Annotated in this window: 50 protein-coding genes and 4 tRNA genes (1 of these 54 running past the window's edge); 34 read left to right on the top strand and 20 right to left on the bottom strand. The window is 54.4% G+C overall.

The genetic code is table 11. The annotated features are described in order from the left end of the window. Positions 1 to 129, top strand: the end of a protein-coding gene (locus M8006_RS10040) for a hypothetical protein (protein WP_250081769.1). Its footprint begins 291 nt before the window's first position; only the last 129 of its 420 coding nucleotides appear in the window; the start codon falls outside the window, past its left edge; its stop codon occupies positions 127 to 129. On the opposite strand, the gene nadB is transcribed toward M8006_RS10040, so the two are convergent. The 7 genes from nadB to uvrY form a co-directional block, all read right to left on the bottom strand. Further along, positions 103 to 1,689 carry an L-aspartate oxidase gene (nadB, locus tag M8006_RS10035; protein ID WP_250081767.1) on the bottom strand — a complete coding sequence of 529 codons (1,587 nt, stop codon included), beginning with the start codon at positions 1,687 to 1,689 and terminating at the stop codon, positions 103 to 105. The genes M8006_RS10040 and nadB overlap by 27 nt on opposite strands. 117 nt (positions 1,690 to 1,806) lie before the next feature. Next, positions 1,807 to 1,893: transfer RNA gene (locus tag M8006_RS10030), tRNA-Leu, on the bottom strand. Between the two features lie 30 nt (positions 1,894 to 1,923). Beyond that, positions 1,924 to 1,997: transfer RNA gene (locus tag M8006_RS10025), tRNA-Cys, on the bottom strand. 10 nt (positions 1,998 to 2,007) lie between these two features. Further along, positions 2,008 to 2,082: transfer RNA gene (locus tag M8006_RS10020), tRNA-Gly, on the bottom strand. 80 nt (positions 2,083 to 2,162) lie between these two features. Continuing rightward, positions 2,163 to 2,711: a CDP-diacylglycerol--glycerol-3-phosphate 3-phosphatidyltransferase gene (pgsA, locus tag M8006_RS10015; protein WP_250081765.1), complete on the bottom strand. Its 549-nt coding sequence runs from the start codon at positions 2,709 to 2,711 to the stop codon at positions 2,163 to 2,165. A 124-nt stretch (positions 2,712 to 2,835) separates the two neighbouring features. Next, positions 2,836 to 4,650, bottom strand: a complete 1,815-nt coding sequence (uvrC, locus tag M8006_RS10010) for an excinuclease ABC subunit UvrC (RefSeq protein ID WP_250081762.1) — start codon at positions 4,648 to 4,650, stop codon at positions 2,836 to 2,838. Between the two features lie 55 nt (positions 4,651 to 4,705). Further along, entirely contained in the window at positions 4,706 to 5,362 is a 657-nt protein-coding gene (gene uvrY, locus M8006_RS10005) for a UvrY/SirA/GacA family response regulator transcription factor (protein WP_250081760.1), read from the bottom strand. Between the two features lie 158 nt (positions 5,363 to 5,520). Between uvrY and M8006_RS10000 the strand changes: the two genes are divergently transcribed. Further along, a tRNA-Ala gene (locus M8006_RS10000) sits at positions 5,521 to 5,596 on the top strand. Positions 5,597 to 5,656: 60 nt separating this feature from the next. On the opposite strand, the gene argF is transcribed toward M8006_RS10000, so the two are convergent. Further along, positions 5,657 to 6,574 (bottom strand): ornithine carbamoyltransferase, encoded by a 918-nt coding sequence (argF, locus tag M8006_RS09995; protein WP_250081758.1) that lies wholly within the window; start codon positions 6,572 to 6,574, stop codon positions 5,657 to 5,659. Between the two features lie 172 nt (positions 6,575 to 6,746). Here argF and grxD point away from each other — a divergent pair, with 172 nt between their 5' ends. The 8 genes from grxD (at position 6,747) to M8006_RS09955 (ending at position 13,013) form a co-directional block, all read left to right on the top strand. Then, the gene (gene grxD / locus M8006_RS09990) at positions 6,747 to 7,097 is read left to right on the top strand and encodes a Grx4 family monothiol glutaredoxin (protein WP_250081756.1); all 351 of its coding nucleotides are present in this window, start codon (positions 6,747 to 6,749) and stop codon (positions 7,095 to 7,097) included. 113 nt (positions 7,098 to 7,210) lie between these two features. Next, complete coding sequence (gene dnaX / locus M8006_RS09985; protein ID WP_250081754.1) at positions 7,211 to 9,019, top strand: DNA polymerase III subunit gamma/tau; 1,809 nt, start codon at positions 7,211 to 7,213, stop codon at positions 9,017 to 9,019. Between the two features lie 75 nt (positions 9,020 to 9,094). Next, a complete protein-coding gene (locus M8006_RS09980; protein ID WP_250081753.1) occupies positions 9,095 to 9,421 on the top strand; it encodes a YbaB/EbfC family nucleoid-associated protein in 327 nt (108 codons plus the stop codon). 3 nt (positions 9,422 to 9,424) lie between these two features. Further along, a complete protein-coding gene (gene recR, locus M8006_RS09975; protein WP_250081752.1) occupies positions 9,425 to 10,030 on the top strand; it encodes a recombination mediator RecR in 606 nt (201 codons plus the stop codon). A 47-nt stretch (positions 10,031 to 10,077) separates the two neighbouring features. Beyond that, a complete protein-coding gene (gene rnd / locus M8006_RS09970; protein WP_250081817.1) occupies positions 10,078 to 11,238 on the top strand; it encodes a ribonuclease D in 1,161 nt (386 codons plus the stop codon). Then, on the top strand, positions 11,235 to 11,540 hold the full coding sequence (locus M8006_RS09965; protein ID WP_250081749.1) for a YcgL domain-containing protein: 306 nt from the start codon (positions 11,235 to 11,237) through the stop codon (positions 11,538 to 11,540). The genes rnd and M8006_RS09965 overlap by 4 nt, the downstream gene beginning before the upstream one ends. A gap of 111 nt (positions 11,541 to 11,651) precedes the next feature. Then, positions 11,652 to 12,095, top strand: coding sequence for a YcgN family cysteine cluster protein (locus M8006_RS09960; protein WP_250081746.1), 444 nt, complete (start codon positions 11,652 to 11,654; stop codon positions 12,093 to 12,095). Between the two features lie 195 nt (positions 12,096 to 12,290). Then, positions 12,291 to 13,013 (top strand): Crp/Fnr family transcriptional regulator, encoded by a 723-nt coding sequence (locus tag M8006_RS09955; protein WP_250081742.1) that lies wholly within the window; start codon positions 12,291 to 12,293, stop codon positions 13,011 to 13,013. 63 nt (positions 13,014 to 13,076) lie between these two features. On the opposite strand, the gene M8006_RS09950 is transcribed toward M8006_RS09955, so the two are convergent. From M8006_RS09950 to M8006_RS09940, 3 genes are all read right to left on the bottom strand, one after another. Then, entirely contained in the window at positions 13,077 to 14,777 is a 1,701-nt protein-coding gene (locus M8006_RS09950) for a methyl-accepting chemotaxis protein (protein ID WP_250081741.1), read from the bottom strand. Between the two features lie 140 nt (positions 14,778 to 14,917). Then, positions 14,918 to 17,323 carry a putative bifunctional diguanylate cyclase/phosphodiesterase gene (locus tag M8006_RS09945; protein ID WP_250081739.1) on the bottom strand — a complete coding sequence of 802 codons (2,406 nt, stop codon included), beginning with the start codon at positions 17,321 to 17,323 and terminating at the stop codon, positions 14,918 to 14,920. Positions 17,324 to 17,428: 105 nt separating this feature from the next. Continuing rightward, positions 17,429 to 19,564: a S9 family peptidase gene (locus M8006_RS09940; RefSeq protein ID WP_250081738.1), complete on the bottom strand. Its 2,136-nt coding sequence runs from the start codon at positions 19,562 to 19,564 to the stop codon at positions 17,429 to 17,431. A gap of 71 nt (positions 19,565 to 19,635) precedes the next feature. On the opposite strand from M8006_RS09940, the gene M8006_RS09935 reads away from it, so the two are divergent. From M8006_RS09935 to M8006_RS09900, 8 genes are all read left to right on the top strand, one after another. Beyond that, positions 19,636 to 20,058, top strand: a complete 423-nt coding sequence (locus tag M8006_RS09935) for a hypothetical protein (protein ID WP_250081736.1) — start codon at positions 19,636 to 19,638, stop codon at positions 20,056 to 20,058. A 20-nt stretch (positions 20,059 to 20,078) separates the two neighbouring features. Next, positions 20,079 to 20,861, top strand: coding sequence for a class II glutamine amidotransferase (locus M8006_RS09930; RefSeq protein ID WP_250081734.1), 783 nt, complete (start codon positions 20,079 to 20,081; stop codon positions 20,859 to 20,861). A 181-nt stretch (positions 20,862 to 21,042) separates the two neighbouring features. Then, positions 21,043 to 22,728, top strand: coding sequence for an AMP-binding protein (locus tag M8006_RS09925; protein WP_250081732.1), 1,686 nt, complete (start codon positions 21,043 to 21,045; stop codon positions 22,726 to 22,728). 148 nt (positions 22,729 to 22,876) lie between these two features. Continuing rightward, positions 22,877 to 26,812 carry an ATP-dependent RNA helicase HrpA gene (gene hrpA / locus M8006_RS09920; RefSeq protein WP_284047008.1) on the top strand — a complete coding sequence of 1,312 codons (3,936 nt, stop codon included), beginning with the start codon at positions 22,877 to 22,879 and terminating at the stop codon, positions 26,810 to 26,812. Between the two features lie 140 nt (positions 26,813 to 26,952). Next, positions 26,953 to 28,074 carry a beta-ketoacyl-ACP synthase III gene (locus M8006_RS09915; RefSeq protein WP_250081730.1) on the top strand — a complete coding sequence of 374 codons (1,122 nt, stop codon included), beginning with the start codon at positions 26,953 to 26,955 and terminating at the stop codon, positions 28,072 to 28,074. Positions 28,075 to 28,108: 34 nt separating this feature from the next. Further along, entirely contained in the window at positions 28,109 to 28,915 is an 807-nt protein-coding gene (locus M8006_RS09910) for an MlaA family lipoprotein (RefSeq protein ID WP_250081728.1), read from the top strand. 8 nt (positions 28,916 to 28,923) lie between these two features. Beyond that, complete coding sequence (locus M8006_RS09905) at positions 28,924 to 30,120, top strand: PP2C family protein-serine/threonine phosphatase (RefSeq protein WP_250081726.1); 1,197 nt, start codon at positions 28,924 to 28,926, stop codon at positions 30,118 to 30,120. Beyond that, the gene (locus M8006_RS09900; protein WP_250081725.1) at positions 30,110 to 30,628 is read left to right on the top strand and encodes an STAS domain-containing protein; all 519 of its coding nucleotides are present in this window, start codon (positions 30,110 to 30,112) and stop codon (positions 30,626 to 30,628) included. Before M8006_RS09905 ends, M8006_RS09900 begins: the two co-directional genes overlap by 11 nt. 59 nt (positions 30,629 to 30,687) lie before the next feature. On the opposite strand, the gene tal is transcribed toward M8006_RS09900, so the two are convergent. Then, the gene (gene tal, locus M8006_RS09895; RefSeq protein ID WP_250081723.1) at positions 30,688 to 31,629 is read right to left on the bottom strand and encodes a transaldolase; all 942 of its coding nucleotides are present in this window, start codon (positions 31,627 to 31,629) and stop codon (positions 30,688 to 30,690) included. A 140-nt stretch (positions 31,630 to 31,769) separates the two neighbouring features. Here tal and M8006_RS09890 point away from each other — a divergent pair, with 140 nt between their 5' ends. The 7 genes from M8006_RS09890 (at position 31,770) to arsJ (ending at position 39,960) form a co-directional block, all read left to right on the top strand. Beyond that, positions 31,770 to 32,945: a multidrug effflux MFS transporter gene (locus M8006_RS09890; RefSeq protein WP_250081721.1), complete on the top strand. Its 1,176-nt coding sequence runs from the start codon at positions 31,770 to 31,772 to the stop codon at positions 32,943 to 32,945. Between the two features lie 133 nt (positions 32,946 to 33,078). Next, positions 33,079 to 34,089: a substrate-binding domain-containing protein gene (locus M8006_RS09885; RefSeq protein WP_250081719.1), complete on the top strand. Its 1,011-nt coding sequence runs from the start codon at positions 33,079 to 33,081 to the stop codon at positions 34,087 to 34,089. 162 nt (positions 34,090 to 34,251) lie between these two features. Further along, entirely contained in the window at positions 34,252 to 35,508 is a 1,257-nt protein-coding gene (pstC, locus tag M8006_RS09880) for a phosphate ABC transporter permease subunit PstC (protein WP_250081716.1), read from the top strand. 15 nt (positions 35,509 to 35,523) lie between these two features. Next, positions 35,524 to 36,690 carry a phosphate ABC transporter permease PstA gene (pstA, locus tag M8006_RS09875; protein ID WP_250081714.1) on the top strand — a complete coding sequence of 389 codons (1,167 nt, stop codon included), beginning with the start codon at positions 35,524 to 35,526 and terminating at the stop codon, positions 36,688 to 36,690. 25 nt (positions 36,691 to 36,715) lie between these two features. Continuing rightward, positions 36,716 to 37,555: a phosphate ABC transporter ATP-binding protein PstB gene (gene pstB, locus M8006_RS09870; protein ID WP_250081713.1), complete on the top strand. Its 840-nt coding sequence runs from the start codon at positions 36,716 to 36,718 to the stop codon at positions 37,553 to 37,555. A gap of 121 nt (positions 37,556 to 37,676) precedes the next feature. After that, on the top strand, positions 37,677 to 38,723 hold the full coding sequence (locus M8006_RS09865; RefSeq protein ID WP_250081710.1) for an ArsJ-associated glyceraldehyde-3-phosphate dehydrogenase: 1,047 nt from the start codon (positions 37,677 to 37,679) through the stop codon (positions 38,721 to 38,723). A gap of 4 nt (positions 38,724 to 38,727) precedes the next feature. Next, entirely contained in the window at positions 38,728 to 39,960 is a 1,233-nt protein-coding gene (gene arsJ, locus M8006_RS09860; protein WP_284047007.1) for an organoarsenical effux MFS transporter ArsJ, read from the top strand. A 10-nt stretch (positions 39,961 to 39,970) separates the two neighbouring features. Here arsJ and M8006_RS09855 read toward each other — a convergent pair whose 3' ends face one another. The 5 genes from M8006_RS09855 to M8006_RS09835 all read right to left on the bottom strand — a co-directional run bounded on the left by M8006_RS09855 (position 39,971) and on the right by M8006_RS09835 (position 43,254). After that, positions 39,971 to 40,279, bottom strand: coding sequence for a CC/Se motif family (seleno)protein (locus tag M8006_RS09855; RefSeq protein ID WP_250081706.1), 309 nt, complete (start codon positions 40,277 to 40,279; stop codon positions 39,971 to 39,973). A 71-nt stretch (positions 40,280 to 40,350) separates the two neighbouring features. Beyond that, positions 40,351 to 40,587 carry a thioredoxin family protein gene (locus M8006_RS09850; protein ID WP_250081703.1) on the bottom strand — a complete coding sequence of 79 codons (237 nt, stop codon included), beginning with the start codon at positions 40,585 to 40,587 and terminating at the stop codon, positions 40,351 to 40,353. A gap of 49 nt (positions 40,588 to 40,636) precedes the next feature. Further along, positions 40,637 to 41,647, bottom strand: coding sequence for a permease (locus M8006_RS09845; protein ID WP_250081700.1), 1,011 nt, complete (start codon positions 41,645 to 41,647; stop codon positions 40,637 to 40,639). Positions 41,648 to 41,725: 78 nt separating this feature from the next. Next, positions 41,726 to 42,280, bottom strand: coding sequence for an RNA polymerase sigma factor (locus M8006_RS09840; protein ID WP_250081697.1), 555 nt, complete (start codon positions 42,278 to 42,280; stop codon positions 41,726 to 41,728). Between the two features lie 83 nt (positions 42,281 to 42,363). After that, positions 42,364 to 43,254 carry a bile acid:sodium symporter family protein gene (locus tag M8006_RS09835; RefSeq protein WP_250081695.1) on the bottom strand — a complete coding sequence of 297 codons (891 nt, stop codon included), beginning with the start codon at positions 43,252 to 43,254 and terminating at the stop codon, positions 42,364 to 42,366. 142 nt (positions 43,255 to 43,396) lie between these two features. On the opposite strand from M8006_RS09835, the gene menA reads away from it, so the two are divergent. From menA to M8006_RS09820, 3 genes are all read left to right on the top strand, one after another. Beyond that, positions 43,397 to 44,257 carry a 1,4-dihydroxy-2-naphthoate octaprenyltransferase gene (menA, locus tag M8006_RS09830; RefSeq protein WP_250081693.1) on the top strand — a complete coding sequence of 287 codons (861 nt, stop codon included), beginning with the start codon at positions 43,397 to 43,399 and terminating at the stop codon, positions 44,255 to 44,257. Positions 44,258 to 44,415: 158 nt separating this feature from the next. Further along, positions 44,416 to 46,035, top strand: a complete 1,620-nt coding sequence (locus M8006_RS09825) for a BCCT family transporter (protein WP_250081692.1) — start codon at positions 44,416 to 44,418, stop codon at positions 46,033 to 46,035. After that, on the top strand, positions 46,007 to 46,462 hold the full coding sequence (locus M8006_RS09820; protein WP_250081690.1) for a universal stress protein: 456 nt from the start codon (positions 46,007 to 46,009) through the stop codon (positions 46,460 to 46,462). The genes M8006_RS09825 and M8006_RS09820 overlap by 29 nt, the downstream gene beginning before the upstream one ends. Here the strand turns inward: M8006_RS09820 and M8006_RS09815 are convergent. Both M8006_RS09815 and arsB read right to left on the bottom strand, forming a co-directional pair. Further along, positions 46,459 to 47,118 (bottom strand): NADPH-dependent FMN reductase, encoded by a 660-nt coding sequence (locus M8006_RS09815; protein WP_250081687.1) that lies wholly within the window; start codon positions 47,116 to 47,118, stop codon positions 46,459 to 46,461. The two genes, M8006_RS09820 and M8006_RS09815, sit on opposite strands and share 4 nt — an antisense overlap. 32 nt (positions 47,119 to 47,150) lie before the next feature. Further along, positions 47,151 to 48,224, bottom strand: coding sequence for an ACR3 family arsenite efflux transporter (arsB, locus tag M8006_RS09810; RefSeq protein WP_250081686.1), 1,074 nt, complete (start codon positions 48,222 to 48,224; stop codon positions 47,151 to 47,153). A 139-nt stretch (positions 48,225 to 48,363) separates the two neighbouring features. Here arsB and M8006_RS09805 point away from each other — a divergent pair, with 139 nt between their 5' ends. Then, a complete protein-coding gene (locus tag M8006_RS09805; RefSeq protein WP_250081685.1) occupies positions 48,364 to 48,774 on the top strand; it encodes an arsenate reductase ArsC in 411 nt (136 codons plus the stop codon). 47 nt (positions 48,775 to 48,821) lie between these two features. Next, complete coding sequence (locus M8006_RS09800) at positions 48,822 to 50,549, top strand: methyl-accepting chemotaxis protein (RefSeq protein ID WP_250081682.1); 1,728 nt, start codon at positions 48,822 to 48,824, stop codon at positions 50,547 to 50,549. A 98-nt stretch (positions 50,550 to 50,647) separates the two neighbouring features. Here M8006_RS09800 and M8006_RS09795 read toward each other — a convergent pair whose 3' ends face one another. Then, entirely contained in the window at positions 50,648 to 51,832 is a 1,185-nt protein-coding gene (locus M8006_RS09795; RefSeq protein WP_250081680.1) for an acetyl-CoA C-acyltransferase, read from the bottom strand. Between the two features lie 122 nt (positions 51,833 to 51,954). On the opposite strand from M8006_RS09795, the gene M8006_RS09790 reads away from it, so the two are divergent. The 4 genes from M8006_RS09790 to M8006_RS09775 all read left to right on the top strand — a co-directional run bounded on the left by M8006_RS09790 (position 51,955) and on the right by M8006_RS09775 (position 57,226). Then, positions 51,955 to 52,524 (top strand): TetR/AcrR family transcriptional regulator, encoded by a 570-nt coding sequence (locus tag M8006_RS09790; RefSeq protein ID WP_250081678.1) that lies wholly within the window; start codon positions 51,955 to 51,957, stop codon positions 52,522 to 52,524. Positions 52,525 to 52,746: 222 nt separating this feature from the next. Continuing rightward, positions 52,747 to 54,411, top strand: a complete 1,665-nt coding sequence (locus M8006_RS09785) for an AMP-binding protein (protein ID WP_250081676.1) — start codon at positions 52,747 to 52,749, stop codon at positions 54,409 to 54,411. Between the two features lie 23 nt (positions 54,412 to 54,434). Further along, positions 54,435 to 55,202: an SDR family NAD(P)-dependent oxidoreductase gene (locus M8006_RS09780; RefSeq protein ID WP_250081674.1), complete on the top strand. Its 768-nt coding sequence runs from the start codon at positions 54,435 to 54,437 to the stop codon at positions 55,200 to 55,202. A gap of 218 nt (positions 55,203 to 55,420) precedes the next feature. Further along, on the top strand, positions 55,421 to 57,226 hold the full coding sequence (locus M8006_RS09775; RefSeq protein ID WP_250081672.1) for an acyl-CoA dehydrogenase C-terminal domain-containing protein: 1,806 nt from the start codon (positions 55,421 to 55,423) through the stop codon (positions 57,224 to 57,226). The last annotated feature ends 445 nt before the right edge of the window (positions 57,227 to 57,671 follow it).

Here is a 57,671-nt window from a genome sequence, read left to right as displayed (position 1 = left end):
GACTACCTAGGACCACGACTTTTGTGTCTCAACGTGGGGGGAGAGCGTTTGTGGCTATGGCCGGATAGCGCGCCTGGCGACGCTCAACGTCAGCTTCGGCGCCTATTGCTGTATATCCCTCAGCGTTAGACGAGAAGGTCGTGGCGTTTTAGCGTGATGAGACCAGTCAGGCGAGTAGTGCAACCCCCGCGATTCATGGCGCTGCTGGGCGGCTAAGACCGTCAGCCGTGCGAGCCTCAAGCTATGCCAGAAGCGGCGGCTTTCTGGATGTAGACTTTCAGGATCTAAGGCGAGTAATTGGGTTTCAAGTGTTGCTAGCTGATGCGACGCTACTTCCAACCCTTCAATACGTCGAACAATCGCGACATGCTGGCTCATGGTGGCGCGCATGGTAGCGCGCAGCTCGGCTAAAGCCACACGGTCGAAAGAGGCGTCAGCACGTAGCCGAGTGACGTTAGAGCTGGCTAATGCGTGCGTGGTGGCATTGGGAGGGGTCGCCAGTAAGGTCGCGGCGCAACTCCGCGCAAAAACCAAGCACTCTAACAAAGAGTTGCTGGCCATACGGTTGGCGCCATGAAGCCCTGTGCAAGCTACCTCGCCAATCGCATACAGGCCCGTCACGTTTGTTCTGCCACACAGGTCGGTTGCGACCCCACCGCAACTATAGTGTGCCGCCGGTACGACGGGAATGGGGTCGCGGGTAATATCCATCCCCCGAGACACGCAGTGAGCGAAGATCGTTGGGAAGTGGTGGTGAATAGCCTCGGCGCCCAAATGGCGTATATCCAACCAAACATGGCCGCGTGAGCTCTGCTGGATTTCGGCATCAATGGCGCGTGCGACAATGTCGCGGGGTGCAAGCTCGGCGCGAGCGTCCACGGCAGGCATAAAGCGCTCGCCGACCTCGTTCAATAGCTTTCCCCCTTCGCCTCTTACCGCTTCACTGATCAGAAACGCCGGGCCTTCGGGGTCATATAGACAGGTAGGGTGAAACTGTTGAAATTCAAGGTTCATCAGTGTCGCTCCCAACGAAGCCGCCATCATCATGCCTTCGCCGCTGTTGGGAGTCGGTGTGGTGGTATGTTGATAAAGCCCGCTGGCGCCGCCAGTTGCGAGTATTGTGTGGCTTGCCAGCAGGGTATGTGCATTGCCAATGGCATTAATAGCATGGGCGCCACAACAAGCACCGTTATCATCGCTTAACAGGTCAATGACTGAGACATCATCACGTTGAGTGATATGCGGATGCGCTGACGCTTGGCGATTCAGCGTTTCGACGACGGCCTTGCCGGTGGCGTCATCTGCGTGAATAATGCGCCGTGCGTTGTGCCCGCCTTCGCGGGTTAAGTGGTAGGCGTAGCGCGCATCGGGAGCCGTATCGGGGGTAAAGGGCACGCCGTTGTCGATCAACCAATGTATCGCGGCAGGGCCGTTCTCTACGGTGAAGCGCACGGCGCGTTCGTCGCACAAGCCATCGCCGGCAATAAGGGTATCTTGAACGTGAGCCTCAAGGTTATCGTCTGGCGAAAGCACGGCAGCGATTCCCCCTTGTGCCCAGCGGCTGGCGCCTTGGTCATCTTGGGCGGGGCGAACGAGCACGACGTGAAAGCGTTCTGCAAGGGTCAGTGCCAAGGTAAGGCCGGCGACACCGCCGCCGATAATTAAAACGTCGGATTGAGACGTGCTCATTTGTCCGCTCCTATTGCGCCCGATTGATGTTCATTCACACCATAGTGGCAATGTCAGCAAAGCGTAAGGTGAAAATGCAGCAATACAGGAGAACTTATTGAAGGAGGGTAGTATTCATGGTGCCCGGAGCCGGACTTGAACCGGCACGGGGTTTCCCCCGAGAGATTTTAAGTCTCTTGCGTCTACCAATTTCGCCATCCGGGCGGTGCATCGAGAGGGTCGTTGCACAAAAAATGGAGGCTGGAGTCGGAATCGAACCGGCGTACACGGAGTTGCAGTCCGCTGCATAACCACTCTGCCATCCAGCCTAAACGTCGTTGGAGCGGGAAAGGAGATTCGAACTCCCGACCCTCGCCTTGGCAAGGCGATGCTCTACCGCTGAGCTATTCCCGCTTGACGTGAAAGCGAATTATACGCGCTGCGCCTGTTTTGTCAATGACTTAATCGCGCTTATGGAGCTGCTTAGTATCGCCTCACATTGAGCGACTCAAATGCGGCCAAGCGGCCCTAAGGTATTGAATCATCGACCAGAGCGTAAGCGCAGCTGCAATAAAGAGCGTGGCGACGCCCAGCAAGGCAAGCGTATGCCCCGGCGGGAAGGCAATCAGGATCAAGATAGCCACCATTTGTAGGGTGGTTTTGAGTTTGCCGATCCAGGAGACCGCCACTGAGGCGCGTTTGCCCATTTCGGCCATCCATTCACGCAGCGCTGAAATCACAATTTCCCGGCCGATGATTACCAGCGCGGGTAGGGTAAGAAACCAAGTATCAAAACGCTCAATCAGCAAGGCCAGTGCGATAGCCACCATCAGCTTATCGGCAACCGGGTCGAGAAAAGCGCCAAACGGGGTCGACTGATTCCAGCGTCTAGCAAGGTAGCCATCTAGCCAATCGGTGATTGATGCTAGTGCAAAGAAAACGGCAGCAAGGGGCATACTCCAACTAAAAGGTAGATAAAACAGGACGACCAGAAGCGGAATAAAAGCGATTCTGATGAGTGTGAGGATGTTGGGTATATTCATCGCAGGCTGCGATCCTTGCCAAAGACAAAAAGAAGAGCGGTTGGGGGCTATTCTATCCCCCTTAAGCGACAGCATCCATGCTCAGTAGCACTTTAATCATGTGGTACGTTAATCATGTCGTACGTCAACCGTGCAGAGCCTGATAAATCGTGTCTGCCAAGGCTTCACTGATCCCAGGTACGCGGGAAAGCTCTGCGCGGCTAGCTTTTTGCACCCCTTGTAAGCCACCAAAAAAGCGTAATAACTCACGCCGCCGTTTTGGGCCGATACCTTCAATCTCTTGCAGTGTCGACGTGCGCCGCGCTTTGTCCCGCTGCGCGCGGTGACCGGCGATGGCAAAGCGGTGCGATTCATCACGAATATGCTGGATTAAGTGCAGGGCAGGCGAGGTTGAGTCGAGAGCTAACGGCTGTTCCGGTGTGGAGAGAAACAGCGTTTCTAGCCCTGCTTTACGTGTGCTGCCCTTGGCAACGCCAAGCAGCGTGATCGTGGGAAGTCCCAACCGCTCGAGCACGCCTCGCGCCATGTTCAGCTGCCCCTTGCCGCCGTCGACGATCAGAATATCAGGCGGGGTCGTTTCACCGCTTTTTACTCGCTTCAAGCGGCGCGTAAGCGCCTGCTCCATCGCCGCATAGTCATCTCCGGCGGCAACGCCTTCGATTTTAAAGTGACGGTAATCACTTTTGCGCGGGCCGTTGTGGTCAAACACTACGCAAGACGCCACCGTGGCTTCACCGTGGCTATGGCTAATATCAAAACACTCAAGACGCTCAGGCATCTGCGCTAACGCGAGCGCTTGTTGGAGCGCTTGGAAGCGCTCGCTCATTTGCTGGTGGCTAGCAAGCTTGGTCGCTAACTGTTGTTCGGCGTTGGTGATGGCCAGTTGCTGCCACTGAGCGCGATGACCGCGCACCTGGTGAGTGACGCGAACGCGCTTGCCTGCTTGCTGAGAAAGGGCATCGGCAAGCAGCTCGCTGTCATTCAGCGCCAAGCTCGTAATGACTTCGGCCGGCACTTCGTGAGGCTGACCTAAATAGTACTGGCTGACCACTTCGGTTAATAGCGTCGACGGGGCGAAATCCAAGTCGTTTTTGGGGGTGTGATGACGAGCGCCAAGCATGCGGCCGTCGCGCACGCTAAGAATGGAAACGGCTAGCCCGCCAGGGCGTTGGGCCAGGGCAAAAATATCGGCTTCGCCACGCTCGTTATCGACGAACTGGCGCTGCTGCAGTTGACGAAGGTGCTGAACCTGGTCGCGAAGGCGTGCGGCTTCCTCAAAATCCAACGCTTGGCTGGCGGTTTCCATCGCGTCATTGAGCGCTTGAGTCACGTGTTCGCTTTTGCCCTCTAAGCACATGATGGCGTGCTCGACGTCGCGGCGATATTCCTGCTCGGAGATATACCCCACGCAGGGCGCGCTGCAGCGCTCGATTTGGTACTGCAGGCAGGGCCGTGAGCGGTGAGCGAAGACGCTATCCTCACAGTTGCGGATGCGAAAAATTTTCTGCATCAGTGCTAGGCTTTCGCGCACGGCGCCGCTACTCGGGTAAGGCCCTAAATAGCGGCCATCGTTTCGTCGTTGGCGGACACGCTTGTACTCCAGCGCAGGAAACGGATGGCGATCGCTGACAAAAATGAACGGGTAGGACTTATCGTCGCGTAGCAGAATGTTGTAGGGAGGGCGTAGCTCTTTGATAAGCGTTTGTTCTAGCAGTAATGCTTCGGTTTCGCTGCGCGTGACGGTGAGCTGAATATCCGCAATACGGCTTACCATGGCCTGCGTTTTGGTGTTTAAGCTGCCACGAAAATAGCTTGAGAGGCGCGTGTTTAAGCGCTTCGCCTTGCCCACGTACAGGGTGTTGCCGCTCTCGTCGAGCATACGGTAAACACCGGGAGAGGCGCTTACCGTGGTTAAAAACTGTTTGGCATTGAAGCTCATGTATCGCCCGTTCCTACTGTTTAGGTTTGTCACCTTGGCAGCAGTCTAACAGGTTTTATGGTGCCGCTTCGGCGGTATCGAAGCCCTCGACCAGCCCGTGGCGCAGGGCAAGATGCGTCAATTCCACATCGGTGCCGACCCTGAGCTTGTCGAACAGGCGATAACGATAAGTATTGATCGTTTTGCGGCTTAGGTGTAGGCGGTCAGAGATCTCTTGGATACGCTGACAGTTAACAATCATTAATGCGATTTGCAGTTCGCGGTGCGAAAGCGGGGCGAAAGGATTATCTTGATGGGCAAAATTCGATAGGGCAAGGCGTTGTGCGATCTCTTGGCTAATATAGCGGTTGCCGTGAAATACCTGACGGATGGCAGCGATCATTTCGGCAGGCTCGGCGCCTTTGCTTAAAAAGCCGGTAGCACCCGCTTCGAGCATTTTTCGTGCGACGTTATCCTCCATGTGGGCGGTCAATATCAACACGCGAATGTCTTCCATGCCGCGGTGAAGTCGCCGTGTGGCTTCTAAACCGCCAATGCCTGGCATGCGTATATCCATCAACACTATATCAGGCCTTAATCGTTGGCTTTGGGCGACAGCGCTCTCGCCATCGTCGGCTTCGCCAACAATGCGGATGTCGCCCTCTTGATTTAGCAGGTGAGCAATACTGGTTCTGACCAGGTGGTGATCATCGGCGATGAGAACGTTGATCAAGGGCGACTCCTGAGTTTGGCTTAGGCGGTGTAGGGTTAAATAGTGCCATAGGGTTAAGTAAAGGAGAATTAGCGCTTAGACAACAGCGCGAAAAGCTTGACTGGGCTCAATTGGCGACGTATTATTCCTCGCGCTGTTTCAAGCAGCAGTTTTTATTAGGGGCCTTAGCTCAGCTGGGAGAGCGCGACACTGGCAGTGTCGAGGTCAGCGGTTCGATCCCGCTAGGCTCCACCAAATGTTACAGCCGCCCGATTTTTTTTGAAGTCGGGCGGTTTTTTTGTTAGCTAATGCCTTTTAGCTAACTTTCCCGAGTAGCAGAAACTCAATCAGCGCTTTCTGGGCATGAAGACGGTTGCCAGCTTCTTGCCAGACCACTGCACGCGGGTCGTCAAGCAGCGTTGCGCTGATCTCTTCACCGCGGTGGGCGGGTAGGCAATGGAGAAACAGTGCGTCCTCTTTGGCCTGGTCAAGCATGGCCTCCGTGACTTGAAGGTCGGCAAAATCAGCTTCTCGCTTCGCTTGCTCTTCCTCTTGTCCCATTGATGCCCATACGTCAGTGGTGATCAGGTCGACGCCTTGAACCGCCACTTGCGGATCGTGTGTCAGCGTTACCCGGTTACCTGCAGCGGCCATGATGTCGGCGCTGGGCTCATAGCCTTTCGGGCAGCAAATCCGCAGGTTGAAATCGAACTGGCGGGCCGCATTGATCCATGAATGGCACATGTTATTGCCGTCGCCGATCCATACCGCCGTACGCCCTTGGACGCTACCGCGAAGCTCTGTCCACGTCATGACATCGGCGAGCAGTTGGCACGGGTGGTAGTCATCAGTGAGTGCATTGATCACGGGGACGTGGCTTGCGGCGGCGAACGTTTCTAGGCCTGCGTGGGAGAAGGTGCGAACCATTATCGCGTCGACCATTTCCGACAGTACGCGAGCGGTGTCACCAATCGGCTCGCCGCGGCCTAGCTGAGTATCGCGCGGAGAAAGAAACAACGCGTGGCCGCCAAAATGCGCCATCGCTGTTTCAAATGACACTCGTGTGCGCGTGGAGGATTTCTCAAAAATCATCGCCAGCGTGCGGTTAGGGAGCGGTGCATAGTTTGGCCCTTGCGCCTTGAGGTTGCTTTTGATGGTGATGGCCCGCTGAATGAGATAGCTCAGCTCATCGGGGTTTAGGTCCAACAGGGTCAGAAAATGGCGTGTCGCCATGGTCACTCTCCGCGCAAAAACACTATCCTAGCGAGGCGGCAGGGGATGCGCAACGCGCACGGCGTGCGTAGAATGGTCACCAAGGCTAAGGCCCAGTAACTCAGTCAAGTATTGGTGACGTCGTCAAGTATGAGGCTGTCGTAACATACCCGTCAGAAAACGAGGAGTTGGTATGAGCACCACGGTAGAAAATATTCAGCAGCAGATTAGTGAAAATCCGATTTTGATCTACATGAAAGGCACGCCGCAGCTTCCCCAGTGCGGCTTTTCGGCACAGACCGTTCAGGCGCTGATGAATTGCGGCGAGCGCTTTGCGTTCGTTAACGTATTGGATAATCCTGATATTCGCGCCGAGCTGCCGAAAGTCGCTAACTGGCCAACCTTCCCGCAGCTTTGGGTGGAAGGCGAGCTGGTTGGCGGTTGCGATATCGTGATGGAAATGAACGAAAGCGGCGAGCTGGAAAAACTCGTTAAAGCCGCCGGCGAGCGGGCGAGTAGTGCCGAAAATAGCGATAACACGTAACTTGGCAAACGCCTTCTGCGTCGGCGGTTGGCGGGCTTACGCGTAGCCGCTAGAATAGCGGCTTTTATGTCGTTGCCGTTAGGCACTTCAGCCCGCCAAAGGATATTTGCTCAATGAGCTATCAGGTTCTGGCCCGTAAGTGGCGGCCACGCACATTTCACGAGCTTGTGGGCCAGGCCCATGTACAGCGTGCCTTGGTCAATGCGCTTGACCAAGGACGTTTGCATCACGCCTACCTCTTTACTGGCACTCGCGGCGTGGGCAAAACCACCCTCGCGCGGATTCTGGCGAAGTGTCTAAACTGCACGGCGAACGGCCGTGGTGATGAAGGTGTGACCTCAACCCCTTGCGGCGAGTGTGATAGCTGTCGCGCCATTGACGAGGGGCGCTTTGTTGACCTGATTGAGGTCGATGCGGCTTCGCGGACTAAAGTCGAAGACACTCGCGAGCTTCTGGACAACGTTCAATATGCGCCGACTCAGGGGCGCTATAAGGTGTATCTCATTGACGAGGTGCACATGCTTTCGACTAGCAGCTTCAACGCGCTGCTGAAAACCCTCGAAGAACCGCCGCCACACGTTAAATTCCTGTTGGCCACGACCGACCCGCACAAACTCCCTCCGACGGTGCTATCGCGCTGTTTACAGTTCACCCTGAAACACATGCCGCCGGAGCGGGTGGTCGAACACCTTCAGCATGTGCTTACAGTGGAAGGCGTTGCGTTTGAAGAAAGTGCCCTGTGGCTGCTTGGCAAGGCCGCAGAGGGCTCCATGCGCGATGCCATGAGCTTGACCGATCAGGCCATTGCCTTTGGCCAAGGCGAAGTTCGCCACGGCGATGTGGCGGCCATGCTAGGTACGCTTGATCATCGCCATGTGTTGGCGCTGGTTGATGCGCTGGCGGAGGTGGACGTGGCGCGGTTGTTGAGTGAGGTCGCTCAGCTGGCCGAACAGGGGCCGGATTTTGCCGCTGTACTCGATGACGTCACGGCGATTTTGCACCGCCTTGCAGTGGCGCAAATGGTGCCCGATGCGGTGGACAACAGCCACGGGGATCGCGAAACTGTGATCGCATTGGCCTCGCGCTTTATGGCTGAAGACGTACAGCTCTATTATCAAATCGGTATTCAAGGGCGCGGTGATATGGTGCACGCCCCAGACTTGCGTAGTGCATTAGAAATGACGCTACTGCGTATGCTGGCGTTTCGTCCCCAAGGCGTGCCTAAACCCCCGCAAACGCCGCTGCCCTTAAAACCGCAGTCGCAGGAAACACCGTCACAGCAATCAGTGCCCGAAAGTGCAGCCTCCGCACCGGCCTCTACGGAAGCGCCAACTTCGGCGCCATCGGAGCCACCGCCCTGGGCTGGTGAGACGCCTGCACCACCCGAGCCGCCATTAGCTGAACCCGAGCCAGCACCAGAGTCTCAGCCCGCGCCGGAACCGGACGTTCAGCCTGAGCCGCTACCTATCGTGCCGAGTGCCGCCCCCGAGCCTGCCGAACCGACGCAGGAAGGCGAGCCTGAGCGGTTGAACCACGCCAAGTGGCTCGCCATGTTTGACGCCCTAGGCTTAGGGGGTTTAACGCGCAACCTTGCCGCCAACTGCCAGTGTGAAAGCGACGATGGCATGACGTTAGTGCTGCGCTTGGCGCCGAGCCAAGCCGCGATGCAAGCTGAGATTCACCAGACTCGCATCGCCAAAGCATTAAGCGCTCAGGGGATTGAACGCCAAGTGACGTTTCACGTCGAAGCGCTAGATACATCGCAAGAAACACCGCATCAACGCGAAGAGCGACAAGCTCAAGAGCGCTACGCTCACGCGGTTGATACCCTGAGCCGTGATCCTCATATTCAAAAGCTTAAGCAAGCCTTCGGGGCAAAGCTGATAGAATCAAGCGTTAAACCCGTGCGCTCGGCGCGTTGACCCTGGGCCCGGTGCTAATTTTAACCGTATTGCTAGTATAACTGACCGATTGACTGTGAAGATGGAGATAACGTCATGATGAAAGGTGGAATGGGCAACCTGATGAAACAGGCCCAAGAGATGCAAGAGAAAGTGCAGCGTGCCCAAGAAGAAGTGGCTAATGCTGAAGTGCTGGGCGAAGCGGGCGCCGGTATGGTGAAGGTAACCATGAACGGGCGACACGATGTGATTGATGTCGACATTGATGCAAGTGTTATGGAAGAAGACAAGGAATTGCTTGAAGATCTTCTCGCCGCGGCGGTAAATGATGCGGTGCGTAAAGTCGAAGTGAGTTCCAAACAGAAAATGGAAGACGCTACCTCGGGGCTTGATCTGCCGCCGGGGTTCAAAATGCCGTTTTAAGCGATGCGCTTCTCCCCTCTTGTCGAGCAGCTTATGGAAGCATTTCGCGTGCTTCCAGGCGTTGGGCCGAAAACGGCTCAGCGCATGGCCATGCACTTGCTAGAGCGTGAACGCGACGGCGGCAAACGGCTAGCGACGACCATTGAGCAGGCAATCGATGAGGTTGGCTACTGCCAGCGCTGCCGTACCTTAACCGAAGCCGAGCTTTGCGCCCTATGTGAAAGCCCGCGGCGTGATGATGCGCTGTTATGTGTCGTAGAATCGCCTGCCGACCAGCTGGCCATTGAAGAGGCGGGCGGTTTTCACGGGCGTTATTTCGTTCTTCATGGGCACCTCTCGCCCATCGACGGCGTCGGACCCGAAGCCATCGGCTTAGAACAGTTGGAAGCCTTAGTCGCGCAAGGGGTGATCCAAGAAATTGTGTTAGCGACCAACCCTACCGTAGAAGGGGAGGCTACCGCGCATTATATCGCCACACAGCTTAACGATTACGGCGTGCGTTTCTCGCGCTTAGCCTATGGCGTCCCCATGGGTGGCGAGCTTGAATACGTCGATGGCGGCACGTTAAGCCGCGCTTTCAACGGCCGGCTGCCTTTTTCCAGCGAATAATCGCTCTTGCACTCGATGCGTGCCTGTCAGCACAACCACTTGGAATTCTGCTTTTGTCTATTGCCTCCCCCTCCTACCATTGGATTGACACGCCGCAAGCGTTAGACGCCGCCTGTGAAAATATGGCTGGCGCTGACGTGATCGCGTTGGATACCGAGTTTTTCCGTGAGAATTCTTTCTACCCGGTACCGGCGCTGATTCAGTTTGCCTGCGATGAAACGGCCTATCTTATCGACCCGCTCACCACCGACTGTACGCCAGCGTTTAAAGCGCTGCTGGAAAGCGGCCCAATCAAGCTGCTCCACGCGAGCAGCGAAGATTTGGATGTGTTTAAGCGCTGGGCTGACGTCTTACCAACGCCGTTGATCGATACGCAAGTCGCCCAGGGGTTTCTTTCTGAGAATCCGGGGATGGGCTATCAGAAACTAGTGGAGTTTTGGACGGGCGAAACCTTGCCCAAAGAAGAAACTCGCTCCGATTGGCTAGAGCGCCCCTTGAGCGAAGCCCAGTGTTGCTATGCCGCGCTGGATGTGATCTATCTGCTTAACGTATGGGCACAGCAAGAGGCTAAGCTTCACGCACTCGGCCGCCTGCGTTGGGTAGAGCAAGAGTGCCAGGCGATACTAAATCAAGCCCAAGTGGGCAGCTCTGATCAGTGGTTTGCTCGCCAGCGCCAGCTGTGGCGCCTAACTCCTCGCCAGATAGAGGCCTACCGCCGGATGACAACATGGCGCGAAGGCGAAACGCGTCAGCGTAATTTACCTCGCAATTGGCTAGTGAGCGATAAGGTGCTATTCGCCATTGCCGAAGCGATGCCAAAAAATCGCTTTGAACTGGCCAAGGTCGAAGGCGTTAAGCCACCGCTGGTAAAAAAAGAGGGCGACACACTCTTAGCGTTGGTCAAACAGGCACATGATTGCCCTGATGATGCACTACCTGCCGCTTGGCCTGACCCGGCTCGGCCGCCGTTTAAGCCGCTTTTTAAGGCATTGAAAAAAGCCATTACCGCGCAAGCAAATGCGCTGGGTGTCGCGCCCGAAATGCTGATGCGTCGTCGCGATATTGAACAGCTTGTCATGCAGTCGTTGGCGCATGAGCCGCTGACGATGCCTGTTGGGTGGCGCGGCGAATGCCTTAATCCGTCGCTTAACGATGTTTTGCAAGAGTACGTTTTACAAGAACACGTTTTGCAGGAAAAATCAAAATGACTGACAACGCGCCTGATCGTCTAATCTGTGAAGTCTTCAAAAGCGCTCGCAAAGAAGAGATGTATCTATATGTTGAAAAGCGCAACGGTGTTGCCGATGTGCCCGACGCACTCATGGCGCGTTTTGGTCAACCGGTGCCGGTGATAACGATGTTGCTGACGCCTGATCAGCCGCTTTCACGCGCCAAAGCGGCCGACGTCATGGCGGCAATTCGCGAGCAGGGCTTCTATTTTCAGATGCCGCCTGCCAAAGAAGACTACCTACTCGACCTTTACCGAGCGCCAACCGAAGCACGCTATTAAACGCCGAGCAGAAGCACGTGGGAGAAGGTGCGTGGCAGAGGCTATGTGCGAGAGTAAGCGGGAAAGAGTATGTGGGAGAAAGTATGTGGGAAATAGCATGTGGAAAATAGTATGAGAGAACGGTTCTGGGAGCGCTATTCGCTTGAGGAGCTCACGGCTGAAGAGTGGGAAGCGCTATGCGATGGCTGTGGCCAGTGCTGTCTTCTTAAGCTGCACGACGAAGATACGCAGGAACTTGCCGTGCTGAACGTGGCTTGCCGCTTGCTCGATACCCAAAGTTGCCAATGCAGTGACTATGAAAATCGCTTTGATAGCGTACCCGACTGCACGCAGCTGACACCGGCGCTGATGAAGGAGTTTACTTGGCTGCCCCAAAGCTGTGCGTACCGACGCGTGGCGGAAGGACGCAAATTAGCCGGGTGGCATCCACTGCTGAGTAACGATGCCGAGCGCGTTCACCGCAAAGGCATTAGCGTGCGCGGTTTTGCAGTGTCGCAAGATAGCGTGTCAGAAGATAAGCTTGAAGAGCACATTATTGCCATCCTGCCGATGTAACGATCTCCTCTGTGCTCCACCTGACGCCTTCGCTTAGGCTTTCATGCAAGAAGACCAGCACTTTAAGAACTAATACCATGAAGCGAGTACTATAAGTTAAGGTGGCACCAATAGTGAGTGGCCGAGTAGTGGGGCTGCTAGTGATATGTCGTTTGCGGGTGCAGTTAGGATCCAGCGTCAGGGGAACACGTCAGTGTGAGCATCACAGATAGCCATCAAGTGCCGCATGTGAGCTGTCACTTTTGTGGGCAGCGGGCATTTTGTTTTCCGTCCGCCTTGCCGCGCCAGGCACTAGAGTCATTTGATCAACTCATTGAGCGGCCGTTACCGTTTGAGCACGACAGCGTGATTGTGCAAGCGGGAGAGACTTTTCGCACGTTGTTGATGGCGCGCTCCGGGCTTATTAAACAGGTAGCGTGTGCTGACTCGGGGCGACCTTATCAGCTTTTGGATATTTATTTGCCTGGCGAAGTGGTCGGTCTTGAGGCGATTGGTGATACTCACGTGACCAACTCGCTAGTGGCGGCGGATAAAACGTTTATTTGTCGCATTCCATACGGCAAGTTAACGTTATTTGGGCTGCGCCATCACAGTGTGCAAAAAGCCTTACTGCTAAAAACAGCACGTCAGCTTCGTCAGCGTCAGCGTCGTTTTGAATTAATCTATGGGCGCAGCGCCGCTAATAAACTGGCAAGCTTTCTGCTTGATTTATCGACGCGTTTGAAAGGGCACGGTAAGGCCGCCGAACGGTTTGCGTTGCCATTGTCACAAATTGAGATTGCAAGCTATCTGGATCTTGCCCCTGAAACCGTCAATCGCCACCTCCGCCGGTTGAAAACAGACCACATCGCGACATTTTCCAACCGCGAAGTGGTCATTCATTCGTTTTCGGGGCTGTTGGCGGATGCACAGCGTTAAGCCACTTACATGCGTCAGCTAGCATTGCCGGGCAAAAAAAGGTCGTTTTGGCATTATCGCTATTTAAAACTCGGCCCATTCGGCTTCGGGGGTGTCTCGGCCTAAACGGTGTGAATGAGGCGCTTCGCCACGCGGGAGCGACGCCTGGCTATTGGCGCTTGGCAATGCCTGGCCATATGCATGCCATTCACGCTCATTTAAAAATGCCATGGCACTATGCGAAAGCCCACGAATCTGTTCGGCAAGTTCCGTTGTGGCATCTTTGTAGGTACCCATGCTGGCGGCGCTAGACTGTGTGCTTTGGTCAATGTCATTAATGGCGCTACTGATCTGGCTAATGCCTTGGCTTTGCTCGTGAGTTGCCGCGGTAATTTCCCCCATGAGGTCATTCACCCGGTGGCTTGCCGAGCGGATTTTTTCCATAGCGTCGGTGGCTTCATTTGCCTGGGCTTGGCCGCCATGAATGCTCTTGCGCGCTTGGTCAATCAGCCCCTGCACTTGCTTCGCCGCATCGGCAGACTGACTGGCAAGTTTGCGCACTTCATCGGCAACCACCGCAAAACCGCGCCCATGCTCACCTGCCCGCGCCGCCTCGACTGAGGCATTGAGCGCCAGAATATTGGTTTGAAACGCAATGGTGTCGATGGTGCTGACAATGCCGGCCATATTATTGGCGTGCTGAGTGATCTCTTCCATCGCGTTCGCAAGATTACCCATCACTTGGCTGGTATGGTCGACTTCATTGACGTTACCCACAGAGGCGTTGCTTGCCTGGGTCGCGTTGTGGGCACTTTGCGCGACAGTAGAGGAGATCTCTTCAGCGCTTGCTGCCGTTTGCTGTACCGCCGATGCTTGCTGCTCTAGGCGGGCGGCCATGTCATCGTTGCCCTTCGAGAGGCTTTCAACAGCAGGACGAACAAGATCAACCCGTGTGTTTAGGTCGCCAATAAGCGCTTCAAGCGAGCGGCGCATAAAGTTCATGGTGCCTAACGTTTTGTCCATTTCACTTTTGCCCATGCGGGGTATCGTGGCTTCTAAGTTGCCGGCTGCGAGTTGAAGCGCGAAATCGTTGGCTGTGTACATAAAACGTCGGTTGCGCAAGCTGTTAAACAGCTGCCATGCGCCGACACCTAAGCCACCCAACAAGCTAAGCGCGAGGAATGTCATACCTGCGCTGCTTTGAGGTGCAAGTTGGGATAGTGTGATAGAGGCGGCGATACCTAACCCACTGAAAAGCCCAAACCCGACAATGGCCGAAAAAACGGACTTGACACGCATGCTTCTAAAGTTGATCGGCATGAGTCGGCGTAGGGAGCGGCGATACGCGACGCCGTGTTTGACCTCAAAGCGCCCGCCCTGCTCGCGAATATCACGGTATACCTCTTCGGCCTGCGCCACTTCTTGACGGCTCGGTTTAATACGAATGGAGCAAAAGCCAGTCACTTTGTTACCTTCGCGTAAGGGGACCACGTTGGCACGGACCCAGTAATGGTCGCCGTTTTTTCGCCGGTTTTTGATCAACCCTGACCAGTATTTTCCCGCCTGCAAGTCGTTCCACATATCCTTGAATACGACTTCCGGCATGTCCGGATGGCGAACGATATTGTGTGGGGCGTGGTAAAGCTCATCGTAGTCGAATCCGCTGATACCGATAAACGCTTGATTGGCATAAAGAATATGGCTTTGGCTATCGGTTTTTGAGATCAGAACATCGCCGTCATCCAGGACATGCTCCCGCTGAGTCACTGCTCCATTATCGCGCATTATGCTATACCTTTATTGTACAATGTTTTTACTTATTAAAGTATTTCTGTATAACTATTAGGCGTAAAGGTATTACTTTCCGGATACAAAAGGCAATCAATTTCATTAATAAATTACACAATAATTGACATAGATAAAGGTTATGAAAGGTTGGCGGGATGTGACTTGCGTGATTTCAGCCAATCGACTACGGCGGGAAAAGGCATTGGACGGGAGAAAAAGTAGCCTTGAAACACATCGCAATCGAGCGCGGCGAGCGCTTGGTGTTGTTGCTGCGTTTCGACGCCTTCCGCTACCACGGTGAGGTCAAGGTGGTGGGCAAGGCCAATAATGCCGCTCACAACGGCAGTATCTTTGCGGTTTTCGGGGAGGTGGGTGATAAAGCTGCGATCAATTTTCAGTGTATTGACCGGCAGGTGGCGTAGGTAGCTAAGGCTTGAGAAGCCAGTGCCAAAGTCGTCGATGGCCACATGAACGCCCATATTGTGAAGTGCATGTAGTGTGGTGATGGCTCCCTCGGTGTCGTTCATTAACACGCCTTCGGTGAGCTCCAACTCCAGGCGGGAAGCGGGTAGACCGGTGTTTTTCAGCGTTTCGGCGAGTGTTTGTAAAAAGTTTGCCCGATAAAACTGCAACGGCGAAAGATTGATCGATATAAGGCAATTATTGGGTAGTAACGCCGAAAGTGCGAGCAAGTCTCGGGCAGCTCGCGCCATCACCCACTGCCCAAGGGCGATAATTTGCCCGGTCTGTTCAGCGATAGGGATAAAACGCCCCGGTGAGATAACGCCTTTTTCTGGATGTTGCCAACGCAGTAACGCCTCAAAGCCTTTTACCGTGCCGTCGTGCCTAATAAGCGGTTGATAGTGAAGGCTAAACTGCTCTTGGTTGATCGCGTCTTGCAGGTCGTTGCGCAGCATCAACCGTTGCGTCAGCTTGGTATTGATATCGTGGGTGTACGTTTGTATGCCATTACGTCCTTGCTTTTTCGCTTTGTACATCGCCATATCAGCGTGCTGGATGAGTTCGCTAGGGTTTTCTAGGTGCTCATCATTTAACGCAATACCGATGCTGGCCGATAAATGCAGCTCATGTTGGTCAGCGCAGTAAGGCTTCTCGATAGCATTAACCACACGTTCGGCGATGTCTTCGGCTTGTTTTAGGTCGACTAAATCGTGCAACAGCAAAACAAATTCATCGCCACCAAAACGGCACAAGGTATCTGACGGGCGAATAGTGGCTTCAAGGCGTTTTGCCACGCTAATCAACACGCGGTCACCCACTGAGTGACCGAGCGTGTCGTTAATCGGTTTGAATTCGTCTAAGTCGATAAACAGCACGGCAATTTGCTGCTGATGGCGCTTGGCGAGTTCAACATCGTGGCGAAGGTGGTCTTCAAATAGTGCGCGGTTACCCAGCCCCGTCAGTGCATCATGCGTGGCATGAAACGCAAGTTGGTTTTCGTGGTGTTTCCGCTCGGAGATGTCATTCAAAATACCGATAAAGTGAGTGACGTATCCATCGCTTGAACGCACGGGTGAAATAAACACATGGTTCCAGAAGAGGCGGCCGTCTTTGCGGTAGTTGCGCACAGTCAGATTGATATCGCGCCCTTCGCTTAGGGCTTGGCGCATCTGCTGCTTATGTGCTGGGTGGGTATCAGGCCCTTGTAGAAAACGGCAATTTCGACCTTTTACCTCATCCCTGGTGTAGCCGGTTATCTGTGCAAATGCCGGGTTAGCGTACAAGATCGGCATATCCGCGTGATTCGCCTCGGTGATCACAACGCCGTTGCTACTGGCTTCAAGGCTCCGCTCGAAAATATGTAGCTGTGATTCGCTGTGATGCCGCTCCAACGCGAGCCTTGCAAGACGCGTCGCATTGACGATGGTTAGCTGCTGCGGCTCTGATGGTTCTCCTGGTATTGGGCATAGTAGGAGCAACGCGCCGAGTGCATCCGGCCGAGTGGCATCGAGCGGGACCAAGTAGGTGGATTGATACCCATGCGGGCAGAGCGCTTGGCAGAGAGGTCGAGAAAACGTTGTTTCAGCGCCTTTGTCGGCTAAATGGGTAGCTTTGAACACCGGGTAAAACGGGTCGATCTCGTGTTGGGTAAGCGTTTTGATGTGAGATCGGACGTCAGCGCTTTGATGCAGTGTATTGGGAGCGCTTAGCGTGATGAGTTCCCCGTTGCTATCATCTGTGCGTGCGCTCCATATAATGACGTGCACGTTGGGAATTTGTTGCTCAAGGAACTGACAGATCTGCTCCAGAATCGTGCGATAAGGAGCGCCTCGGGCAATCGACGCCTGCAGGCGATTTTGGCTCTCTAGCTGGCGTTTGGCAAAATATAACTCGCGCGTGCGCGCGCTATACCTTGTCACGAGCGTCGCCAACCCCATGCCGCCAATCAGGGCTAATACCGCGCTTAACGCGATACTGCCCATTAACCCAACGCCGCCAACTACCATTCCGACAACGCTGCCAAGAGCAATCATAATGAAGACCGCCACTAACAGGACGGTTTGACGTGTATCCGCTGCCATCAAAGTTGAATCACTGTGGTAAGCCGAAAGGGTATCATTTGTAACATAAATATAAGCTAACTAACGAAGCTATCGACTGCAATTATCGAAAGGTAACCTTCAGCGCTATGCTAAGCCCATCGCCCAGAGAATAAACGCATCCTGACGCGCGGCATCGCGCCACGCTTTAAATCGTCCTGAGGCGCCGCCGTGTCCGCTGTCCATATCGGTATGCAGCAATATAGGGGCGTCGCCTTGCTGGCATTGGCTAACGCGGGCGTAAAACTTCGCTGGCTCCCAGTAGCCCACCCGCGTATCAAACCAGTTTCCTTCGATCCAAAGCGCGGGGTAGGTTTGCGCGGTGACGTTATCTAGCGGCGAGTAGGCAGCCATGCGCGTGGCGACATCGGGGTCTGCCGGGTTGCCCCATTCGCTGTACTCGGCTGTCGTAAGCGGAAGCTCTGGGTTTTGCATGGTACGCAGCACGTCGAGAAACGGCACGTCTAACACCGCCGCACAGAAGGCATTCGGGGCGCGGTTGATACAGGTGCCAATCAACATGCCGCCGGCACTCGCCCCGACCGCGACGATACGGCGTGCATCGCTAATACCACGGTCAACAAGGGCATCGCGAGCGGCGAGAAAGTCGTGAAAGCTATTCTTTTTATGCGCCATCTTACCGTTTAAGTACCACGGCTCGCCGCGTTCGCCGCCACCGCGCACGTGTGCCACGGCAAAGGCGACACCTCGGGTGAGAAGCTCCAGCCGTGCTATCGAAAACCACGGGTCGAGTGGCTCGCCATAAGCCCCATAGCCGTAAAGCAGCGTCGGCAGTGGCTGCCCATTTTCGACCCGGTTGGCAAGGTCCGCGCGCATGACGATGGATACCGGCACTTGTTCGCCGTCGACGCTTTGCGCCCAAATTTGCTGGCTTACAAGCTGTTCGGGCTGAAGATTGCCGTAAAGCGGCTGCGTTTTAACCACGCGACGCTCACCAGTGGGTAAATCCAACTCGACCCAACGAGGCGGCTGAGTAAATGACTCTTCGCGCAGGCGAAGCGTTGTGGTGGTAAAGTGCGGTGCGTCCTCAAGAAGCTGCGAGCAGGGTGTTTCGGGAAGCGCTAAGTGCTCGTCCAGTGCGACCTGTAACCTTTTACCCAGCGCGTTTTCAGACGCGTCACCTAGAACGAGTCGACGTAAGTAAACCTGCGCTTCCTGATGGTCACGCTCGGCAACGACCAATCCCCAGGTGAATGCATCGACACCTTCTAGTGTGGCGTCTTGGCGGTGGGCGAGAAGCGTTTGCCAGGCGTTGCGGGAATTTATTTCATCCGCAAATATGTCTGCCTCGGTAATGACATCCAGCTGAAAATGCGGCCCAGCTTGGTTATGCAAGCGGTAGAAAGCCCCAGGGCGATGCTCGATGCTTGCCTCGACGCCGGGCTTGCGTGGATGTAAACAATATAGCGTTGCCTCTGGCACCTGAGCCGGGAGCGCGTGAATCTCGCTGGTGTCTTTGGAAGCGGATTCGATCAATAGCCACGCCTTTGATCGTGTTTTGCCGATGCCGACCCAGAACTCGGCGTCGGACTCCAAAAATACCCGCGTTGGTGTGTCGGCAGAGATGAGGCCATCGCGCCAGGAAAGCGGCAGCCGCCAAATGCTATCCGGGCGCTGGGTCGCATCAAAACGGGTGAAAAGTAGCGTGGCGCCGCGCGCAGTTTGGTCCTCGGCCCAGCACAGGCTCGGGCCGATATCGTCGAGCAGGCGCTGCGGCGGCCCATCAGGCAGGTGTTTGAGCCATAGGGAAAAACGCTCATCGCCTTGGGTGTCTTCCGTCCAGGCGAGCCACTGCTCATCGGGGGGAAGCGCCATGTCGCCAATGTCGAAAAAATCGTGCCCCGCGGCGCGCTCGGGCAGGTCAAAAAAGCACTCACGCTGAGTCGGTTGGCCGTTGGGGTAACGCCACCAGCGGGGGTAGTCATCGGCAGCGCCGGTTTCGCTGTAGAACGTAAAGTGGTCAAGCGCAGTCTCAAGACCGGTGATGGCCAGTTCTCGGCGCGCAAGATGGCCATCATAGAGAGCGTTGGCTAGCGGCTCAAGCGGCGCAAACCACGCCGCGTGCTGCGTGTTGGCCGCCTCCAGAAACGCACGTACTTCAGGCGCCTCGGCGTCTTCTAGCCAGTGCCAGTGCGGATCATCGGCATTAAAGTAGTGGGTAACAGGCGAATGGCTTGCGTTACTTGGCTGTGCTTTGCTCAATTGATAGGTACCATTAACAAAATGAGTGTCGGGCCTGTTGGCCCGCGTGAATCGTATCGTGTGAGGGTATTATGCTGTTTGCTGATTCAATGTCACTGCTTTGGTTAACCTATTACGGTGTTTCGTTGTTGGTGTTAGTAACCGTTTACTTCGCGTTGGCGCTATTGTCGCGCTTACCGCGTTTCGTGTTGTCTTGGGGCATCGCTGGCGCTATGTGGGCCCCGGCACGCTTTCGCTTGCCGCTAGTGGAAGAGGGTGAGTTTTATACCGGTTGGGCGCCGTCGGCGATGGTCGCGGCCGTCGGCGTTATGGAAAACAACGCAAGCGCGCTACGTGCAGGCCTAATGTGGCTTTTACTTGGTGTGGTGCTCGGGGCGTTGATAGGCGGGGTGCTTTGGTGGTGGCGTCGCCCGGCGGCAAGGATGGATGAGGACAAAGACAATCAAGCGGTATCTGAGCCTCAAGCGACGCCGCGTCGCGAGCCAGTGCTCTAACGGGCCAAAGGAGTGGCAGGATGTGTGAACTGTTGGGTATGAGCGCTAACGTGCCGACCGATATCTGCTTTAGCTTTGCCGGATTTTTGCACCGCGGTGGCGGCACTGGCCCGCACCGCGATGGCTGGGGCATAGCGTTTTATGAAGAGGGCGGCTATCGCGAATTCCGCGACCCGCATCCGTCGGTGGATTCCCCCATCGCCCGGTTGATTTGTGATTATCCGATTAAATCCAACGTGGTAATCAGTCACATTCGCCAAGCGAATGTGGGTGGCGTGCGCTTGGCCAATACGCATCCATTTACGCGCGAGATGTGGGGTCGCCCTTGGTGCTATGCTCACAACGGTCAGCTCAAAAACTGGCAAGGCTTGCCGTTGGGAACTTATACGCCCGTGGGTTCCACTGATAGCGAGCACGCGTTTTGCTTTTTGATGGGGGAGCTACGTCGTGCATTCCCCGAACCGCCGTCGGATTCCGCGCGCTTGTGGCAGCATCTTCATGCCCTGTGTGAACGCCTGCGAGGCCTGGGCATCTTTAATTTGTTGCTATCCGATGGCGTGTATTTATACACCTACTGCTCAACGAAATTGGCGCATATCACCCGCCGTGCGCCCTTTGGCGAGGCCGAACTCTCTGATGCGGAGGTCACGGTGAATTTTGTTGAACACACCACGCCCGACGATATTGTCTCGGTGATTGCGACCGAGCCGCTCACGCATAATGAAACTTGGCAACGCATGGCCCCGGGCGAACTTTTGGTGTGGAAAGAGGGCGACATCCAAGCCCGCTTTAGCGCAGGATAGGATGTCAGACTATGGTTGTAATCAAACAAAAGTTTCAATCGATCGTTTTACAGTGCTGATGGAGTCGTATATCGTTTAACGCCAGGGTTTAGAGGGTTCTAAAAGCGGTTTTAAGAACGGCTTTAAAAAATAATAAGGTCGGTGCCAGCACCAGCATCGACCCCAATAGCGGAGATTGCTGATGAGTGAGCATGCCAATACCCAGGTAAACGAAGGGACTGTGCTTCAAGGGCCGCCCCTTGAAGGGCTTGAGCATTACGACTCAGTGACGGATGTGTTTCACGCCGCAGTGAAACGCTTTTCCTCCAAGCCGGCTTTCACCTGCATGGGGCAAACGCTAAGTTTCGCAGATCTTGACCGCCTCTCGGGGAATTTTGCTGCCTGGCTTCAACATGAAACCGACCTTGAGCCGGGGGATCGTATCGCCATCCAGCTGCCTAACGTACTGCAGTTCCCGGTGGCGGTATTTGGTGCGCTTCGTGCAGGCCTTGTCGTCGTCAACACCAACCCGCTATATACCGAGCGGGAAATGGCGCACCAGTTCAAAGATTCCAACGCCAAAGCGATTGTGATTCTCGCCAACATGGCCGACAAGCTAGAGCGCGTACTGGATAAAACTGACATTAAACACGTGCTGGTCACTGAACTTGCTGATCTTCACGGCGCACCCAAACGTTGGCTGGTGAATGCGGTCGTAAAACACGTGAAGAAGATGGTGCCTTCGTACTCACTGCCTAGTGCGCTGGGTTTTCGTGAGGCGCTAAAAAAAGGTGTATCGCTTGAGCATCAAGATGTCCATCGCCACCAAGAAGATCTTGTCGCCCTGCAGTACACCGGCGGGACCACCGGTATGCCCAAAGGCGCGATGTTGACGCACCGCAACCTTGTGGCAAATATGCTGCAGGCGCGTGCGGCAATTGGGGGTAATTTAACCGACGGCGAGGAGTTGGTCATTGCCCCGCTGCCGGTCTATCACATCTACACCTTTACGGTTAACTGCCTGTTTTTGATGGAAACCGGCAACCATTCGCTGCTAATTACCAACCCTCGCGATTTGGATAGCTTTGTTAAAGAGTTGAAAAATTACTCGTTTACCGGGTTTATCGGCTTAAATACGCTATTTAATGCACTGTGCAACCGCGAGGATTTTAAACAGCTGGATTTCTCCAAGCTGCATCTGACGATTTCCGGCGGTATGGCGCTGACCAAAGCCGCCGCCAAGCGCTGGGAGGAGGTGACGAGCTGCCCCGTTGCGGAAGGTTATGGCCTAACCGAAACCTCACCCATTGTGAGCTTCAACCCCAGTGATGGCATCCAGCTTGGCAGCATCGGCAAGCCGGTGGCAGGCACTGAAGTGAAGGCGGTAGACGTTGATGGTAACGATGTACCCCTCGGTGAGTCGGGCGAGCTGTGCGTTAGAGGCCCGCAGGTGATGAAAGGTTACTGGCAGCGTGAAGAGGAAACCCGTCACTCGATTGACGCCGATGGCTGGTTTCATACCGGCGATATCGCCGTGTTGCAGGAAGATGGCTATATCCGCATTGTTGATCGCAAGAAAGACATGATTCTGGTCTCGGGCTTTAATGTTTACCCCAACGAGGTTGAAGATGTCGTCGCGGCGCACCCGGATGTTTTGGAGAGCGCGGCCGTCGGCATTGCGGATGAAACCAGCGGAGAGGCGATTAAACTCTATGTGGTGGCCAAAAATGATCAGCTCGATACGAAAACGCTGCGCGACTGGTGCAAAAAAGAGCTGACGGGCTATAAGGTCCCGAAATACGTTGAGTTTCGTGACGAATTGCCGAAAACCAACGTGGGTAAGGTGCTTCGTCGTCAGCTGCGCGATGAGGATAGTCAAACACGCTAGGTTAGCCGCCAACCGATCGAAAGCGTTACACTATAATGGCCCGCTCAAATGAGCGGGCTGTGTTGTTTTTGAGACCGGATAGGAATCAACGTCGATTGTGACCACTGACACGCCTTTACCCCAGAGCGACGAGAAGCGCCTTGCGCATTTGTACCAAGCAACTTCCTCGTTAATGCACCGCGATGCCGAGGCGTTACATAAACGCTTAGCCGGACTTAAGCGGCGCCTGCGTGAGCAAAAGCCCATTGGCCGGGGGCTGGATAACGTTGAGCAGGAAGTCGCGCGTGCGCAAGGCGTGATTGAGCAGCGTAAGCAGCAGCGCGTCACGCTCAACTACCCTGCTGAACTCCCCGTGGTGGAGCGCCGCGAGGATATCCTTCGCGCCCTGCGCGATCATCAAGTGGTGGTCGTGGCCGGCGAAACCGGTTCGGGGAAAACCACGCAGCTGCCCAAAATTTGTTTGGAGCTTGGCCGTGGTCGGCGTGGGCTCATCGGCCATACCCAGCCACGGCGGCTTGCCGCGCGCAGCGTCGCCACGCGTTTGGCCGAAGAGCTCGAAGTGCCGCTGGGCGAGCAGGTGGGTTATCAGGTGCGCTTTACCGACCAGAGCAGCCAATCCACGCTGGTCAAACTGATGACTGACGGTATTTTACTGGCCGAAACCCAGCACGACCCGCTGCTGCTGCGCTATGACACGATCATTATCGATGAGGCGCACGAACGTAGCCTTAACATTGATTTTCTCCTCGGCTATCTTAAACGCCTGCTACCCAAGCGGCCCGACCTCAACATTATCATTACCTCGGCGACCATCGACGTAGAGCGCTTTGCCGCGCACTTTGGCACGGCGAAAGCCCCTGCGCCGGTAGTGGAAGTCACCGGACGCACGTACCCTGTTGATGTGCAGTATCGGCCGTTGGTGCGCGAAGGCGAGGACGAAGAAGACCGCACGTTGCAGGAAGGAATTCTTCACGCGGTGGAGGAAATTGAGCAGATTGAACGCGCTAAAGGGTGGCTGCATGGCCCGCGCGATGTGCTTATCTTTTTGCCCGGCGAGCGGGAAATTCGCGAAACCGCCGATACACTGCGTCGCGCCGACCTCAAAGGCACCGAGATTTTGCCGCTGTACGCGCGGCTTTCCAACGCCGAGCAAAACCGCGTTTTCGCCCCTCACAAAGGCCGTCGCATCGTGCTGGCCACTAACGTGGCGGAAACCTCGCTCACCGTGCCCGGTATTCGTTACGTCATCGACCCCGGCTTAGTGCGTATTAGCCGTTACAGTTACCGCGCCAAAATTCAGCGCCTACCCGTTGAGCCCGTCAGCCAGGCGAGCGCGAACCAACGTAAGGGCCGCTGCGGGCGTATCGCGGAAGGGGTGTGCATTCGCCTCTACGACGAAGACGATTTTCTCTCGCGGCCTGAGTTTACCGACCCGGAAATCCAGCGCACCAACCTTGCCTCTGTGATTCTTTCGATGCTGGCGCTTAAGCTAGGCGAAATCGAGGACTTCCCGTTCGTTGACCCGCCGGATAGCCGCTTCGTCAAGGATGGCTTTCGCTTGCTCTTCGAGCTTGGCGCGGTGAGCGAAGCGCAGCGGCTGACCAAGCTTGGGCGCAAATTAGCGCGACTGCCTATCGACCCGCGGCTCGCGCGCATGGTGCTTGAGGGGGCTGAGCGTGGCAGTTTGCGCGATGTGCTGGTGGTGGTCTCGGCGCTGGCGATTCAGGACCCTCGTGATCGCCCCGCGGATAAGCGTCAGGCGGCGGATCAAGCGCACCAGCGTTGGCACGACCCGGATTCCGATTTCGTCGCGCTTTTGAACCTGTGGCACGGCGTGGAAAATGCCCGCGAGGCGTTATCCAACAATCAGCTGCGGCGCTGGTGCCGCGAGCACTATATTAACTACCTGCGCGTGCGCGAATGGCACGATACCTTCCGTCAGCTGCGCCAACTACTACGCGATATGGAGATCGACGTGCCAGCGCCGCTGCCAAATGACCCCGAACAGAGCGAAGAGCAAGCGCGTCAGGTGCGGCGCAAAACCTCGGGCAAGCTGCACCAATCATTGTTATCTGGGCTTTTATCGAATTTAGGGCTTTTGACCGAAAACCGCGAATATCTCGGCGCGCGTAACCGTAAGTTCATGATTCACCCCGGCTCCGGGCTGGCCAAGAAATCGCCTAAATGGGTGATGGCCTTTGAGCTGGTTGAGACCTCGCGGCTTTTTGCCCGTACCGTGGCCAAGATCGACCCGACCTGGATCGAGCCTCAGGCCCAACATCTGGTCAAGCGCAGCTATTCTGACCCACACTGGGAGATGAAGCGTGCCCAGGTCGTGGCTAAAGAGCAGGTAACGCTTTTTGGCTTGCCGATTGTGACCGGGCGCCGAGTGCATTATGGCCCTATCGCCCCTGAGGAGTCGCGCGAGCTATTTATCCGCCGTGCGTTGGTCGAAGGCGAATTTCGCACTCAGGGCGAATTCTTTGCCCATAACCGCGCCCTGATCAATGAAGTGACCGATTTGGAAGACCGCGCACGTAAGCGCGACATTTTGGTCGATGAAGAAACGCTTTTTGCTTTTTACGACGAGCGTATCCCAGTCGATATCGTCAATGGCAAAGGCTTTGAGCATTGGCGCCAACAGCTCGAGCGCGATGATCCCAATGCGTTAAAGCTCGACTTGGAAACGTTGAAAGCTCGCGATGCGAAAGAAATCACCAAGACGCAGTACCCCGATCATTTAACGCTGGGTGGCGTTAGCTATCCGTTAAGCTACCATTTTGCCCCAGGGGCGGAAGACGACGGCGTAACCATCACCGTGCCAGCGGCGATGTTGCCGCAGTTGCCCGTCCATGCGCTAGAGTGGTTAGTATCTGGGCTGTTGCGTGAGAAGTGCATTGCGTTGATGAAATCGCTGCCTAAGTCGATCCGCCGTCAGGTGGTGCCGATCCCCGATTGGGTCGATGCGGCAATGGAGACACTGGTGCCCGGCGAGCGCCCGCTGACGGAAGCGTTAGGCGAGTTTATTCGCCGTCGCACGGGTGTCCGCGTGCATCCCGATGATTGGCGTTGGGATCAGCTAGAGCCGCACTTGATCATGAACGTGCGGGTGGTCAATCACGCGGGTAAGGTGTTGGGTCAAGGCCGCGATGCGCGCGCGCTGGAAAAACGCTTTGAAGAGGCGGCAAGTGCCGGTGCCCAGGCGCTCGCTGCGCAAGCAAGCACAGCGCCCGCTGTGGCCGAGCTTCCCGATAAGCCGCTGCCCGAATCGAAAGTCACCGAGCAGGCGGGTATTCGCGTGGAGGCGTACCCGGCGCTGGTGAGTGAAAACGATCAATTCAACGTAGCGCTTTTTGATCATCCCGCAAAGGCGGAGGCAGCCCACCGTGATGGCGTGGCGCGCCTGGCGATGGCGAAATGCCCTGATCAGGTAAAAGCCATCAAGCGCCTACGCGGGGTGGAGACCTGCGCGCTGCTGTTTGCCAAGGTGGGTAGCAAGCAGGCGTTGATCGACGATTTGGTGCGGGCGACGTTTGCCCAAGTGGTCGCAGTTGACCCGCTGCCGCGCGCTTCAGGTGAGCTTTCGGCGCGCCTTGAAGGCTGCCGAGATGCGTTGGTCCCGTATGCTGAGCAGCTACTGGCACAAGCAGACGCCGCGTTAAAAGCGCACCTAGACGTCAGCAAACAGTTAAAAGGCCAGCTAAACTTTGCCTTAGCGTTAACGTATAGCGATATCAAAGCGCAGATGCAGCGACTGGTTTACCCCGGTTTTATTTGTGATGCCGGTGAGTGGCTGGCGGAGTATCCGCGCTATATGCAGGCAGCGTTGATTCGGTTAGAAAAAGCCCCCCGCGAGCGCGGTCGCGATCAGCTGTTGATGAGCGAAGTCCAGGCGTTAGAAGTACGCTGGGATGCGCGCCGCGAGTCTCAGCGGCGGGGGAATGTGGAAGACCCGACGCTTGTCGCCTTTGGTTGGTGGCTACAAGAACTACGTGTTTCACTGTTTGCTCAGCAGATGGGTACCAAAATGCCGGTCTCGGTTAAGCGTTTGGAAAAACATTGGCAGGCGATAACGGACGCGTAGTTACGCTTACGGTAGGCGCATGGGAAAGCGCTAGCCAAACCGCCGCGAAAAGCACACAGTAACGCTATCGGCGCTGCTGGTAACGCAACATGAGTCCGCTTATTGCGGTAAGACGCGGCACTCGCCGAGAGGAGATAGGCATGACAGATGTGGTGATTACCGGTACAGGTCTCTACACGCCGGAACACGCCATTGGCAACGACGCGCTGGTCGCGTCGTTCAATACCTGGGTAGAACAAGAGAACGCACGCAACGCCGAGGCGATTGCCGCTGGCGAGTGCGAGTCGCTAGCCTACTCAAGCAGTGAATTTATTGAGAAAGCCTCCGGCATCAAAAGCCGCTATGTGCTTGATGCCGATGGCATTCTAGACCCACAGCGGATGCGCCCTAAGCTCCCTCAGCGAAGTGATGACGAGCCTTCTGTCCAATGCGATATGGCGCTTAATGCGGCGACGCAAGCGCTTCAAACCGCCGGGGTGGACGCGCAGGATATCGAGCTTGTTATTGTGGGCTGCTCCAATTTAGAGCGAGCCTATCCGGCGGTTGCCGTGGAAGTGCAAGATGCGTTGGGCGCGCAGGGGTATGGTTTTGACATGAACGTGGCCTGTAGTTCGGCGACGTTTGCGATTGAAACAGCTACCAACGCGATTGTATCCGGCAGTGTAAAACGGGCGTTGGTGGTCAATCCTGAGATCTGCTCAGCACATTTAAACTTTCGAGACCGTGACAGCCACTTTATTTTCGGCGATGCTTGTACGGCCGTGGTACTAGAAAGCAAGCATGTGGCGACGGCGTCGGAGCAGTACGAAGTCTTAGGCACCAAGCTTGTGACGCGTTTTTCAAACGCTATCCGCAATAACGCGGGCTTTTTAAATCGTGTAATGGACAGTGACCCGCTAGCATCCGATAAGCTGTTTGTTCAGGAAGGTCGGCGCGTGTTCAAAGAGGTTTGCCCGTTGGTGGCAAAACTGATTACCCAACACTTGACGTCGCTAGCGCTTAATAGTGCTGATCTAAAGCGTATGTGGCTGCACCAAGCCAACCGCCACATGAATGACTTGATTGCACGCAAAGTGCTGGGCATTGACCCCGATGAAATACAAGCGCCGATTATTCTTGATCGCTACGCCAATACCAGCTCAGCAGGCTCAATCATTGCGTTTCACCTGCACCGAGAAGGGCTTGTCAGCGGTGATATCGGCGTAATCTGTTCCTTCGGCGCGGGTTACAGTGCCGGGAGCATCATACTGCAGCGCGTTTAATCTGTTTGAGAGGACATTTTAGAGGGAAATGCTCATGTCGACGATTTTTTACTCGCGCGCGAAGGAATGCCTGCAGCGCGCCAAGTGGTTCCCCCTTACGCTGGGCTTAACGGTGTTTTTAGTCGGCTGTGCCAGTTCGCAAACCGCCGGAGCGCCGCACCCAGAAGACCCTTGGGAAGATTTCAATCGGCGTGTTTTTGTCTTTAATGATGTGCTTGACCGCTATGCATTAAAGCCGGTGGCGCGCGGTTATCGCACCGTGACCCCCGACCCGGTAGAAACCAGTGTGGGTAACTTTTTTGCTAACCTGGGGGAGGTGCGAACGGTAGTTAATAGCCTGTTACAGGGAAAGGGAAGAAACGCCAGCCTTTCCACTTCGCGCTTAATTATCAACTCTACGGTGGGCGTCGGTGGGCTCTTTGATGTTGCCACCAAGATGGAAATTACCGGTGATAAGGAAGACTTTGGCCAGACGCTTGCCGTTTGGGGCTGGGAAGACTCGCGTTACTTAATGCTGCCGCTGTTAGGGCCGAGTACGTTGCGTGATACGACAGGCTTACCTGCAAACTTCGCTGCCGACCCTGTCATGTATTTAAATGATGAGACGACGGAAATTGCCTTGTTGGTGTTAGACGTGATCGATACGCGCGCTGGGTTGCTGGATCGTGAAGCGATGATTCAAGGTGACCGCTACCGCTTTATTCGTGATGCCTACCTGCAAAACCGCCAGTTTGAAATAAACGATGGCGAATTGGGCGAGGACCCCTTTGCCGCAGATGACTTTGAATTTGATGACGCGGATTTTAATGACGCCGACTTTGAAGAAAATGGCGCTGACTGAGGTTTTTCATGCAGCGTTCTAAGCAGCTGATTGCAGTCATTGACGAGCCTGGTGAAGAGCGCAATGCTCTTGCTGAGGCGATCACCTGCAAAGACATGGGCGTATACGCCGCTGATAGCATCGACCACTTGCCTATAGAAACAGCATTGATCGTTGCACATGCGCGTGCGGTGCCGCGTCAGCAGTGGTCGCAGCTAACACGCTGCTTACCGACGCTGGTGGTAAGCGACTCGCGCCAAGACGCCGATCTGATTAAAGCGGTCGATGTTGGCTTGGTGGATTACATTGTACACCCGCTGCGGCACGCGGAACTGTTACGCCGTATGATTCGTAAAGCCATTGAGCTTCACACCCTAGCGCTTGAGCGCGAACGTGACCGTGAGCGGTTGGCGGAGCTGAATGAAAGCCTGGAAACGCATCTTGCGTTGCTGCGAATGGATCAGCAAAGTGGCGGGCATATTCAACGTCGGTTGCTACCGGTACATCCAAAAGTCATTAACGGCGTCTATTATGATTACTGGTTTGCGCCGTCGCTCTACTTATCGGGTGATTTCCTCGACTATCAGCGCTACAACGAGCGCTACAGTGCCTTTTACTTCGCGGATGTGTCGGGTCATGGGGCGTCTTCCGCTTTTGTGACCGTGTTGTTGAAGTATTTGTGTAACCGCTGGCTAAGTGAATGGAACGGCAAGCACCCGGAGCGCTTACCCGCTGATTGGTTGGCGGCCCTTAATCGCGAGCTTCAAGGGACCGATATTGGTAAACATGCCACGCTTTTTGTCGGCGTGATTGACCATCAAGCGCAGACGCTGCACTATTCCCTCGGTGCGCAATTGCCTATGCCGTTGCTGCACGCCAATGGTCAGCTTGTGCGCTTAGAAGGGGAGGGGATGCCGGTAGGGCTTTTTCCTGATATTGACTACCCTGCGCTGAGTTGTGAGTTACCGCCTCAATTTACTCTCTGGCTGTGTTCAGATGGTGTCTTGGAATGCTTGCCGGGTGATACACTCGACTCGCGGCTCAAGGAACTTGAGCATTTAGTAAGTGAGAGTGCCACGCTTGAGCAATTGCACGATCGGTTAGCGGTCACTAGCGCTCACATCTCCTACGCGGAGGTGTTAGACGACAGAGACAGCCCCGACCGCAATGCTCTGCCCGATGATCTGACAATCATGATGGTGAGCGGATTTGGTCATGCTGATTGAAGAAGGCCGCATCAAAGCGGCGTTCGACTCCGGTGTTTTCGTGTTAAAGCTCAGCGGTGACGTGCGCTTGACGCTATGTGCCACGCTTGATAGCCAAGCACAGCAGTTAGCGCAAACGCCAGGGCTGAAGGCGCTGATGATTGATCTGCGAGAGGCCACAAATGTGGACTCCACAGCGCTGGGCTTTCTGGCCAAAGTGGCGATGGCGGTAAAAGGGCGTTTAGAACAGTCACCGACCATCATCGTGGATAACCCCGATGTACGTCAAATGCTTGATGTGATGGGCTTTGCGCGCTTTTTTACGCTGATGCAAGAGCCCTTAGCCGACAACCTGCCCAGTGCTGAGGAAGAACTTCCTGAAGTGCCGACTGATGAAGAAGGCTTGCGCAATCGCATTCTGGAAGCGCATCGCATTTTAATGCATATCAATGATCACAATCGCGAGCAGTTTCAGCCGCTTGTCGAAATGCTAGAGTCGCAAGAGTCAGACTCGAAACCGCCAACGTAAGCAGCGTTGCCGAGGCTAAAAGGCAGGCAAACCTGCCTTTTAGCATCTTGATTAGCTCCTTACGCTTTTTGACGCAATTCGCCGAGTAACGTTTCCAGTTGATGCTGGTCGGCCATAAACTTGCGAATCCCCTCCGCCAGTTTGTCACTGGCCATCTCGTCTTCGTTCATTGCCCAGCGAAAGCTTGCTTGGTCAAGCGGATCACCTGGCTTGCGGTCAGCATCTAGCGGGCACAGCTTTCTAGAAAGTTCACCTTGCTGCTGGTCGAGTTCATCCAGCAATTTAGGCGAAATCGTTAATCGGTCGCAGCCCGCCAGCGCCTGAATCTCCCCGATATTGCGAAAGCTGGCGCCCATCACGATGGTGGCGTAGCCGAGCGCTTTATAGTGCTCGTAAATATGCTTGACTGACTGAACGCCGGGGTCATTGGCACCGCTAAAATCGGCATCCGGGTGGCGCGTTTTATGCCAATCGAGGATACGCCCAACAAACGGAGAGATCAGGGTGGCTCCCGCATCGGCGCAGGCTTGTGCCTGGGCGAAGCCAAATAACAGCGTCAGATTAGTGCGAATGCCATCGCGTTCCAGTGCTTCTGCCGCTTGGATGCCCTCCCACGTGGACGCGACTTTGATCAAAATACGTTCGGCACCGACGCCTTCGCGCTGGTAGCGCTCGATCAACGAGTGAGCGCGTTTAATCGTCGCTTCGCGATCAAACGAGAGACGTGCGCTGACTTCCGTTGACACATAACCGGGTACCAGCGCGCTGATTTCACAGCCAATATCCACGGCAACACGGTCAACCGCCTCATCAATATCCGTGCTTTCTTGGGCAATGCGTGCCAGCCGTTCTCGGCGCGCTTCCTGCTGCGCGGCTTGTAAAATCAGCGACGGATTGGTCGTGGCATCCTGCGGAGTAAAGCGGCGAATCGTCTCAAGGTCGCCGGTATCCGCCACCACGGTGGTCATCGTTTTTAATTGTGAGAGAAGGCTCGTCGCCATGTCATGCTCCTTAAGGGTTATTATCGTTACTCTAACAAGGTGTGCAGGCATCGAACAGACGCCGACAACGGGTGCTTACGTCGATATACTTAGCAGCCTATCTAATTACCCGGTTTATTGACTATTAAATGGAACATGTCATGCAGCTTAACCCACGTCGTGTCGCGCTGTTGGTTGCGGCCAACACGGCGCTTGCCCCTTTTGCCATCGATGCGTACTTGCCGGCTATCTCATTACTGGCGGATAGTATTAACGCGAGTATTCACCATACGGAACTCTCAATCAGCATGTTTTTATTCGGTTTTGCGCTGGGGCAGCTGTTGTTTGGCCCTCTCTCAGACCGGGTCGGGCGCAAGCCGGTATTAATGGGGGGCCTGGTGGTCTTTGCGTTGGCGAGCTTAATGATCACGCAGGTGGAAAGTTTGTCGACATTGCTGGCATGGCGTTTTGTTCAAGCCCTCGGGGGCGGGGCTTGCGTGGTTAACTCCGCCGCCATTGTACGAGATTGCTTTCAGGGGCGTGAAGCTGCACGGGTTATGTCCACGATGGCGATGATTATGATGCTGGCGCCACTGGTCGCCCCGGCGATCGGGAGTTTATTGCTCTACGTGGCGGGGTGGTGGCTGGTTTTTGTGTTTTTGGCCGCCTACGCGGGGTTTTTGTTGTGGCTACTAGGTACGCATTTGCCCGAAACGCGGGATATGACGCTGCCCACCGCCTCACCACGGCAAGTGCTGCGCAACTACGCGAGTGTGCTGATGCATAAAGCAGGCATGGGCTATATTTGCGCCGCAGCGGCATCGTTTGCGGGCCTGTTTGCCTTTGTGACCGCCTCACCGTTTCTTTATTTGCAATATTTTTCGCTATCGCCCGCGCTGTATCCCTTTATTTTTGGCATGAATGTTGTCGCGATTGCCCTCTCTAACCGGGTCAATATTTACCTCTTAAAAAAGCGCACGCCACAGCAAAACTTGCGCTTAGGGTTAGCCGTGCAGTTATTGGCGGCTAGCGCGCTGGTGCTAATGACGCTTTTGGGCGTGGCGAGCTTACCGCTTGTGGTGGTATTAGTGATGATGTTTACCGGCATGATCGGCTTGATTACGCCGAATGCGATTTCATCGCTTTTGGATCACTTTGGCCATATTAGCGCCACGGCAACGGCGCTTCTTGGTGGTATTCAGTTTAGTGCTGGGGCGTTGGCGGGGGTAATGGTGGGGTTGTTTGAAGTCGAACACCTGTGGCCCATGGTGCTGACCATGTTAGCCGCATCGCTGGTGGGTAACATCGGGGTGCGCCGTTTAACGCCAAAGCAATAAAGCGAAAAAAGTGGCAGCGACATTTCTCAATGAAGATTTTATGACAGCGGTATCTGTCATGAAGCTGTCATAGAACGCGGGCAAGGTATGTCGTGCGAAGGCAAGAAACCTTACACGAACAGGAGTTATTCGTATGAACCGTATTCTCAAAACCACCGTACTCGCCGCTGCCGTCATGAGCGTTGCCGGTGTGGCTCAGGCCCGTGAACAGATCAATATTGTGGGTTCAAGCACGGTATATCCATTTTCCAGCTTTGTAGCGGAAGAGTTTGGTGCAACGACTAACTACCCAACGCCGGTTATCGAATCTACGGGGTCTGGCGGTGGTATGCGTCTGTTCTGTAACGGCGTAGGTGAAGGCACACCGGACGTTACCAATTCATCGCGTCGCATGAAGGTATCTGAGTTTGAGCGCTGCAAAGAAAACGGCGTTACCGATATTACGGAAGTCTACATTGGCAGCGACGGTATTGCCTTTGCACAGTCCAATGAAAATGAGCCGATGCCGGTGACGCGCGAGCAAATTTTCCTGGCCGCTGCTCAGCTGGTACCGGTAGATGGCGAGCTGGTAGAAAACCCCTACACCAACTGGAATGAAATCGATCCTTCCTTCCCGGATCGCGACATTGTGATTGTTGGCCCGCCGACAACCTCCGGTACCCGCGATTCCTTCGATGAGCTGGTGATGGAAGCCGCTTCCGAAAGTTTCCCCGAATACGGTGAAGAGTACTCAGACCTGCGCACTGACGGTGGCTGGATTGACGGCGGTGAAAACGATAACTTGATCGTTCAGCGCTTGACCCAGGATACGACTGCCTTTGGTGTATTCGGTTACTCCTTCCTTGAAGAGAACGACCACGTGCTGATCGGTTCAAGCATCGATGGGGTTGAGCCGACGCCTGAAACAATTGCTAAAGATGAGTATCCGGTTGCGCGTACCATGTTCTTCTATATCAAGAACCAACACGCTGATGACGTACCGGTGATGTACGACTATGCTGAAATGTTCGCGTCCGACTTGATGATTGGTCAAGACGGCTTGCTCAAGGACATCGGCTTGATCGTTCCGACAGCGGATGCGGTTGACCGTGTTCAGCAAGACTTGGAAGAGCGTAAACAGCTGACGCTTGAAATGTTGAAGTAAGTTGTCACGCTAGATATGAAAACCGACGCCCCAGGCGTCGGTTTTCGCTTTTCTGAGTCATTGATAGGCGCTCTCCTATAGCCTGTTTGTCATATTGCTGTCATGTTCTTACCTTAAGGTGGCTCGGCAAACGGATCCATTGGTTAACCTGAGATATCAACGATGCAGACCAACCAGCTATTTTTGATTTTTTGCAGCGTACTTCTGCTGCTGGGGCTTGCCGCCTTTTTTGTTGGACGAAGCAAAGCCACACGTGTACGTGCCGCAGGCACAGCGATGTACGCACAGCCGGATCAATACGCCTGGTTTGCTGTCGTGGCAACGGCCGGCCCCGCGATACTGGTGAGCGCACTTGGTGCCTTTGTTATGCTTTTGTTGGGCACCGAGATTCCTACCTTTTCCTTGCTTCTGGTAAGCCTGGTCGTGGCGGTCGTGGGGTTTGCTCTTGGCATGACGATGATTCGCTCAAATTTTCATGCGCGCCGAGCGATTGAGCGGGTGATTCGCTGGGTGTTGGCAGGTGCTGCGACGATTTCGATCCTTACCACCCTCGGCATCCTGATATCGATCGTTGGTGAGGCACTGAACTTTTTCCAGATGCACAGCTTTTGGGACTTTATTACCGGTACCACCTGGGCACCCGGTAATAGCTTTCTAATGGCAGCAGGTCGAGGAGACGGCGCTAGCGGCGGCGCCGAGTTTGGCTCAATACCGCTGTTCGCCGGTACCTTTATGATTACCGCGATTGCCATGGCGGTGGCGGTGCCGGTTGGCTTGCTGTCGGCTATTTATATGGGGGAGTACGCGCCTGACCGTATTCGTTCGATTGCCAAACCGATGCTGGAAGTTCTGGCAGGTATTCCCACGGTGGTGTATGGCTTTTTCGCGGCGATCACCGTCGCGCCGTTTATTGTGCAAGTAACCGATGCCATTGGCTTAGACGCGTCATTCAATAACGCCCTGGCCCCCGGGATTGTCATGGGCATTATGATTATTCCGTTTATTTCCTCGCTTTCCGATGATGTGATCAACGCGGTGCCCGATAGCATGCGTCAGGGGTCATTGGCGCTGGGAATGACCAAAGGGGAAACCATTCGGGATGTGGTCGTTCCTGCGGCGCTTCCCGGCATTATTTCCGCGTCTCTGCTGGGCATGTCACGCGCGCTGGGTGAAACCATGATTGTGGTGATGGCGGCAGGTATGCGGCCTAATCTGACGGTCAATCCGCTAGAAGAAATGACCACCGTTACCGTGCGGATCGTCGCGGCCATGACGGGTGACTTGGAGTTTGAAAGCGCCGAGACACTCTCTGCTTTTGCCTTAGGTTTGGTGCTGTTTGTCGTGACACTGTCATTGAACCTCGTGTCAGTGATCATGATTCGTCGCTTCCGTGAAAAATATCGCGTCAACAATCTGTAACGCCAGGATATCTCAATGAGTGATTCATTTGACCAGATCAGTCAGCAGCTTAAGAGCCGCCACCGTAAATCAAGTCGCCTGAAGTATTTCTCGATGGGCGCGTTGGCGTTGGCAGCCGCCTTTCTGCTGGTATTTTTTGCCGATATGCTGATTAAAGGTTTGCCAGCTTTCCAGCAGGCGATGATTAATGTAGAAATTAATTATACCGAAGATGCTGCTAAGTCTGGCCGGGCAGCCGTTGATCGGGATTTTTCTAGCGTGATCAGTCGCAGCGTGGTGCGTACCATTCCGCTGGAAATGCGTAATGATCCGTCCCTACTTGGCACTACCCAGCAGCGTTGGGTGCTGGCCAGTGGTGAAGTGGATCAGTACCTCAAGGGCAATCGCGTCCGCCTTGACGACGAGGAGAAGGAGATAATTGATCATCTGGTTGAAAGTGGCAAAGTCGAGATGCAGTTCAATGCGGGCTTCTTCTCTCGCGGTGACTCCAAGATGCCTGAACTGGCGGGTATCATGTCAGCCGTTGTTGGTACCGTGATGACCATGATTGTCACCCTGGCGATTGCTTTCCCAATCGGCGTGATGACGGCGATTTACCTTGAAGAATTTGCCCCCGACAATCGCCTTACCCAGTTGATCGAAATTAACATCAACAACCTGGCCGCCATTCCTTCTATTTTGTTCGGTTTACTCGGTCTGGCGATTTTTATCAATTTTTTCGGTGTGCCGCGTTCAACGCCCTTGGTGGGCGGTATGACGCTGGCGCTGATGACGCTGCCGGTGATTATTATTTCCACGCGTACCGCGTTGCGTAGCGTGCCCGAGTCGATTCGACACGCGGCGTTTGGCGTGGGGTGTTCGCGCTGGCAGGTGGTGAAAGACCACGTCTTGCCTCTGGCGATGCCCGGCATTATGACCGGCTCCATCATTGGCTTGGCTCAGGCCATGGGGGAAACAGCACCGCTGATCATCGTCGGTATGGTGGCGTTCATTCCCGATGTAACGGCGTCTTTTACCGACGCGGCAACGGTGATGCCGGCACAGGTATTTACCTGGTCGGGCGAACCGGATCGTGCCTTTGTCGAAAAAACCGCCGGCGGCATTCTGGTGTTGCTGGCGGTGTTGATTTCGCTTAACGCCTCCGCCGTCTTGCTACGCAAGAAATTTGAGCGCCGCTGGTAGGCCCGTCGTTTTCAAGGAAACTATTATGAACAGTCAAGCACCCCAAGTGAGTGAACAGCAAACCCCGGCGGTTGGGCAGCCCTACACGCGTAACCAAGAGGCATGCCATGATTTAAGTATTCGTGTGCGTGATCTCAATCTTTGGTACGGCAAAACTCAAGCGCTTAGCGGTCTGAATATCGACCTTTTTCAAAAAAATGTAACCGCGCTGATTGGCCCTTCCGGGTGTGGTAAATCAACGTTTTTGCGCTGCCTGAATCGCATGAATGACTTGATCCCCAGTGTCCATACTGAGGGCTTGGTAGAAATGGACGGCAGGGATGTCAACGCGGTCAAGATGGATGAAGTCGCACTTCGTCGGCGGGTAGGGATGGTGTTTCAAAAGCCCAACCCGTTCCCTAAATCGATCTATGAAAACGTTGCCTACGCACCGCGTATGCATGACTTGGTTAGCCGCAAAGCCGATCAGGATGAGCTGGTGGAAAAAGCACTACGTGACGCGGGCCTGTGGGAAGAAGCGAAAGATAAGCTCCAGGAGCCAGGCACGTCGCTGTCGGGTGGCCAGCAGCAGCGCTTGTGTATCGCCCGTGCGATTGCGGTGCAGCCGGATGTGATTCTGATGGACGAGCCCACCTCAGCGCTTGACCCGATTTCAACGGCCACCATTGAAGATTTGATGGATCGCTTGAAGCAGAAATTCACGATCATCACGGTAACCCATAATATGCAACAGGCCGCACGCGTGGCAGATTACACGGCGTTTTTCCACTTAGGTGAAATCATCGAGTACAACGACACCAAAGTGATGTTCTCGACGCCAGCGAAGAAAAAAACAGAAGATTACATTTCAGGCCGCTATGGCTAATGTGCTCAGTGTGGCTAGGACGTTGGTGCAGACCTAGCCACACTTTTTTTGCCTATTTATATATGAAAATATATATATTTCGTTTAGTAAAGTACGCTAATTCACCGCGAGAGGAATTCACATGGCACTGAAAGTCGGTATCAACGGTTTTGGTCGCATGGGACGTTTGACGCTGCGCAGTTTATGGACGGAGATAGAAGCCGGGGCGGTAGAGCTTATCTGCATCAATGATCCTGGCGGTGATGCGGCAACCTTTGCCCACCTTCTGGAGTTTGACTCCGTTCATGGGCACTGGTCGCCGGGCCAGGGCATTACCGCAGACTCAAGCCATATTATCCTTGATGCTAAGTCTGTCGTTTTCAGCGCGAATAACGCCATCTGTGATAGTGACTGGTCGGGCTGTGATGTGGTCATCGAATGCTCGGGTAAAAATAAAACGCACGACAAATTGAATGCGTATTTTGACCAAGGCGTTAAACGTGTCGTGGTCAGTGCACCGGTAAAAGAGCCTGAGGCATTAAATGTTGTCATGGGCGTTAACGATCATCTTTATGATCCTGCAAGCCACCGTATTGTGACCGCCGCCAGCTGTACCACCAACTGTTTGGCACCTGTCGTTAAAGTGCTTCAAGAGATCTACGGCATTCGCCATGGCTCGATGACTACCGTTCATGATATTACCAATACCCAAACGATTCTTGATGCCCCGCATAAGGACCTACGCCGGGCTCGCGCTTGTGGCATGAGTTTAATCCCCACCACCACCGGCTCAGCCAAAGCAATTACGGCGATCTTCCCGGAACTGGAAGGGAAAATTAATGGCCACGCAATTCGCGTACCGCTAGCCAATGCCTCAATCACCGATATGGTCTTTGAGCTTGAGCGTGAAGTAACCGCTGAAGAGGTTAACGCAGCGCTAAAAGCCGCCGCAGAGGGCGAGCTTGCCGGTATTTTGGGCTATGAAGAACGCCCGCTGGTGTCGATTGATTACCGCACCGACCCGAGAAGCTCCGTTGTTGATGCGCTTTCCACCATGGTGATTAACGGCACGCAGCTAAAACTCTACGCCTGGTACGACAATGAGTGGGGGTATGCCAATCGCACCGCTGAATTGGCTCTTTTAGTAGGAAATGAGCAGGCAGCAAGTGAACAGGTGGAACGTGGCTGAATCAATGCTTGCGCGGGTAAAGGCGCTGCCTTTCGAGGTGCGCCAATACATGCTGATAACCGGCAACTACTGGGCCTTCACGATTACCGACGGCGCGCTGCGTATGCTAGTGGTGATGCACTTTCACCAGCTAGGTTACTCGCCGCTGGAAATCGCCATGCTGTTTCTGTTTTATGAAGCGTTTGGTGTGGTGACCAACCTGGTGGGCGGCTGGCTGGGCGCGCGGTTGGGGCTTAACCGTACCATGAACGTCGGGCTTGGGCTGCAAATTATCGCGCTTGCTATGCTGATGGTGCCCGCAGGGATGTTAACGGTCGCTTGGGTGATGGCCGCCCAAGCGCTGTCGGGTATTGCCAAAGACCTTAACAAAATGAGCGCCAAAAGTGCCGTTAAGGTATTGGTGCCTGCCGATAGCGTTAACGCCAACAGCTCGCTTTACCATTGGGTGGCGATGCTCACCGGGTCCAAAAACGCCCTCAAAGGGCTGGGCTTTTTTGTCGGCGGGCTGCTACTGACGTTGATTGGCTTTCAGGCTGCCGTGCTAGCGATGGCAGTGATGTTGGCGTGTGTGCTCTTGCTGTCACTATGGCGGCTAAAGGCGGATTTAGGCCGCCAAAAGGTAAAGCCCAAGTTTTCCGAAATCTTCTCAAAATCGCGTGCCATCAACGTGCTGTCGGCGGCGCGTTTTTGCCTGTTTGCCTCGCGCGACGTGTGGTTTGTGGTGGCGCTGCCGGTATTTCTGTACGACCAACATGGTTGGTCACACTGGACCGTGGGTGGGCTACTCGCCATATGGGTAATCGGCTACGGCGGGGTACAAACGCAAGCGCCCAAGTTAACCCGGTTGATCAAAGGCGATGCTCGGTTTCTTACGGCGGGGTGGGCCGCGGCGCTTGGGGTGCTGGCGATTCTGTTGGCATTATTGCCATTGGCTCAAGTTGAATGGCTAGTCGTCGGGCTGCTGGCTTTTGGCGTGCTATTTGCCATTAATTCCAGTTGGCACAGCTACTTAATCGTTCATTATGCCCGCGCCGATGGCGTCTCGATGGACGTTGGCTTTTACTATATGGCCAATGCGATGGGGCGGTTGATTGGTACGTTGCTTTCCGGCTGGCTGTATATGGCGTATGGCCTGAGTGCTTGCTTGTGGGTTGCAGCTGCCTTGGTCGCGGCCAGCGCCTTGATGGCCTTGGCGTTGCCGAAAGAAGCGCAAACCGCTAGTGCCACTAACGCTTAGTCGTACGCGGTTAAGAAGATCCACGGCGCGGCGATTTTATCGTCGTGCCGTCAACGTAAAGCTGCCGCAGTTTCCAAAAACCTTCCACCTCAACCTTTAACCCTTCTTCCTCAAGTTCGGGCGCGATGTAAAGCGACAAGCCGTCGTGTTCGTAATGCGTAAAATGTGCCGGTGCATCCGGCGGTCGTGCCTCCGCTACTGCAAGGCTCGCTATCCCTCCGCAACAGCCATGCCGTGGTGAAAGCCTTACGGTTAGCACGCCGCCTTTTTCATGAATAAAAGCAGCTGCACTGGGGGAAATATGAATAGGTTCGGCCATTGGCAAGGGCAAGCTCGCTCGTTATGGCCCCACCCTGCATGGACAAGATGGGGCGTTGGGAAAGTGCGCTATTAGCCCTTCAGCATCGACTCGATTTTGTTGCGATCCGGTACGCTGCCGCTATGGGCGAGTTTGCCGTCGATTACCACGGCGGGAGTCGACATCACTTGATAGCTCATGATGGTGCCCGGGTCGGTGACTTTTTCAACGGAGGCTTCGATGCCGAGCTCTTTGGCGATGGCATCAATTTGCTCGGCAGTGGTGATGCATTTTTTGCAGCCGGTGCCTAACACTTCAATCTTTTTCATCGTGATTCTCCTTTTGGTGCGTTACAACTAGTACGTTACAAATAGTGCGCTACAACATGCCGCTGAACAGCCAAGGGCTCAGTAGGTTAATCACCCAGCCGACAACCATAAAATTGACCAGCAAGATGACGAAAATCAGCCCCAGCAAGCGCCACTGCATGACCTGTTTGAGCATAATGAACTCGGGAAAGCTGGCCGCGACGGTGCTCATGCAAAACGCGAGCGTTGTACCGACAGGCAAGCCCTTAACGATCAAGCTCTCCATCACAGGAATGACCGCAGTCGCATTAGAATAAAGCGGTAAACCGGCAAAGACGGCAACAGGTACGTTCCACCATTGGCCGCTGCCGAGGTTTTCGGCAAACCAACCGTCAGGAACAAAGCCGTGAAGGGCGGCCCCTAAGCCAACACCGATAATCACCCATTTCCAGATGCGGCCAACGATTTCTTTTAACTCGTCGCGGGCGAATTCGTGCCGGTCTCTAAGGGTTAGCGAAGGTTGCTCAGGTGCAGGCTGGCCGGTAGCAGGGTTTTCCTCTGCTTGCGCATAGGCTTTGGCTGCAAAATCTTTCAGCCAGCGCTCACCGCGCAAGGTATCCAAAATCATGCCACCGCCAATGCCAACGATCATACCAATCGCGATATATACCAGCGTGAACTCCCACCCAAGAAGACTCCACAGCATAATGACCGCCACTTCATTAATAATGGGCGAGGTAAACAAAAACGCCATGGTGATACCAAGAGGAATGCCTGCACTGGTAAAACCAAGGAACAGCGGGATGCTTGAGCAGGAGCAAAACGGCGTGATGGCGCCAAACCCTGCCCCTAAGCCGTAGCCCGCAAAGCGGTTTTTTTGTTGGATGTAGTGACGAACGCGCTCAAGATTAAGCGAGGCGCGAAGCAGGGCGATGATATAAATCATCACGATGAGCAGGGCGAAGATTTTGGTCGTATCTTCCACAAAAAAGTGTAGCGAACTACCTAGCTTGCTATCGGGATTAAGCCCGCCCAGCCCATAAACTAACCAGTCGGCTAGCCAAGTAAAAACCTCCAACATCGCTGTCTCCCTCATTTAAGAATGCGTTACTAAGAAGACGCACGAAGGAAGAAAAGGATGCCGAGAAACGTAAAATTTTTATTTTGCCCCAGGGAGCGCGCGATGGCAGCAAACGCGCCCTTGTTCGTCAAAGGTAATCTGGCACTGTTCTATCAGTCGTTCGCGTAGCCGCATTCGCGCGCGGCGTAGCCGCGCTTTGGTGGCCGGTAGCGTTAAGCCATTGAGGTGAGCATAGTCAGCTTGTTTGACACCATTTAAGTCGCACTCAAAGAGAATATCGGCATCTTCGGGAGGGCAATAAGGTAAGGCGTTCGCAATACAGTCGGCCAAGCTATCAATCGCGGAATGCGAAGAGGTTTCAGCGGGCAGATCTAGGTCATCGGCATCGACCCACGTTTTGGTGCGGCGTTTTTCATCGATCCATTGGTGTTTTGCCACTTTGAAAAGCCACGCTTTGGGCGTGGCGAGCTGGCAAAAAGTTGCCCGGTCCGCTAACGCCTTGGCATAAACTCGCTGTAGCAGTTCGTCAGCGGCATCGCGGTCACCACAGTATTTGAGCAAAAAGTAACGAAGCTCTTGATGGTGCGCTTGCCAAGCATCTTCGATGCAGGGGGCTTTTGTGTTATGCGCCAAAATACTTCCTCATGCGTCAATTGTGGTCGCAGAAATTGTCTGAGTTTATATCAATTTGATAATCCCACAATCAGCAGTGCATGTCAGGAACGTTGTGGGGCGGCTGTCAGCTGACGATCTCGCCATAAGCAGGTGAACATCCAGAGGAATGCTGGTACGTTCATCAATAAACCATAAAGAAGTGGCACTAAGCCCATGCCCGGTTGTTGCAACAGACTAAAAGCGACCATCATCGCCACACCGGCGTTTTGCACGCCGACCTCAACGGTGATAGCGCGTACACTGGCATTGGGTAGGCGAAAACGTCGTGCCACTTGGTACCCCAACGTCATGCTCAACACACACATCAACAGCACCGCCAGGGTTTCAATGCTGAACAGTGAAGGCAGGCGCTTCGCATGACTCACGAATAGCGCCGTTACCACGCCAATCATCGCCACGCTCGTTAATACCTTAATCTTGGGCAGTATCCATTCGAGTACTGCCGACCCCAGCACACGGCGCAGCAACATACCGGTGAGCACGGGGACTAAGGTGACAAGCAGTAGCTGGCCGACGGTATGCCAGTAGGGCAAACGTAGGCCAGCGCCGCTCAATCCCAACACGTCCAGATTCCAACCCATGACCAGTGGTAAGGTGAAGGGCGCCAGCACCGCGGCGATGGCGGTCAAACTGACAGATAACGCCAGATCCCCTTGTACCAGGTAGCTGAACATATTCGATGTCGCTCCCCCCGGCACTAGCGAAACCAGGAGCAACCCAGCGGCCGCGAGCGGCGAAAGCGGCAGTAACATGACAAGCCCCCAGGCCAGCAACGGCAATGCTAGAATCTGAAGGCTTGAGCCAAGCAATAGGCGGCGTGGGTGGCGCCAGGGTCGGGCGAAATCGCTTTTTGTCAGACTAAGCCCCATCGCCATCATCACACTGGCCAATACCCAGGGAAGGATAACCTGCGATAACCATTCGGGGGACATTCTGGCTCCTTGAAAATGTAGGCAGAACGGTAGACACAAATAGTAGGTAAAATAAGTCGCTAACGTAAGTAAGCAAAACAACTAAGTAACGTTAAGTAGAGAGTTGATGACGCGTATCAAGTATTTCCAAACGGACCTTGGCATGAACAAGATGGCTATCTGGGTACAAGCACTGCGTCCGCGCACCTTGCCGGCGGCGGTGGGGCCTATCGTACTAGGTCAGACATTGGTTGCGCCGGAGCATTTCTCCTGGCTGATCGCTACCTTGTGTTTGATTTGCGCATTGGCGTTGCAGCTGGCAGTGAACTTGGCTAATGATCTTTTTGATGGGTTAGCGGGAGTGGATGAGTATGATCGCCTGGGACCAAGGCGCGCGCTTCAAGCCGGGTTGTTGAGTGCTGGTGAGCTGCGAGTAGGCTTGATGCTGATGCTGGGCATCGCTGTGGCGACGGGGCTATGGCTGGTTCTCTTTGGCCATTGGCTGCTTTGGGTATTGGGCGGGCTGGCTTTGCTGGGGGTGCTTGGTTACAGCGGCGGGCGACGACCCTATGCCAACCTGGGGTTGGGGGAGATAGCGGTTTGGCTATTTTTTGGTCCGGTGGCAGTGCTGGGTAGTTTATTGGCCCAGCAGTCCCCGATTCACGGCGGGGCGGTATTGGCCGCTTCGCTGGTGGGATTGCCAGTAGCCGCCATTCTGGTGGTCAATAACCTGCGCGACCGCCACACCGATGCCCGTGCTGGTAAGCTGACCTTGGCAGTGCGTCTGGGGTCGCGAGCGACTCGATGGCTGTTCAGCATTTTGACGTTAGGGCCGTGGTTGGTGTCGCTGCCTCTTGGGCTGGCGGCTTGGACTTGGCTGGCGTGGGGATGTATCGGTCTGGCGGCGTTGGGGGTGAATGTGGCCATTTGGCGATACGACGGCTCGGCGCTCAATCCGGTATTGGGAAAGACAGCGCTTTATTCTTTGGCTATGGCCCTTTGGCTAGGGCTGAGTCTGGGGTGATGGGGCTGTTATTGAGTGCGTTACCGTTGTATTGAACCACAATAGTCGCGAACGCGTTAGGTTACCTTGGCAATAATTTAAGAGGGGCTAAGGGAGGTTCAGCAGGCAGTATAGTGGCGTTATATTTCGTCGATTTTTTTAAAGAAACGGAGGTTCATGTGCTAGAAAGGCTGCAACGCCGATTAGGGCTGCAAACTATACCCGGGGTGTTTTTTACCTCGGCCGGGGTGGCTGCGTTGTTTGTTGCTCTGGCGATCCCGTTTGACCAGGCTGTTGCCGAGTATTTTGGCCTGCTTACGGGTTGGGTGGCGCGAAACCTGGGCTGGTTCTATATTCTAGCGGTTACCTCCCTATTGGTTTTCCTACTTGGTTTGGCGGTAAGCCGCTACGGCAATATTCGCTTGGGAGCCGATGACAGTCGGCCTGACTACTCCAACTTGACTTGGTTTACCATGCTATTTGCCGCCGGCATTGGCACCATTCTGATGTTTTGGGGCGTGGCAGAACCGGTTTCGCACTTTGCCAGTCCGCCTTTTGATGGCGTGAAGCCGGGGTCGGAGCAAGCCGCCAGTGATGCCATGACCGTCTCGCTCTATCACTTCGGATTGCATACCTGGACGATATTTGCACTGCCGGGGCTGGCGATCGGTTACTTTGCTTATCGGCACAATCTTCCCATGCGTATTAGCAGCCTGTTTTACCCGATCCTTGGGAAGCGGGCGTTCGGGCCTTGGGGCTGGGCGGTTGATGTGGTGGCGGTGCTCGGCACCCTGTTTGGTGTGGCGACTTCGCTTGGGCTAGGCGCCCTCCAGCTGAACAGTGGCCTGAACTATCTGTTTGGTTTGCCCTCGTTGGGCCCGGTTCAGGTGGTGCTTATCACCATTATTACCGGTATCGCCGCTACCTCTGTGGCTCTCGGGCTAGATAAGGGGGTGCGTCGGCTATCCCAGCTGAACATTGTGCTGGCCATGGCATTGCTCGCGTTCGTGCTAGCTGTTGGCCCAACCGTGTTTATTGCCGAGGGAATGGTCCAGAGCGTGGGTGATTATTTCGACGCCTTGCCCTGGCTGGCGTTCTGGACGCAAACGTTCAGTGAAACCGACTGGCAGCGACAGTGGACGTTATTCTACTGGGCTTGGACCATTTCCTGGGCGCCCTACGTCGGGATCTTCATCGCCCGGATTTCCCGGGGGCGGACCATCCGCGAGTTTGTCGCCGGGGTTCTGTTTGCGCCTACGGCCTTCACGCTGGTGTGGTTCGGCATCTTCGGCTTATCCGCCATCCAGGCCGAGATGAATAGCCAGGCTGCATTAGCTGAACAGGTGCAACAAGACCCCTCGGTGGCTATTTTCGCCTTCCTCGACACCTTCCCGCTTGCGAACGTGGCATCGGCCCTGAGTGTGGTCATCATCGTCATATTCTTCACCACATCGTCTGACTCCGCCTCTCTTGTGATCGATATGTTGACCCGGCGGGATGATCAACCTTCCCTGGTGCGCCAACGTATTTTTTGGGCGGCGGCACAGGGTATTATTGCCGCTACCCTGTTGCTGGCCGGCGGCCTGGATGCATTACAGAATGTCATTACGTCCTTGGGCCTGCCCTTCTGTATTCTTCTGATTTTCATGGCGGTTGCCCTTTTTAGAGCATTGCGTGCGGATTATCGAGGCTACAATGTAAATGAGCTTGTTCAAGGACGGGCCTTCCCGGAAGTGGAGGCCAACGCCGAAACTAAACAGGAGAACGAGTATGTATCGGAAGCTGCTGATCGCCATTGATCCGGATGATGACGGCGAGGGCAAGCGTGCCCTGGAGGCCGCTATGGATCTGCTCGACGAGAACGGTGAACTTCACCTTGCCAGTGCCTACAGCCCCGGCGGAGGCGGATTCTTTCCGCACGTAACAGAAGAAGCGCCTGAAGAAAAAGAAGCCGAGGTTCGGGAGATACTGGATCTTTTAGTGAGAAAATATCTGCCTTTGAACCGCAGCGCGAATCTGCATGTGGTGGCTGGGAACGCTGGCCAAAAGCTAGTGGGGCTTGCGGGTCAGTTTTGCGCTGACCTTATACTATTGGTATCCCGTGGCAGTAGCGGACACTGGCCCTTGCGCCGGGCGACCGTGGAGTATGTCTCGGTCAATGCCCCGTGTCCGGTGCTCGTATTGCCATCACTGAAAAAGTCTGGGCAGGAGGAAGAAGATAGCTAAAGCTCCGGCGCGTTTCGTTGTGAGGGCGTGGTCTTAAACGCAGGTGATAATGCCTGCGGGTCTTGAATCGCTTTTTGTGCATTTGCGGCGTCAGCCCACCAGCGTAGTTGGTCTAGCGTGCGACCGAAATAGCTTTCCCAGCGCGGCGCGTCTTGCTGGAAGTGTCCCGCTTCATCAAGCGCATTTTGCGCCCTAGGTACGTGTACCATCGCTGAAACGGGTAAACACCCAAGCTCTGAAAGAAAGGTGCGCATTGAAACGCTAGCTCTGGCGCCACCCCATTGACCCATGGAGTAGGTCACAATCGCGCTCGGCTTGAATGCAAATAGCGAACTGCCAAAGTGGTTGAGCAAATGGCTTAATGCAGGGCTCATTGAGTGGTTGTATTCAGGGCTCACCATGACATAACCGTCAGCCTCAGCGATTTTACCGGCCAGCACCGACAAGTCCTCCGGTGCGTTTGTACTTGAATAAGCAAAGTGCGGTTTAAACGGATCATTCAGCGCGAGATCGAGTGGGTCGATAATTTCCGCCGTCACATTTTCGTGGACATTCAAAAGGGTGGTGCAGGCGCGCGCTACTCGTTCGCCCAAGCGGGCGGGTGAGGGGGGCGTGGTGGTGCGCGTGGATCCCAAAAAAACCAAAAAGTGTGCCATCAGAGCTGCTCCTATACCGCAGGTTTAAAACGTTACGATGCTGCCGGAAAGTGATGCCGCGTTTTATTGGCGATACGCACCAAGGCGAGCATTAAAGGCACTTCAACCAGCACGCCCACAACGGTCGCGAGGGCAGCGCCGGACTGCATACCAAACAGGGCGATAGCCGCGGCAACGGCAAGCTCGAAGAAGTTGCTAGCGCCAATCATCGCGCCCGGTGCGGCAACGTTATGCGGCACTTTCCATGCTTTGGCCCAACCGTAAGCGATAAAAAAGATCAAGAAGGTTTGTAAAATCAGCGGAATCGCAATCAGTACAATGTGCAGCGGATTTTGCAAAATGACTTCGCCTTGAAAAGCAAACAGCAGAATCAGCGTGACGATTAGCCCCATTGGGGTAATCGGCCCGACACGCTTCATAAAAACATTGTCGTACCATTCTATGCCGTGCTTTTTGATCAACGTTTGTCGGGTGAGATAGCCAGCCGCCAGAGGGATGACGATATACAGCACAACGGAGAGAGTGACGGTATCCCAGGGAACGTGAATGTTGGAAACCCCGAGTAAGAACACCACGATGGGGGCAAAGGCTACCAGCATAATAAGGTCGTTAAGCGACACTTGAACCAGGGTGTAAGCGGCGTCACCACGGGTGAGGTAACTCCACACAAACACCATCGCGGTGCAAGGCGCCGCGCCCAGCAAGATCGCCCCTGCCAGGTATTGATTTGCCAAGTCTGGGGCAATGAAGGGTTGGAACAGCACGGTTAAGAAAAACCAGGCAATGGCGAACATGGTAAAGGGCTTGATCAGCCAGTTAACCGCTGTCGTGATAATCAGCCCCTTAGGCTGGCGACGAACCCCTAGAACCGACGTGAAGTCGATTTGCGCCATCATCGGAAAAATCATCGCCCAGATGAGTATCGCGACGGGAATAGACACTTGAGCGTATTCAAAGCGCGAGAGTGTCTCTGGTATGGCGGGCGCAAACTGGCCTAAGGCAATGCCTACGATAATCGCTAATGCGACCCAGAGAGAAAGAAAGCGCTCAAAAAGCCCCATGCCTTCAGCTGTGCTGGGCTCGTCGTTGGTTTGTTTTGATGTCATGAGATCCCCTTGTCGGCATCGCGTAAAAATTCCCAACCACTATATACGATATGTCGTATGTGAGTAAGGCGTTGCAACATTGTCGTCACGATTGCCGCGTATGTTAGCTATTACACATTAAAGATAAGAGTTTTTAACTATGCCAAAACGTCGAGTGCTGTTCTTGTGCAATGCTAATTCTGCCCGCTCGCTCATGGGGGAGGTGCTACTCCGCCATATGGCAGGTGACACGTTCGAAACGTTTAGTGCGGGTGCCGAGCCGGATGAACCGAGTATATATACGCTCCAAGCCCTGCAAAAGCAGGGGCTATCGACGTCAGGACTGGAAAGTAAGTCCCTAGAACGTTTTGAGGGAGAGCATTTCGATTTTGTGATCGTGCTGTGTGATAAGGACAAGCAGGCTTGCTATGAGTGGAAAGGTGAAGCGACGGAAACTTTTTATTGGGACATTCGTGACCCTCGCTTGATCGCTAAATCGGATGCATACGAGCAAGCATTGCAAGAAATACGCCGACGATTACAGCTATGGCTGCCACTACATACGTCTTGATTCATGCCTGGGGCACGATTTTACTTTGCTAAGGAAATATCGTCGAGATGAAAATCATCGATAATTTAAGCATTAAGGCGAGCTGGACATTGGTGCTGATTGCATTTAGCGGCTTAATTTTATTAATTGGCGCGCTGGGGACTTTTGCCAATCATTTTGGCCGTGATGCGTTCAGTACCATTAATCATCGGGATATGGCGCAAGTGCGCGAGCTAAACGATGCTTACAACCGGCTGATGCGTGCGCGTATTCAGATGAACCGTGCGGCAGAGCTTATTCGCACGCCCTCATTTGATCGCCCAGCGCCGTTAATGAAAGAAGCTGAAACGCTGCTTCAAGACGCTAAAGCGTCGTTTGAACATTTTCAAAACAACCAAATGACAGAAAGTCAGCAAACGCTGGCAGAGCAACTATCGCGCGATTTTCAATCGTTGGTTAATAATAACTTGAACTTGCAAATGATGATGCTCGAAGAGCGCGACGTGCGCGGCTTTTTATCCGGTGAGTCCCGAGTGGACAATAGCAGTCGCCAATTTGTTGAAAGTGCTGATGCATTTTTTGACAGTGTTCAGCGCAACGGCAAAGAGCTACAGGCCCGTTTCGAGCAAGTGTCCGCGTGGCTCTTTCAAGGCGTGCTAGCCGCTTTGCTTATTTCCGCGTTGATGGTGGCGATTGTCGTGTGGGGTGTGCGCAAAAATGTGATTAAGCCGCTCAAACAAATGACGGAGCACTTTAAACGCATTGCCAGTGGTGACCTTTCCGCGCCAGTGAGCGTTAAAGGACGTAATGAAATTGGTGCGCTTTTCCGTGAGTTGGACAATATGCAAGGGTCGCTAGCGACCACGGTGAAGCGCTTAAGTCATAGTAGCGAACGTGTTTACAGCAGCAGCCATGATATGACGGCGCACAACAATACGCTCTCGTCACACACAGATGAGCAAATGAGTGCGCTACAGCAAATGGCGTCCAGTCTTGAGCAGTTAACCGCGACGGTGACGCAAAACGTGGCGAGTGCTGAGCACGTTAATCGATCAACAGCTGAAACCGCAGCAAAAGCCCAGGCGGGCGAGCGGGTGATTTCTCAGTTTGTCGATACGATGGCCTCTATTAACCAAGATTCTGAAGCGATTCAGAGTATTATTGACGTTATTGATGGCATTGCTTTTCAGACCAACATTCTTGCGCTGAACGCTTCTGTTGAAGCCGCGCGGGCTGGCGAGCACGGGCGTGGATTTGCGGTAGTTGCTAATGAAGTGAGGAGTTTGGCGTCACGCAGTGCCAGTGCGGCTAGCGATATTCGTCATCGTCTTCAGGCTTCGCGGGAAAGTGTGCTGCAAGGGAATCGACTCTCAAAGGAAGCGGGAGAGCATACGCACGCGATTATTACGGCGGCGGAGGGAGTCAATCAGTCAATGGGTCAGATGACACAAGCCTACGAAGAGCAACGTCGAGGTATCGAAGAAGTGAATATCGCTGTGTCGCAAATTGAGGGCACGACGCAAGAAACAATGCAGATTGTGCAGCGCGCTTCTGACTGTGCGGACACTCTCGCCGGAGAAGCCGAAGATATGCGTGAATATGCACACCAGTTCACGCTGCAAAAGGCATCCGGGACATCTTTGGAGCAGGAGAACGGGACTCCATTAGCAAGCGTACCTTCACCTGAGGAGCGAACAAAAGACTGTGAAGCCTATTGGTCGCAGTGGCTATCAGTGGAAGATACCCCGAAGGACGTCCATAAACGTCGTGCTGGGGAGCAGGGGATAACTGCCTAGCGGGAACGCGGTTTTCCAGGCCTGCTCGCACCGGGCAGTCCACATCTTCAAGCAATGTTCTGAGCACCTGGCACTAATGCCAGGTGCTCATCTGACGTTTAATCGATGAGCTCTACGGCGACCGCCGTGGCTTCACCGCCGCCAATGCAAAGACTGGCGATACCGCGCTTGCCGCCTTTAGTGCGTAGCGCGTGAATCAGCGTTGCGATGATACGTGAGCCGGTGGAACCGATAGGGTGACCTTGCGCGCAAGCGCCGCCGTAAACGTTGACCTTATCATGCGGCAGACCCAAGTCATCCATTGCCATGAGCGTAACGACCGCGAAGGCTTCGTTAATTTCAAACAAATCGACATCGCTGACGTCCCAGTTAACTTTTTTCAGTAACTTCTCGATAGCGCCAACGGGGGCGATGGTAAATTCGCTAGGGTGGCGTGAATGCGTGCTATGCCCGAGCATGCGCGCTAACGGTTTGATCCCGTGTTTATCAGCGGCCGCTTGGCTGGAGAGAATCAACGCTGAGGCGCCGTCTGAAATAGAGCTTGAGTTAGCAGCGGTGATTGTGCCGTCTTTGGCGAAGGCTGGGCGTAGCTCGCGGATCTTATCCAGTCTGGCTTGGAAGGGCTGTTCATCGTGCTCGACCAGAGTGTCGCCTTTTCGGCTGGAAACCGTAACGGGCGCCATTTCCGCATTGAGATGGCCCGCATTGGTGGCTTCCATGGCTCGTTCAAGCGAGGCGATAGCAAAATCATCCAAGCGCTCGCGGGTGTAGCCTCGCTCAGACGCGACATCTTGCGCGAAAACTCCCATCAGTTTGCCGGTTTCTGCATCTTCAAGGCCGTCTAGGAACATGTGATCTTTAAGTTCGCCGTGGCCAAGACGGTAGCCTCCGCGCGCTTTCGTGAGCAAGTGAGGGGCGTTGGACATGGATTCCATACCGCCAGCAAGCAAAATCTCCCCGCTGCCCGCCTTGATAATGTCGTGGACAAGCATGGTCGCTTTCATTCCCGAGCCACATAGCTTATTGATCGTGGTGGCACCGTTAGCGTCGGGAATACTCGCCTGACGCATAGCTTGTCGCGCTGGGCCTTGTTTGACGCCAGCGGGGAGAACGCAGCCCATAATGCCTTCTTCGATATCAGCGCCTTTAAGGCCTGAGCGCTCAATAGCCGCCCTAATCGCCACGGCGGCTAACTCTGGCGCTGTTACGCTCGAAAGGCTACCCATCATGCCGCCCATTGGTGTGCGTGCTGCTGATAGAAAAACAACGTCGTTGTGACTCATGGTTTATCTCCAAATGTTGGCGTTATTGTGGTCGTAAAGGGTTCGTTGCGTTGACCCGTTGCGTGTGCTGTGGTTCTCTCCTGAGTAACCAAGCAAGCGCTAGTGTAAGAGATATGAATGTAATGAATGCATCACCTCGTCGCAAGGAACTAACGCGTCTCGCCGCGCAGCTTTTTGTCCAAGAAGGCTTCGACAAGACGACAGTACGCATGCTCGCCCAGGAAATGGGGATTAAATCGGGCAGCCTATTTCATCATTTTAAAGATAAGCAAGAGATATTGGCGGCTGTCATTGAAGAAGGGACGCATAATGCCCTAAGAATTGCTCGCCGTGCGTTAGAGTATAGCCCTACTGATCCTGAAGCGCGCCTAAGAACCATGGCGAGAGCGCATTTGGAAACGCTCTTTACCGATCGTAACGCCCATGTCGTGGCGTTATTCGAATGGCGCCGACTAGATGATGAAGCGAAAGCGCATTTAAGCCACCTTCGTGATGCTTATGAAGCTCTTTGGGTTGAGGTGATTGACGCTGCGTTAGAAGCAGGGTTAATTCATGGGGATCGTTTTCTGGTCTCCCGCTTTGTGTTAGGTGCCCTCAACTGGACGGTACGCTGGTACGACCCGGCTGGACCAAGAACACCGGACGATCTCGCTGATGAGCTGGTTGGGATGATCATTCCTGCAAAACGGTAGGGTGGTCTTTGACTATTGTCTAGTCATCTTGCCATGGGTAAGGCTTGCTCTCTGTTAGGAATGGTTTTAGCGTTGGCGCATGACAAAGTTTCCGTTAACGTAAACGGATAAATATCCGCACGCGCCAAGTCAGGCCTAATAACCACAATCACGTGTTGTTAGCGCATCAGCGATACGCCTGCATGGCGATACAGCTCACAACCACAACACAAGAGAGCGATCATGACTGCGACATCACTACCCGATTATCGTGAGTATCTTGAAAATTTCTCTGTCGATAGCGTTATTGCGCGCTTAGATGACCACCAAGATGGCCATTTTAATGCGTATGAAGCCAGTTGCGGCCGCCACATCCGTGAAGGGCGCGGTGATGTGCTAGCCCTTGTTCAGGAAGATACACAAGGTAATACGCATAAGTTGACGTATGCGGAACTTGAGCAAGCCAGCGCTAAGCTTGCTGGCTGGTTTCAATCTCAAGGCCTGGGTGTCGGGGATCGGATTGCCTGTATGTTGCCGCGCACGCCAGCGCTATTAGTGGCGGTGGTGGCTACGTGGCGTATCGGCGCGGTTTATCAGCCGTTATTTACCGCCTTTGGCCCTGATTCTGTAGATTACCGCCTGGGACGGGCTGATACCAAGTTGGTGATCACCGATCACGCTAACCGGTATAAATTTGATGGTTTAACCCAGTGCCCCCCCGTATTGGCTGTTGGTGGTGCGACGAGTGAGCATGCTGATGATTTGGAGTGGGAGGCAGCCACGTCGCATGCACCTTCCACCGAGAAGCCTCCGCGTCTAACGCCAGATCAGCCGTTTTTGCAGATGTTCACCTCCGGCACGGTGGGTAAACCCAAAGGCGTTGCGGTACCGCTAGCCGGTATGCCAGCGTTCGCTATTTATATGGAATTAGCCATTGACCTGCGGGAAGATGACCGTTTCTGGAACATGGCGGATCCGGGTTGGGCGTATGGCCTTTACTATGCCATTGCAGGGCCACTGCTATTAGGCGCTACCACCCATTTTTGTGAAGCTGGTTTTAGCGCCGAAGGGGCACTCGCTTTCATGAAGCGCCATCGTATTACCAATTTTGCGGCGGCCCCGACGGCTTATCGTTTGATGAAAGCGTCTGGTCTGTTTGACGATGCGCATCAAACGTTAGAGCTTCGAGCGGCCAGTTCAGCGGGTGAGCCGCTCAATACAGAGGTCGTGACCTGGGTAGAAAAATCGCTTGGCTGTCCGGTGATGGATCACTATGGCCAAACCGAAACCGGCATGACGTGTAACAACCATCACGCGTTGGATCATCCGAAGCATGTGGGCGCCATGGGCGTGCCGATGCCAGGGTACCGCTTGGCGATTCTGGACGCTGAATATAATGAAATGCCCGCAGGTGAGCCGGGGGTGCTTGCCGTTGATATCAAAAACTCGCCCGCCCACTTTTTTCAAGGATATACCTGGCAAGAAAAACATCCGTTTGCAGAAGGGTATTATTTGACTGGGGACGTGGTGATTCGTAACGAAGATGGTTCGTTCCAGTTTGCTGGTCGAGACGACGATATCATTACAACGGCGGGCTATCGCGTTGGGCCGACCGATGTCGAAAACAGTGTGATGACGCACCCAGCGGTCGCTGAATCTGCAGCGGTAGGGCAGCCCGATGAGATTCGTGGCGAAGTGATCAAGTCTTACATCGTGCTGCGAGAAGGGTTTGAAGCTAACGATGACCTTGCCGATGAAATTCGCCAACAGGTACGCGAGCGCCTTTCTACCCATGCGTTCCCTCGTGTGATTGAGTTTGTCGAGGAGCTGCCAAAAACGCCGAGCGGCAAAATTCAGCGTTTTAAGTTGCGTGCTGAAGCCGCTGAGAAAGTTGATTCAAACGATTAAGATGGTTTTAAGAGGAAACAACGATGGACGTTAAGGGTAATACGTTTTTGATCACTGGCGCTGCCTCCGGGTTAGGAGCGGCGACAGCTGAACGGTTAATAGCAGGCGGGGGAAATGTCGTCCTCTGTGATATGCAAGAGGGTGTTAAAGCCCAAGCTGAATCGCTCGGTGCGTCGGCAGCAGCGCGTGTGGGGGATATTACCTCCGAAGCGGATATGCAGAACGCCATAGCGCAGGCGGTTGAGCAAAGCGGTGGGCGAGGGCTGGCAGGTGTGATTCACTGCGCTGGGGTGGTCAGCGTCGGTAAGCTCGTCGACCGGGAAGGTAATCCCGCTAGCCTTGAAGCCTACAGTAAAACGGTCAATATCAACTTGATTGGCACGTTCAATATTATGCGCTTAGCGTCCGCAGCGATGGCGAAAAATACGCCAAGCGACGATGGAGAGCGTGGCGTACTCATTAATACGGCGTCTATTGCGGCGTTTGATGGCCAAGTTGGTCAGTGTGCTTACAGCGCTTCTAAAGCGGGTGTTGTCGGTATGAGTCTTCCGGCTGCGCGAGAGTTATCGCGTCATGGTATCCGCGTTATGGCGATTGCGCCTGGCGTTTTTGAAACGCCCATGATGAGTGAAATTCCCGATGAGGCAGCGCAAGCTCTGGCGGCCGCTGTCCCCTTCCCGAAACGCCTAGGAAAGCCCGTTGAGTTTGCCAAAATGGCAGAGCAGATCATTACCAACGTCATGCTTAATGGTGATGTCGTTCGTTTGGATGGCGGTATCCGAATGCAGTAATGCTGGGATAGCTTGCGCCTAGCCACATATATTGATGCATCGCTCTATGACCGGGGGTTGGTTTTCATGCCAGCCTCCGGTTTTTTGACTAAAGTCGATCTAAATGACACCAGCAAATATCAAACACTGGCTTGACTCTCTTTCCTAAGGCGGTTAGCTTTCAAACATACGTTTGAAAGTTGCACTGAGCACTTTCACTATTTGTCAGGAGAAGTGTCATGCCTACCTACCAAGCACCGCTACGTGATTTCCGTTTTGTTATGGATGAGATGTTGGATTATCCATCTCACTATGCACGTTTGCCCTCAGGTGACGATGCATCCCCGGATGTGGTTAGCGCCATCCTTGAGGAAGGTGCACGTTTTTCGCGTGATGTATTGCTGCCGTTAAACCAGTCCGGCGATCGAGAGGGGTGTTTGCTGGAAGGTGGCGAAGTCAAAGCACCCAGTGGGTTTAAAGAGGCGTATCAGGAGTATGTCGAAGGGGGGTGGCCTAGTCTTGCCGCTGAGCCTGAGCATGGTGGGCAAGGGCTTCCTCACTCACTTTCCATGGTGCTGTCTGAGATGATCTGCGCGACCAACTTGGCGTGGGGCATGTACCCAGGGCTTTCCCATGGCGCGGCAGATGCACTGAGGCACCACGGTACAGATGAGCAAAAAGCAACATACTTGACCAAGCTTGTTGAGGGCGTTTGGACCGGCACCATGTGCTTAACCGAGGCGCACTGTGGCACCGACCTTGGGTTGATTAAAACGCGTGCAGTGCCGAGCGAGGGCGATGCCTATACCGTTACCGGGACCAAGATATTTATATCCGCCGGTGAGCACAACTTGGCAGAAAATATTATCCACTTGGTGCTGGCAAAACTGCCCGATGCGCCGGAAGGTTCTAAAGGGATCTCACTTTTTGTGGTGCCGAAGTTTTTGCCGGATGCCGAGGGAAATCCTGTTGAGCGCAACGGTGTCACCTGTGGCTCCCTTGAACACAAGATGGGGATTCACGGTAACGCTACCTGCGTGATGAATTTTGACGGCGCAACTGGTTATTTAGTGGGGCCGCCCAATAAAGGCTTAGCGTGTATGTTCACGATGATGAACGCTGCCCGCTTAGGTGTTGGTATCCAAGGCCTTGGTGTCATTGAGGCGAGCTTTCAAAACTCGCTCAGCTATGTACGAGACCGTTTGCAGATGCGGGGGCTGTCGGGTAAACAGGCTCCTGAGAAGCCGGCTGACCCGATCATTGTTCATCCCGATGTGCGCCGCATGCTGCTGACGCAAAAGGCCTTCGCGGAAGGAGGGCGTATGCTGGTGCTGTACACCGCTCAAATGCTTGATGTTGTGGAGCATGGCCAACCCGGTGAAGAGCAGGAGCGTGCGGAAACGCTGCTGGGTCTTTTGACGCCCATCGTCAAAGCCTTCCTAACAGAAGTGGGTTTTGAAAGTGCTAATGAAGGGGTGCAAATCTACGGCGGCCATGGCTTTATCCAAGAGTGGGGCATGGAGCAGCTAGTGCGCGATGCGCGTATTACACGCCTCTACGAAGGTACGACTGGCATTCAAGCTCTTGACCTCCTAGGTCGTAAAGTGCTGATGAGTCAGGGGGAGACGCTAAAAGTTTTCACCAAAGAGATTCATCAGTTCTGTAAAGCTGAAGCGAACAACCCGACTCTTAAAGAATTTGTTGAGCCGCTGGCTAAGCTTAACGCTGAGTGGGGTGAACTCACGATGGGCGTGGGCATGAAGGCAATGCAGGATCGTGAAGAAGTGGGCGCAGCAAGCGTTGACTACCTGATGTACTCCGGCTATGTCACGCTGGCTTATCTGTTTGCCCGCGCCGCTAAACAGGCGTCTGATTCTCTGGAAGGTGACGATAAAGCTTTCTATGCCGCCAAACTCAATACGGCACGTTTTTACTACCAGCGGCTGTTGCCACGCACAAAAGCGCACGCGCAAATGATTCAGTCAGGCGCAGGAAGTCTAATGGCGACTTCAAGCGATGATTTGGGCCTTGGCTTCGAAATTTGATTAGTGGCTAGCGCGGCATTGGACCGCTACCGAGCACTCTCTGGTCAGGCATTCTGATCGGTGGTTTGCGGCAGAAAGGCAACTTTCTGCCGCTTTTTTTGTAATCTCTTCTTCTTTTTCTTGCCAACCCGCCATTGAACCCGTAGAGTACGCATCCGCTGCCGGGGACGCACAGCGTTACCAGCGGTGATTGAGGTGTAAAAACCTTGGTTTGTCAGAAGGTTAGGGGTTTGATTGATTTGTTAGTTTGTATCAATCGCTCGACTGTTTCCTTCACGCGTTTATCGCCATCTTAGCGAAAAGCGAGTTGACAAACACCACGGAATGCGTAGAATACGCCTTCCTCGCTGAGGCAAGCCATTCAGGTTATCGAATGACTTCCTTCAACGACATGCTCTTTAATAATGTGATCAGGTAATTCATGTGGGCGCTTGCCGATGAGGGT

The sequence above is a fragment of the Halomonas llamarensis genome (assembly GCF_023555005.1).
In the GTDB taxonomy this organism is placed as follows: Bacteria; Pseudomonadota; Gammaproteobacteria; order Pseudomonadales; family Halomonadaceae; genus Vreelandella; species Vreelandella llamarensis.
This window is presented reverse-complemented; position numbering and strand designations above follow the sequence as displayed.

Coding starts and splice junctions, on each gene's coding strand:
- nadB (WP_250081767.1), bottom strand. CDS start 1,689: ATGAGCACGTCTCAATCCGACGTTTTAATTATCGGCGGCGGTGTCGCC.
- pgsA (WP_250081765.1), bottom strand. CDS start 2,711: ATGAATATACCCAACATCCTCACACTCATCAGAATCGCTTTTATTCCG.
- uvrC (WP_250081762.1), bottom strand. CDS start 4,650: ATGAGCTTCAATGCCAAACAGTTTTTAACCACGGTAAGCGCCTCTCCC.
- argF (WP_250081758.1), bottom strand. CDS start 6,574: ATGGCGACACGCCATTTTCTGACCCTGTTGGACCTAAACCCCGATGAG.
- grxD (WP_250081756.1), top strand. CDS start 6,747: ATGAGCACCACGGTAGAAAATATTCAGCAGCAGATTAGTGAAAATCCG.
- dnaX (WP_250081754.1), top strand. CDS start 7,211: ATGAGCTATCAGGTTCTGGCCCGTAAGTGGCGGCCACGCACATTTCAC.
- M8006_RS09980 (WP_250081753.1), top strand. CDS start 9,095: ATGATGAAAGGTGGAATGGGCAACCTGATGAAACAGGCCCAAGAGATG.
- recR (WP_250081752.1), top strand. CDS start 9,425: ATGCGCTTCTCCCCTCTTGTCGAGCAGCTTATGGAAGCATTTCGCGTG.
- M8006_RS09965 (WP_250081749.1), top strand. CDS start 11,235: ATGACTGACAACGCGCCTGATCGTCTAATCTGTGAAGTCTTCAAAAGC.
- M8006_RS09960 (WP_250081746.1), top strand. CDS start 11,652: ATGAGAGAACGGTTCTGGGAGCGCTATTCGCTTGAGGAGCTCACGGCT.
- M8006_RS09950 (WP_250081741.1), bottom strand. CDS start 14,777: ATGCGCGATAATGGAGCAGTGACTCAGCGGGAGCATGTCCTGGATGAC.
- M8006_RS09945 (WP_250081739.1), bottom strand. CDS start 17,323: ATGGCAGCGGATACACGTCAAACCGTCCTGTTAGTGGCGGTCTTCATT.
- M8006_RS09935 (WP_250081736.1), top strand. CDS start 19,636: ATGCTGTTTGCTGATTCAATGTCACTGCTTTGGTTAACCTATTACGGT.
- M8006_RS09930 (WP_250081734.1), top strand. CDS start 20,079: ATGTGTGAACTGTTGGGTATGAGCGCTAACGTGCCGACCGATATCTGC.
- M8006_RS09925 (WP_250081732.1), top strand. CDS start 21,043: ATGAGTGAGCATGCCAATACCCAGGTAAACGAAGGGACTGTGCTTCAA.
- M8006_RS09915 (WP_250081730.1), top strand. CDS start 26,953: ATGACAGATGTGGTGATTACCGGTACAGGTCTCTACACGCCGGAACAC.
- M8006_RS09910 (WP_250081728.1), top strand. CDS start 28,109: ATGTCGACGATTTTTTACTCGCGCGCGAAGGAATGCCTGCAGCGCGCC.
- M8006_RS09905 (WP_250081726.1), top strand. CDS start 28,924: ATGCAGCGTTCTAAGCAGCTGATTGCAGTCATTGACGAGCCTGGTGAA.
- M8006_RS09900 (WP_250081725.1), top strand. CDS start 30,110: ATGCTGATTGAAGAAGGCCGCATCAAAGCGGCGTTCGACTCCGGTGTT.
- tal (WP_250081723.1), bottom strand. CDS start 31,629: ATGGCGACGAGCCTTCTCTCACAATTAAAAACGATGACCACCGTGGTG.
- M8006_RS09890 (WP_250081721.1), top strand. CDS start 31,770: ATGCAGCTTAACCCACGTCGTGTCGCGCTGTTGGTTGCGGCCAACACG.
- M8006_RS09885 (WP_250081719.1), top strand. CDS start 33,079: ATGAACCGTATTCTCAAAACCACCGTACTCGCCGCTGCCGTCATGAGC.
- pstC (WP_250081716.1), top strand. CDS start 34,252: ATGCAGACCAACCAGCTATTTTTGATTTTTTGCAGCGTACTTCTGCTG.
- pstA (WP_250081714.1), top strand. CDS start 35,524: ATGAGTGATTCATTTGACCAGATCAGTCAGCAGCTTAAGAGCCGCCAC.
- pstB (WP_250081713.1), top strand. CDS start 36,716: ATGAACAGTCAAGCACCCCAAGTGAGTGAACAGCAAACCCCGGCGGTT.
- M8006_RS09865 (WP_250081710.1), top strand. CDS start 37,677: ATGGCACTGAAAGTCGGTATCAACGGTTTTGGTCGCATGGGACGTTTG.
- arsJ (WP_284047007.1), top strand. CDS start 38,728: ATGCTTGCGCGGGTAAAGGCGCTGCCTTTCGAGGTGCGCCAATACATG.
- M8006_RS09855 (WP_250081706.1), bottom strand. CDS start 40,279: ATGGCCGAACCTATTCATATTTCCCCCAGTGCAGCTGCTTTTATTCAT.
- M8006_RS09850 (WP_250081703.1), bottom strand. CDS start 40,587: ATGAAAAAGATTGAAGTGTTAGGCACCGGCTGCAAAAAATGCATCACC.
- M8006_RS09845 (WP_250081700.1), bottom strand. CDS start 41,647: ATGTTGGAGGTTTTTACTTGGCTAGCCGACTGGTTAGTTTATGGGCTG.
- M8006_RS09835 (WP_250081695.1), bottom strand. CDS start 43,254: ATGTCCCCCGAATGGTTATCGCAGGTTATCCTTCCCTGGGTATTGGCC.
- menA (WP_250081693.1), top strand. CDS start 43,397: ATGAACAAGATGGCTATCTGGGTACAAGCACTGCGTCCGCGCACCTTG.
- M8006_RS09820 (WP_250081690.1), top strand. CDS start 46,007: ATGTATCGGAAGCTGCTGATCGCCATTGATCCGGATGATGACGGCGAG.
- M8006_RS09815 (WP_250081687.1), bottom strand. CDS start 47,118: ATGGCACACTTTTTGGTTTTTTTGGGATCCACGCGCACCACCACGCCC.
- arsB (WP_250081686.1), bottom strand. CDS start 48,224: ATGACATCAAAACAAACCAACGACGAGCCCAGCACAGCTGAAGGCATG.
- M8006_RS09805 (WP_250081685.1), top strand. CDS start 48,364: ATGCCAAAACGTCGAGTGCTGTTCTTGTGCAATGCTAATTCTGCCCGC.
- M8006_RS09800 (WP_250081682.1), top strand. CDS start 48,822: ATGAAAATCATCGATAATTTAAGCATTAAGGCGAGCTGGACATTGGTG.
- M8006_RS09795 (WP_250081680.1), bottom strand. CDS start 51,832: ATGAGTCACAACGACGTTGTTTTTCTATCAGCAGCACGCACACCAATG.
- M8006_RS09790 (WP_250081678.1), top strand. CDS start 51,955: ATGAATGCATCACCTCGTCGCAAGGAACTAACGCGTCTCGCCGCGCAG.
- M8006_RS09785 (WP_250081676.1), top strand. CDS start 52,747: ATGACTGCGACATCACTACCCGATTATCGTGAGTATCTTGAAAATTTC.
- M8006_RS09780 (WP_250081674.1), top strand. CDS start 54,435: ATGGACGTTAAGGGTAATACGTTTTTGATCACTGGCGCTGCCTCCGGG.
- M8006_RS09775 (WP_250081672.1), top strand. CDS start 55,421: ATGCCTACCTACCAAGCACCGCTACGTGATTTCCGTTTTGTTATGGAT.